The sequence below is a fragment of the Paenibacillus endoradicis genome, assembly GCF_024721975.1.
Window position 1 is genome coordinate 1 of the sequence record NZ_JANQBB010000010.1, and the last position, 57,671, is coordinate 57,671.

The window sequence follows — 57,671 nt, forward strand, 5'->3', positions numbered from 1 at the left end:
TTTCCCAATTAGTAAGACCCCTTGAAGACGACGAGGTTGATAGGTTCGGGGTGTAAGTGTAGCAATACATGTAGCTGACGAATACTAATCGGTCGAGGGCTTATCCTAAAAATCTTTTCTTTGCGCAAGCAAGAAGAGTACATCGCAAGAGATTCACTTTGGAGTTTTACCTTTCACATCCAGTTTTGAGGGTGCAAGCCCTAGTAAGACGTTTGGTGATGACGGCGAAAGGGAACCACGCGTACCCATCTCGAACACGACCGTTAAGCCTTTCAGCGCCGATGGTACTTGGACCGCAGGGTCCTGGGAGAGTAGGACGTCGCCAAGCACGGATAAGCCTATTGCATACATGCAGTGGGCTTTTTTGTGTGTTTTAACGTGTGATCACGATGCGATGCTCTGATGTGGATTCGACGGCGAAGAGGCCATTCATCGCTAGTTCCAGTACTCATGTACCCAGTACGTACATTCCGTGCTTCGCTTCCCTAGCTTCATGTCCTCTTCTTGGTGCTGACACGTTAAATCCGAGAAGCAACCCTACTTGAGAGTGGGGGAGGAAGAAGAACATGATGACGATGCGCTGCTTCAAAGCAGATTTGAACTTGAGTAGGTGTTACATCGGAAGCTAGGAAAGGATCAATAAGAATGTTTCTTTCAGAAACTTTTATTGCTGGTGTACGAATATCGTACACACCACCTTACGCTTCAAAGATACACCATTTACTCATTTCAAGTTCAATTAATTTCTCAATTATTGCTAATTGATTGTGTACTCTGTATAATACTCCTAATTATAGAGGAGGTTATTTGAATGTCAGATATTAATCTTAGAAAATTGACTGCTAGTGATTTTGAACAAAGTGTAAATTTAGCTTCTTATTCCTTCCAATATCCGTTATCTCCCGAACAAATCGAAGAACGAAGAGATGGATTCAGTAGCCAACTTGAAGATCGATATGGTGTATTTCTAGAAGATGAATTGTGTGCACAAGCAACTTTATTACATTTGAACATACATATTGGTGGAAAACTCATGAAAATGGGTGGAGTAGCAGGTGTATGTACTGCCCCTGAGCAGAGAAGAAACGGCTACGTTGCAATAATTATTGAAAAGTTACTGCAAGAGATGCGCTCAAATGGTGAAACTATCTCTATGTTACATCCTTTTGCCTTTGCTTTTTATCGCAAGTATGGCTGGGAAACGTATATAGAATATAAACGGTATGAGATGACTTCAGAGCACCTAACATCAATATTGAGAAAAGAACGTCTTCGGAAACGTATTGGAAAAGTAAGTAGAGTAAACAATTATGAGGAACTATTACCTGTCTATGAATGCTACGCCGCAAAGTATAATGGTATGCTTCAACGTGATTTGGATTGGTGGAAGCAAAGAATTGCGAGTCGTAAGCCAGGCTTTATCGCTGTTTATCGTTCTGATGAGGGAAAAGTTGAAGGATACGCAATTTATAATATTACGAATAATGTTATGGCCATTCATGAACTTGTTGCAGTTACTGCAAATGCTGAGAATGAATTATGGTATTATATTGCGCAACATGATTCTATGTTAGAGGTTGTGAAATGGACTGCACCAAGTGATGATAACTTTACATTCCGGATTGATAATCCTCGTCTGAAACAAGAAATTGTTCCGTACTTTATGGCAAGAATTGTTGATTTCGAATCATTTATACGTCAATATCCATTCGTATCCGCTGATCAAAGTGACACATTTACGATTGAAATTACAGATGAATATGCAACATGGAATACTGGTCACTATAAGCTATACATTGAAACAGATGGAGTAGCTCATGTAGAACGGCTAATTTACACAGATGGCATTGAATCAGACGTTAAGATTGATATTGGAGCATTAACGGCTACTTTATTGAATTATCAGAAGTTGGAAGCACTTCGGAATTTCGGACGTATAAGCGGAAATAAGGTAACAGTAAATCGCTTACAGAATCGGATATCCGAACAAACTTCATACTTATCTGATTTTTTCTAATAGATTGATGATTTCGTCAATTCAATAAGTGCCATTTGATGGGTTTTGGAGCATCTGTATTACATTGACACCCCTTATATCAAGTGATATCATTGCAATAATATACATCAGAGAGACAAAAAAAATAAGGGAGGAACATACTCGTGTGGGAAAATAAATTCGCTAAAGAAGGGCTAACGTTTGACGACGTATTGCTTGTTCCGCGCAAATCTGAAATACTACCAAGAGCTGTTAATGTATCTGTTCGTCTGAGCGATACTGTAAAACTTAATATTCCTTTGATTAGTGCAGGAATGGATACCGTAACGGAGTCTGCTTTGGCGATTGCAATCGCTCGTGAGGGTGGAATCGGTATTATTCACAAAAACATGACTATCGCTCAACAAGCTGAAGAGGTAGATCGTGTTAAACGTTCGGAAAGTGGAGTTATAACTAATCCATTCTCACTTACTCCTGATCATCATGTATATGATGCTGAAGAGTTAATGGGCAAATATCGTATTTCCGGTGTACCGATCGTAGATGAAAACAAAAAACTTGTTGGTATCTTAACAAATCGGGATTTACGTTTTGTACATGACTTCTCTATTAAAATCAAAGAAGTTATGACGCATGAAGAATTAGTTACAGCTCCTGTTGGAACTACTTTGCAAGATGCAGAGGGTATTCTTCAAAAACATAAAATTGAGAAACTTCCACTTGTTGATGAGGCTAACGTATTGAAAGGCCTTATTACAATTAAAGATATTGAGAAAGCTATTCAATTCCCTAATGCTGCCAAAGATAGCCAAGGTCGTCTACTATGTGGTGCGGCAATTGGTATCTCTAAAGATACAGAAGATCGTGCAGCAGCACTGGTTGCTGCTGGTGTAGATGCACTTGTAGTTGACTCTGCTCACGGACATCATATTAATATTGCTAATGCTATAAGAGATCTTAGATCAGCTTATCCTAATCTAACGATTATTGCAGGTAATGTTGCTACTGGTGAAGCGACTCGTGATCTTATAGAGGCTGGTGCATCTGTAGTCAAAGTAGGTATTGGTCCTGGTTCCATTTGTACAACACGTATTATTGCAGGTATCGGTGTTCCTCAAATTACTGCAATCTATGATTGTGCTTCTGTTGCTCGTGAATACGGAGTACCAATTATCGCTGATGGTGGTATTAAATATTCTGGTGATATTACGAAAGCAATCGCTGCGGGTGCAAATTGTATTATGATCGGTAGCTTATTCGCAGGTACTGCTGAAAGCCCTGGAGAAACTGAAATCTTCCAAGGTCGTAGCTATAAAGTTTATCGCGGTATGGGTTCACTTGGAGCAATGAAAGAAGGATCTAAAGATCGTTACTTCCAAGAGAATGAGTCTAAACTTGTACCAGAAGGAATCGAAGGTCGTGTAGCTTACAAAGGTCCTTTAGCAGATACTGTTCATCAATTACTTGGTGGATTACGTTCTGGTATGGGGTATTGTGGTACATCTTCATTGGACGAGCTTCGTAATGATACACAGTTTATTCGTATTACCGGTGCTGGCTTACGTGAAAGTCATCCACATGATGTGCAAATTACGAAAGAAGCTCCAAACTATTCACTATAAAAGTTGTTCAAAAAGTTAGCTTTTTGAACTTAGACGATAATATGAATTGAATGAGAACCAGCGACTATGTATCAATTAAGATATATAGTCACTGGTTCTTTGCGTTAGATGTTCATTCGAGCTAATTCAGCAAAAAGTTTAACTCAGTGCTGAAATTATGATACAATAATTGAGTATAAAACAATGAGAAAAGGGGAATTTAGGTGTTGAAGAAAATGGGGAAAATTCGATTACTTTCGATTATAATACTTTGTACTTTACTTTGTATTTCTTCGCTTACAGTCGGAGGACAACAAGTAGGGGCTGTCGGTTATGATAATCGACCAAGTACAGATAACGCACTAGGCTTACAAGTGAAATCTGCACTATTAATTGAATTTGAAACCGGACAAGTGATGTATGAAGTTAATCCCGATGAGGCATTACCGATTGCAAGCATGACTAAACTTATGACAGAATATATCGTAATGAAAGAAATCGAGAATGGTCGATTGAGTTGGGACCAAATCATCACTGTAACACCTGAGGCGGCAGATACTCACCCTTCAGAATCACAAATTTATTTGGCTACTGGCGATCAACATACAGTAGAAGAATTATATATTGCGATGGCAGTAGGTTCAGCTAATGATGCTACAAAAGCTTTAGCGATTGCTGTTGAAGGTAGTATTCAAGGTTTTATCGACCGAATGAATAAAACAGCAGATGAACTTGGACTTACAACTGCGGTATTTACAAGTGTGACAGGTCTTGAGGATTCGACAATGATGTCGGCGCGTGATATCGTTTCATTAGCTAGCACAATTTTAACAGAATGTCCTGATTTCTTGAAATATTCGGGTATGCAAGAATATCAGTTCCGTGAACGTGATACTGCTCCGATTATTAATTTTAACTATATGCTTGGTATTAATACTAATAAATCAGGGCTGAAGCATCTTGCTTATGAAGGCGTTGATGGACTGAAAACAGGCTTTATCAGTGCTGCAGGTTACAACTTTGCTGGTACTGTACAACGTGATGGAGTACGTTATATTAGTGTTGTAATGGATACTCGTTCTAAAGATGCTCGTTTCCTAGAGACAGCTTCATTATATAACTATGCTTTTGCAACTTTTGAAAAGAAAACAGTGCTTGCACCAAAAAGTGTAGTAGAAGGCTACGAAAAGGTTAAAATAAAAAAAGGTGTAGAAAAAGCTATTCCAGTTGTTACTGCATCTGATATAACAGTACTAACGAATAAAGGCACAGAAGCTAAAGTAGAACTAGTAAGTGCTGATATTAAGACAGAAGATGAACTTGTTGCACCGATTGCCGTTGGTACTAAAGTCGGTACATTAAATTACAAATTTATAGATCCATCTGGTAAGGAACTACAATATCAAGTTGATTTACTTACATCAGAAGATGCCGCAAAAGCATCTTGGTTTAAGTTGTTCTTCCGTGGATTGGGTAATTTCTTCTCCGATCTATTCGATAGTATTATGAACATCTTTTAATCCGAGTTGATTACAGGGAAATATGTACTTGTCGAAGTGCTTGCATTACTGTACAATCAAAGCTTAGAGTAACAACGGTTCTGATAATTTAGATAAATGAATATAGGAGGAGTATTTACAATGGAAACAGGTACTTTTCGAGTAAAAAGTGGTATGGCAGAAATGCAAAAAGGTGGCGTCATTATGGACGTTATGAGCGCTGAACAAGCTAAAATTGCTGAAGCAGCAGGTGCGACAGCAGTTATGGCATTAGAACGCGTTCCTTCCGAGATTCGTGCTGCAGGCGGCGTTGCTCGTATGGCTGATCCAACAATTGTTGAACAAGTTATGAAAGTTGTATCTATTCCAGTAATGGCAAAAGCTCGTATCGGTCATATTGTTGAAGCAAGAATTTTAGAATCCATGGGTGTTGATTACATCGATGAAAGTGAAGTTCTTACTCCAGCAGATGAAGTTTTCCATATTAGTAAACATGATTATACAGTTCCATTTGTATGCGGGGCGAAAGATCTTGGTGAAGCACTACGTCGTATTCAAGAGGGCGCGGCTATGCTTCGTACGAAAGGTGAGCCAGGAACAGGTAACATTGTTGAAGCGGTTCGTCATCTACGTCTAATTAACGGTCAAATCCGTAAAATACAAGCTCTATCTAAGGACGAGCTATATAATGAAGCAAAAGTTCTAGGCGTTCCTTATGAATTACTTCTGGGCGTACATGTAAGTGGTAAGCTTCCAGTTGTTAACTTTGCTGCAGGCGGTGTAGCTACACCAGCCGATGCTGCTTTAATGATGGAGCTTGGTGCTGACGGCGTATTTGTAGGATCTGGTATTTTCACATCAGAAAACCCTGAGAAATTCGCTCGTGCAATCGTGGAAGCTACAACTCATTACCAAGATTATAAATTAATCGCTGAAGTATCCAAAAACCTTGGAGCACCGATGAAAGGTATTGAAATTTCTAAGCTTCATGCATCAGAACGTATGCAAGATCGCGGAATCTAAAATAGATAAACCCTAAGAGCCGATTTGACCTAATAATAGGTTAGGTCGGCCTTTGCGAAACAGGGGAGGAATTTGGATATGAAGATTGGAGTTTTAGCTCTTCAAGGTGCTGTTGCCGAGCATATGCGCAGTCTTGAGTCTGCAGGTGCTGAAGCGGTAGCGGTTAAACGTGTTGAGCAACTTGCTGAGCTAGATGGAATTGTTATTCCTGGCGGCGAAAGTACAACGATTGGAAAATTGATGCGTAAATATGGATTTATTGATGCGTTGCGTCAATTTCATAAAGACGGTAAAGCATTATTCGGAACTTGCGCAGGACTAATCGTTCTAGCAGATCGAATCGATGGGCAAGAGGATGCTCATCTTCAGCTTATGGATATGACAGTTGCACGTAATGCGTTTGGCAGACAGAGAGAAAGCTTTGAAACACAATTACCTGTAAAAGGTATTGATGAACCTATTACAGCAGTATTTATAAGAGCTCCGTTAATCTCGCAAGTAGGACCAGCAGTTGAAGTATTATCGTTATACAATGGGGAGATTGTAACGGCTAGAGAAGGTAATCTTCTTGCCTGTTCATTCCATCCGGAGTTAACTGATGACTATCGATTGCATGCTTATTTTGTCGAAATGATTAAATCAGCTCAATCCATTGATGTATAAATTGTAACTGAACCATAGCGGCCGCTATGGTTCTTTAAAAGAGAGGAGCTTATCACTCGTGTTAGATGTTAAATTACTTCGTACAGATTATGCTCAAGTTGAAGCAGCATTACATAATCGTAATGCTTCAACAGATCTAATTGTTCAATTCCCAGCACTAGATCAGAAACGTCGTGAATTGATTCAAGATACTGAAGCCTTAAAAAGCAGACGTAACACTGTATCACAAGAAGTTGCTCGAATCAAAAAAAGTGGTGGAGATGCAGAAGCTTTAATCGTAGAAATGCGTGAAGTTGGCGACCGCATCAAAGAACTTGATGATGAGCTTCGTATTGTTGATGAACAAGTTAATAATCTCTTATTAGCTATTCCGAATATTCCTAATGCATCTGTACCTATCGGAGCATCAGAGGACGACAATATTGAAATTCGCCGTATAGGTGAACCTAAATCATTCCCTTATGAGCCGAAAGCACATTATGATCTTGCAGCTGACTTAGCGATTCTTGACTTTGAGCGTGCAGCAAAAGTAACAGGTTCTCGCTTTGTGTTCTACCGCGGTCTAGGAGCTCGTCTAGAGCGTGCGTTAATGAGCTTTATGATGGACCTTCACAGCGATAAACATGGATATGAAGAAATTCTACCTCCTTACATCGTTAATCGTGATAGCTTGATCGGTACTAGTCAACTTCCTAAGTTCGAAGAGGATCTGTTTAAAATTGCTGATTCAGATTATTACCTTATTCCAACAGCAGAAGTACCAGTTACTAATATTTATCGCGATGAAATATTAGATCCACAAACATTGCCAGCTAAGTTCGTTGCATTCAGTGCTTGTTTCCGCTCTGAAGCAGGATCAGCAGGTCGTGATACACGTGGATTAATTCGTCAGCATCAATTCAATAAAATAGAGCTAGTAAAAATTGTTAAGCCTGAAGATTCTTATGCAGAGCTAGAGAGCCTATTACAAGACGCTGAGAAGGTTCTACAACTATTAGACTTGCCATATCGAGTTGTTACACTTTGTACAGGCGATATGGGGTTTGCTTCGGCGAAGACGTATGATATCGAGGTTTGGATACCAAGTGCGAATACGTACCGCGAAATTTCTTCTTGTTCTAACTTTGAAGATTTCCAAGCACGTCGTGCAAGTATTAAGTATCGTCCTGAGCCGAAGAGCAAAGCAGAGTTCGTTCATACATTGAATGGATCTGGTCTAGCAATCGGTCGTACAGTAGCTGCAATACTTGAAAATTACCAGCAAGAGGACGGTTCTATCGTAATTCCAGAGGTACTTCGTCCTTATATGGGTGGCGCAGAAAAAATTTCTTTGAAATAAATCAAAAAAAGTTTTAAAAGGGGGTTGCAACCCCCTTACTACCTGTGATACAATATCTCTTGTCAGCAAATGAAATACTTTCTTGGAGAGGTACCGAAGTGGTCATAACGGGGCGGTCTTGAAAACCGTTAGAGCGCAAGCTCACAAGGGTTCGAATCCCTTCTTCTCCTCCATTATGTACACAACACGCTCAAGCTTATCGCTTGAGCGTTTTTTTGTGCGATCTTTCGCAAGCCGAGAGCAGACTTTAAGAACCGAGAAGATGGAGCGCTACTCGTGGAAAGAGGGAACGTAAGTGTACGTAATTGGGACACGCGTACCGGAGTTCCCAAGTTGGCTTCATATTCGATGCCGAATAAACTATAAAGCCAAGCATCGTTATCAAAGTCGGTTTACTGAAACACCTCTTTAGAGGGCTTGTATGTAGGCTATGCAGTTCAAAATCGTAGGGGACAATATCCAAATGCATAAATAGTATAAAACGCTCAAGCGAGTCGCTTGAGCGTTTCTTATGTGAAAAATATGTAGTAAGTTACTTAATAAAACGAATAGTTAGTGGATAACGATAAAATTCTCCGTTGTTGGCTTTAGTTGCAGCGATAATAGAACAAACGATCCATGTAATACCTGCAGCAATTAAAGTAAGATATCCAATCAAGATTAGCATTAAAATATAAGATCCAATAATGTAGATTGCCATACTAATATTGAAGTTAACTGCTTCTTTACCTTGCCGATCCACGAAATAGGATTGATCTCTTTTGATTAACCATATGACAAGTGGGCCAAGAACAGATCCTACCACCGGTACAATAAATCCGGCAAACGTTGCAATATGAACTAACATACCCCACATACGTTCGTCTTTTATGTTCATTTTTTCACCCCCTACTAATTACATCCATTTATTATATGCGAATAAATATCATTCATAACTAGCTTATGTCATCAATATTATACTCAAGGAATGTTATTTGGAATATAGCGAAAAATGTAGAATACTGTCATTTAATTTAAAAAGTAGTCGAAGTTATATAATTATATATATATGAATTCGAAAAAGATGATTGTAATAGCTCTAAATGACCATTTTTATGTTGAAAAATGCACGATTGCTCATTTTCATTTATTGGGTACTAATATAGGACTTATTAGGGATTGTATTTATTAGGAAAAAAGCGATATAATTTGAGATATTATCACAACTATTGTCGTTTAATAACTTTATTTTGTAAAAGAATATCGACACCATATAACAAAAAAATATCGTTACTATCGTTATAATAGGTGTACAAGTTGTAGAATTGTTTGAATAAGGAGCGTGACACGAAGCGAACTATGGAAAAAAAACAATTAATGACGCAGCTACAGTCGCTTCGGCACAAGTTATATGAGATTGCTGAGGCAAAGGGTAGTTTTACTGATCCTGACGTTATAGCAATTAGTGAAGAAGCTGATCAACTTATTGTGGCGTTACAATACATGGAACGCAATCAAGAGTATTACTTGCCAGAATCATATAAACAGTTGAACAATAATGTAAGACAATTATAGAGACTGAGCTTTACGTCGTAGTCTCAATTGCTTGAAAAATGTTTTTAACAATTCAGCACACTCTGCTTGAAGAATACCACTAGTGAGCTCCGTTTCGTGGTTGAAACGGGGCTCTTGTAGTAAATTCATCAACGTCCCCGCACAACCAGCTTTATGATCACTAGTACCATAGACAACTCTTGCTACGCGACTTTGTACGATAGCTCCTGCGCACATTGGGCAAGGTTCTAAAGTTACATAGAGTGTACAATTCAATAACCTCCAAGCATCTAGAGATTCGCTTGCTCTTTTAATAGCTATTATTTCTGCATGAGCAGTAGGGTCATGCAGTGTCTCTCTTAGATTGTGGCCTCTTCCGATAATTACTCCATCTTTGACAATAACAGCACCTATCGGTACTTCGCCTAAATGCTCAGCGATTTTCGCTTCAGCGATAGCTTCTTGCATCCAACGTTCATCTTCACGAATATACATATGTTTCTCCTTTATCTACAAAAAATCGGATTTATACATCGAACAAACATTCTTTTGTTAACATACTGTGCATAACATTGTTGATAACTTTATTATATCCACATTTTTATTCACAAACGGTCCACTTATTGTTGATAAAATTGTGGATTATGTTAATTTAATGTGGGTAAGTCTAATGATATAAGGATGTGAAATGGGTGTCGATCAAGTATAAGTTAAGTATTACTATAGCAGTATTATTATCTATTGTAATAGCAGTTTTTCATTATGCATGGGGTTATAATCAGCAATCGAAAAATTATGATTTGATCTATCGCTCTAGTTTTACTTTATCAGAGAGGATCCATCAAGATTTAGATTTTGAATCGCCAACATTTGAACAAGATCTTAATCAAATTTATCATTTCGTTCGTGTGGGTAAACCTTACCTGTTGGATGTTGTATTCTACAATACAACAACTAACGAAATTGTTTATTCTGCTAGTCATTACGCAACTGCAGACACTATTATAGCTAAAGAAAAATATAATTCCAAATACTTATATCAGTTTTTAGAAGTGTCTGATCAGTCAGATATTTACTATATTAGTGACTATCGTTATAATCTCTCAAGTGAATTAAGAATTATTACAATATACAATAAAGATGTCTATAATCAGACACTTGGGGATAACAATTCCTTGTTTTATGCAACACTAATTTATTTAGTGTTTTTTTCTAGTATTATTAGTTATTGGTTTATTGGACGAATGCTACAACCTCTTAAAGATATATTATGGAAAGTTAATGAAGTCAGTTCCGTTCGCTTTCATCGACCGATACCGATTACTACAAGGGACGAATTCGGATTATTAGCATTTAAGATTAATGCTATGAGTCAGAATTTAAGCATATATATGAATAAGCTGAGAACAGCTTTTGATGAGAATCGTAGAATGAGATTGTATATGGAGTCATTTATCAATCATTCAACTGATGCGATCTATATTATGGATCTAGATGGAACAATGAATCAGATGAATAATGCATTCGAGCAGTTGTTTGGTTATACAGAAGCAGAGGTAATAGGAAGGCGTTATCTTACAGTACCCGAGCATCTTATTAAAGAAAAAGAGGATATTTTTTCGAGAATACATAGTGGTGAAATCATTAATTCCTTCGAAACATTAAGAAGTACAAAAGATGGAGATCTAATACCTGTAAGTATTACTATTACACCGATTCGTGATTATTCTAATACAATTACAGGATTTGCAAGCGTATGTAGAGATATGCGCCACCGTAATCAGATGGAAGAGTTGATGCGTCGATCTGAGAAGCTAAATATGGTCGGACAACTTGCTGCTGGTGTAGCTCATGAAATACGTAATCCATTAACTACGTTAAGAGGGTTTCTGCAATTACAGAAACAAAGTAAAAAACTTAATATAGATCATGTACATGTTATGTTATCAGAGTTAGATCGTATTAATCTTATCGTAGGTGAATTTCTAATTTTAGCGAAGCCACAGGCAGTTAAGTTCAAGGTGAGAGATGTAAGAGATATATTAGCTGAAGTTACTTCTCTAATGGGAAGTGAGGCATTATTACATAATGTTACTTTAAAAGAAACGTATACTAAAGATGATTGCCGAATTCCTTGTGAAGAAAATCAATTGAAGCAGGTATTCATTAATGTATTGAAGAATGGTATAGAAGCAATGCCTTATGGTGGACATGTACACATTGCTGTGCTGCGAAGTGATCAAGCGATTAGTGTACATATTACAGATGAGGGTATTGGTATGGAAGAAGAAACCTTAAAACGCATTGGAGATCCTTTTTTCACTGTGAAAGAAAATGGCACAGGATTAGGAATTATGGTTAGTCAAAAGATTATAGAGACTCACCATGGACAGATGGAATTAACTAGTCAAGTGAACGTAGGGACAACGGTTAAAATATTGTTACCTGCATATCAGGAAGAAGAGTTAGCTGATGCAAGTAGCTTGTAAACTCTATATTGTGTTAAGAAGGGTGTGAACATGGCATTGAAGGCGGTTATCGTGGGAGCAACAGGTCTAGTGGGACGAGAACTAGTTCGTGTATTGCTAAATGCTAAGAAGTATGAAAAGGTTATAGTCATAGCTCGCCGAAGACTAAGCATCGTTCATCCTCGCTTAGAACAACAACTTATTCAATTTGATCAAATGCATGAGTGTCCAGAGGAATGGTTTAAGGATGCGGATGTATTTTGCACATTAGGTACAACGATTAAGAAAGCTGGCTCCACAGAGCAATTTGAAAAGGTTGATTACCATTATGTAATCGAGATAGCCAAGCTTGCCAAGTTATACTATAGTCGCAAATTTATCGTTGTAACGGCTATGGGTTCAGACGATCAGTCCAAAATATTTTATAATCGTGTGAAAGGCAAAACCGAGCTTGAATTGCAACAATTACAATTACCGCAACTTATTATAGTGAGGCCTTCTCTTATACTTGGAGATCGTAATGAAGCTAGATTTGGTGAATCAGTAGCTGCAAAACTGATGACTTGGCTATCGTTCATGTTTAAGGGTAAAATGAGAAAGTACAAACCTATTCAAGCAAGGGACATCGCTATTGGGATGTTTAAGTTGGCAAAGCTTTGTAAAGACCCGTTGATCATAGTATCATCAGAGGAAATTGAAGTTTGGTCAAAGAAAAAGTTATACAAGTGAATTAACGAGGTGACATCATTGAGAATCAATAAATTTATTAGTGAGACGGGCTATTGTTCAAGACGAGAGGCCGATAAGCTAGTGCAAGCTGGTGAAGTAACAATTAATGGCGTGAAGGCTGAACTTGGCAGTCAAGCCGACCTTAGTGACATTGTATGTGTGAGCGGAAGTAGAATAGGGCAGCAGAAAAAGCATGTCTATATCGCACTTTATAAGCCTACAGGGATTACATGTACGACAGAGCTTCATATACAAGGTAATATCGTTGATTTTGTAAATCATCGGGAGCGTATTTTCCCGATCGGTAGATTAGACAAGGATTCTGAAGGTCTTATTCTATTAACGAATGATGGCGATGTAGTTAATCCTATTTTGCGTTCAGAAGGAAAACACGAGAAAGAATATATCGTAACGGTAGATAAGCCTGTTACCAATAGTTTCTTGAAAGGTATGAGCGAAGGTGTGCATATACTAGGTAGCATGACGTTACCTTGTAAAATAACTCGCATCGGCGACCATACTTTTAGAATTATTCTTACCGAAGGTCGCAATCGTCAAATTAGACGTATGTGCGATGCGTTTGGATATAAAGTTAGACGATTGAAGCGGGTTCGTATTATGAATATTCATCTTGCAGAATTGCCTAAAGGCGAGTGGAGAGACTTGACAGAAGACGAGAAGCAAACCTTGTTCAAAGATATTAATTATAATCCAGCACAATAAGAAAAGGGCGTATATACCGGTTACTCGGTGTATACGCCCTTTAACTATTACTGAGTAACTGATAGACTCTGTAGTTTATTTTCGTCAATGTAGTTATGAACGATAGAAATCTCAACACGACGATTTTTGGCTTTATTTTCAGCTGTATCGTTTTCTACTACAGGGTGATATTCCCCATATCCACCTGCATTGAAACGTTTTGGATCAAGATTTTTGTTGGTCAGCATAATGTCCATGAATCGAACAGCACGCATTACACTTAAATCCCAGTTAGAGCTGAACTCACTATTACGAATAGGTGTGTTATCGGTATGTCCTGCAACAATAATGTTAAAGTCAGGGTAGTCATCTAGCATATTAGCTATTGAAATTGCTAGTTTTTTACCATCACTATTCACTGTAGCTTCAGCAGAGTCGAATAACGCGTTATCACGAATCGTAATAACTAATTGCGACATATTTAATGACGTTTCTAAGCTAGTCGATAAACCGTTCCCAGCGATATAAGTATCTAGTTCTTCTTTCAACTTACTTAGTTCTACTTGACTTTTATCAAGTAGTTCCTGGACTTCTTTCTCAGTTAGCTGTTCTTCTTTTTCAGCGATGGAATCATTATCATCTTTAGAACCACCATTTTCCTGATCTGCATCAGGACCTTTTTCTATTACAGAAGGCATATCCATTATTCCTTGACCACTGCTTAGTGCGAGGCTGAAGGCATTAGATAGGTCTTCAAACTTTTTGGTATCTACAGCATTCATAGAATATAGAACGATGAACAAGGCAAGTAGCAAGGTCATAAGATCTGCATATGGAATGAGCCAAGATTCATCGATATGTTCTTCGTGATCTTCATGCCTACGCTTTTTGCTCAACGTCACCTTCCTCCTTCTGTTTCATTAATTTACGCTCAGTAGGTGTCAAATAAACAGAAAGTTTTTGCTCAATAGCAATCGTTGAAACACCAGATTGAATCGACAGTAAACCTTCAAGCATCATTAGGCGAATTTGAATTTCTTGTTTAGACAAACGCTTCAATTTGTTTGCCATTGGATGCCAAAGTACATAACCTGTAAATATACCTAGTAAAGTTGCCATAAATGCAGCTGAGATTGCATGCGCAAGTTTATCCATATTGCTCATGTCGGATAAGGCAGCAATTAGGCCGACTACGGCGCCAAGTACCCCTAAAGTAGGAGCGTAAGTACCTGCTTGAGTAAAGATTAAAGCTCCTGCCTTATGACGTTCTTCTGTAGCAGAAATATCTTCAAGTAATACATCACGTACAAGGTCCTGATCATTGCCATCAATAATCATACGCATACCATTTTTCAGAAAGGCATCTTCGATATCATCAACTCTAGCTTCTAAAGCAAGAAGTCCTTCACGACGCGTAATTCCTGCCCATTCAACGAATTGCTTAATAAGCTGTTCGCGCTCAGGAAGAGGACGCTCTTTGAATAATATCTTAAATAGTGTACCAACTTTTTTTAGTTCACTTAAAGGGAAAGCAACCATTACTGCACCTATCGTGCCGACAATAATAATCATAAATGCCGCGCCATTTAAAAATGCACTTAGACTTGCTCCCTTTAATATCATACCTACTAATACTGCTGCTAGACCTAGAATTAAACCAATTACTGTCGAATTTTTCATATTACACCTCTATTAATCCGTATTCGTCATATTACTACTTCTACTATTATCGTCAAAAGGGTATTGTGAAGTTATAGTTATTTATTATGAGCGTAAAAATAACTATATTTTTGTCGCAAATGTTACGTAATTTGTTATATTTTCTATAGTACCAGTATTAACCAGTGGCACACAAGATACTTTATATCTAGCTAATTGTTGTGATATACATGCTGTACATGATGAAGTTTACTAGATGAATAGGTAGGTTTCCTGCATATATTAATCAAAAGTGCGACTAATTTACTAGAGTAAGGTTAATTAGTATAAGAAATGGTAATGAAAAGATTTGTATTATAATGTAAAATGCTGTTGGTGAAATCATTTAGAATCGAGAATGGTATAAATCGCAGAGTGTCACTTCATACTATAAGTAGGACTCAAAAATTACAATGTTGAAATTACCATCAAAGTACAGACATGATGAACGCAATATGCGATAATATTTCCGTATGGAGAAGGCTATTTGGTGAAAGCGTGTTATCGCCATTGGATAGGCAATTCGCTTGAGAAGAAGGTTAATTCAATACTGTGTAGTAATGATAAGGAGGCAATAACAATATGGGTGTACGTCATGCAAGAGAATATAATGATATTTTAAAGGATTTAACAGCAGCAGTTGGTCAAATTCAAGATTGTTTCCGTTTTTTTGAGATGGAAGTTTCTGAATGGGAAGCCCTTTCAGAAGATGAAAAACATGAGGTGCTTGAGGCGCTTGCTGATGATGTGTTTTACGGGTTAGGAGAAGAATCTATTATTGAAGTAGGTTCTGGATCGATACGTTATAATTCACAACATCACGTTATTGAAGTGGAGCAAGGAGACCAAGTTTCGCAAATTATTCGATTGATTTAATGATACGGAATACTATCGCTTTTTTATTGAAAAGGAGATTGTCATACTTGTGAGGAAAATATTATGGCTATCATGTTTATCGTATCTAGTAATAGGTATTGCACATATAATAGGCGGATCCATTCTTGAACAGCTTGTGACGCATTATAATGTTACATATGCAAGTGGTGGTCAGTGGATCATGAATCAGTTTCTCGGTTTCCTCGTCGGTGTATTACTTGGTCCTACGTTGTCATCGCGATTAGGTAAGCGTTTTACTATTGTTGTAGCGATGGGAGCATTAACGGTAGCTGAAGCATTATACAGCATGTTATTACCGTGGGATTGGATGCTTATTGTTGCTCCACTAGCAGGTTTTGGATTTGGTATGATTGAATCTGTTGTTGGTGCGCTTGTTATTGAGTTGTATAAGGATTCGAAGGCAACGGCAATGAGTAAAATTGAAACGTTTTTTGGTATAGGAGCATTAATTATTCCGTTAGCGGCAGCATTCTTGATTCGTAATCATATTTGGGAATGGTCTTTCCCTATTCTTACTGCTATTAGCGGAATTACATTGTTATTATGGTTAAGTTTATCATTTGGTAAAAATATTGATGATCAATTAGCACAACCAACGAAAGCACAACGAAAAGAAGCAAGTGTCACATTAAAGTATACTTCCAAAGCAATTCCGTTTCTAATTATTGCAATGGCGTTCTTCTTCTTATACGTGGGTATGGAAATGAGCTTCTCTAATTATTTGCCTTCGATTCTAATTGAACGTACGCCGCTATCTGAATCGAGTGCAGCAGGAATGTTAAGTTTATTCTGGGGCTTTATGGTCATTGGTAGAATGTTCTGTGGTATTCTTGCTGATCGTTATGGGTATATTCGTTATTTAGTCATCTCAATGTGCGGAGCTGTTATTGCATTTATCGGTATAGCTATATTTGAAGGAACAACAGCTATACTTATTATGACAGCTATAAGTGGACTTAGCTTCTCAGGAGTTTTTGGAATTGGGTTGGTTTATGTAAACTCTTGCATTTCTGGGATGACAGAACGGACAACAAGTCTATTAGTAGCCTGTGGAGGTATTGGTGGTGCACTGTTTCCGAAATTAACGGGCTTTGTTATGGATAATTACTTTGTATCAGCTACATTAAGTCTTATTGCTTGTATTGTGGCAGTCATGCTTGTCTGTATGGTTGCTATGATGTTAGTTGGTCGTAATCGTGACTTGCAACAAGTAACGAACTCTTAGTTAATTAATAGAGGCTACAGGAAGATTAATCTTCCTGTAGCCTTTTTCTACTCTCACATTAGTGCATTTGAAAGGTAATTGTATAAACAGACAGATTAATTTGTACAGGTTGGTATAATATTGATTACTTCAGCATAAGCATATAATATAGAAAAAAGCATTTCAGTAGCACTTCAAATGAATGAAGTGGCGCTGAAATGCTTTTTTAAAGAAAACTATTATTTACTTGCTTGAACGTGTGTCTCATAGTCTGCATCTGATAAGATGTGACGAGCAGTTACATAACGTGGTTTGTAGTATGAAGAATCCAATGAATCGATAATTACACCCTTACTAGTAGAAGCATGAGCGAATTTACCATCACCTACATAGATACCAACGTGAGTAATGCCTCCGTTGTTAGTACCACTAGTATCAAAGAATACTAGATCTCCAGCAACTAGATCTGCTTTAGCGACTTTTGTACCCTCTAAAGCTTGGTCTGCAGAACGTCTTGGCAAATCATAACCCATTTTATCGAATATGTATCTTACAAAACCAGAACAATCAAACCCGCTGGTAGTATTACCACCGTATTTGTATTTCGTTCCTTTTACATCGTCGATGCTAGTAAGCATGGATGAACTTGCGGAAGCGCTTCCTACTGAGAAAGTTAAAAGAAGAACAAGTGCTACAAACATTAAACTAAACTTTTTCACAATTTAAGACTCCTTCCAATGTGCCGACGAGGTTAGCTGACGGGTTCGGTTGAAGGTTCCCTATGAGACTACCAATTATGATTATTCATAATCCAGCTCAATTCACCCCAAATGGATCCCCCGTATCTTAAGTGTTAGTGCTTAAGAATTTGGCAATTTAGGCTTACTTGTTACAAGCTTTATAATAAACTGAAAATTCAATTCTGTGTAAAATGTGAGAAGATTCTAATGGTTTCTCATTTTCCTCACAGAAACTGAGCTTTAAAATTTAATTGATTAGTTCATATTAATGCGGCACTAACATACATAATTGCACTCATAAATGGGTGTATTTTCACACGAATTTGTGTATGATAAGAGGATAATATTCGTTGTGTGAAAGGTTGGTCTATATGGAAAACATCAATGAAAATAAGTCGGCCCCATCTAATTTTATAAAAAATATAGTGATAGAGGACTTACAAGAAGGTCGCGTTAAGGAAATATATACTAGATTTCCTCCCGAGCCTAACGGATATCTTCATATTGGACATGCCAAATCGATATGCTTGAATTTTGAACTAGCTGATGAATTTAAGGGGAAAACAAATCTTCGTTTCGATGATACTAACCCTGTTAAGGAAGATACGGAATATGTAGATTCTATTATGGAAGATGTAAGATGGTTAGGTTTTGAATGGGATGCTTTGTTCTATGCATCTGATTATTTCGAGGAAATGTACAATCGCGCAGTGTTGCTGATTAAGAAGGGGAAAGCATATGTATGTGACCTTACTGCAGAGCAAACACGTGAATTGCGTGGTACGTTAACAGAGCCTGGTAAAGACAGCCCTTATCGTAATCGTACTGTAGAAGAGAATCTTGATCTATTTGCCCGTATGCGTGCTGGAGAATTTAAAGATGGTGCGCGAGTCCTTCGTGCCAAAATTGATATGGCTTCAGCCAATATTACATTACGCGATCCAGTAATCTATCGTATTACTCATGCTCATCATCATCGTACAGGTGATGCTTGGTGCATCTATCCGATGTACGACTTCGCACATCCGCTAAGCGACGCAATTGAAGGAATTACTCATTCTGTTTGCACATTGGAATTTGAAGACCATCGTCCAATGTATGACTGGGTTATCGAACAATGTGAAATGGAAACAAAAACTCGTCAATATGAGTTTGCTCGTCTTAACATTACAAATACAATTATGAGCAAGCGCTATTTGAAATTATTAGTTGATGAAGGTGTTGTATCCGGTTGGGATGATCCCCGTATGCCGACGATTAGTGGTATGCGTCGTAGAGGATATACGGCGGAAGCTATTCGTAACTTCTGTCGCGAGATCGGCGTTGCAAAAGCCAATAGTATCATTGATGAACGTAATCTAGAGTTCTTCATTCGCGAAGATTTAAAAATGAAAGCACCTAGAACAATGGCAGTACTTGATCCGATTAAAGTAGTCATTACAAACTATCCAGAAGGTCAAATCGAATGGTTAGATGCTGAGGTTAACGCTGAAAACCCAGAGATGGGTATGCGCCCAATTCCATTCTCTCGTGAGATTTATATCGAAAGAGAAGATTTCATGGAAAACCCGCCAAGCAAATATTTCCGTCTATTCCCTGGTAACGAGGTTCGTTTGAAACATGCTTACTTTATTTTGTGTAATGAAATGATCAAGAACGAGCAAGGTGAAGTTATTGAACTTCATTGTACGTATGATCCTGCAACGAAATCAGGTAGTGGTTTCAACGCTCGTAAAGTAAAAGGTACCATTCACTGGGTAGAAGCTTCTAATGCAGTTCCAGCACAACTGAGACTGTTAGAGCCTCTTCTATTAGAAGAGACAGATAATAAGGACAAACCGTTAGTAGAGCGTATTAATCCTAACTCGATGCAAGTAGTGAATGGCTATATTGAACCGAACATGAAAGATGCACAAGCGGGAGACAAGTTCCAATTCTTCCGTCATGGCTATTTCTGTGTTGATAAAGAACAAGGTAACGATGATATGCTAGTATTTAATCGAATTGTATCGCTGAAAAGCTCATTCGATGCGAAGAAAGCGTAAGGAGAGACGTCAACTGTGAGTAAATTTTGGAGTCCGCTAACCGCTTCCTTGGAACCATACGTACCAGGTGAGCAACCGAAGGATAAGAAATATATTAAGTTGAATACGAATGAAAATCCTTATCCACCTTCACCCAAAGCAATTGTAGCGATGGCGGATGCGATTAATGAGGATTTACGATTGTACCCTGATCCGAACTGCGAATCGTTAGTTACAACGTTAGCAAATCGTCATGGATTACAGCCTAAGCAAATATTTGTAGGCAATGGTTCTGACGAAATATTAGCATTTGCATTCGCATCGTTTTTCGATCCGAGTAAGCCTGTCCTTTTCCCTGATATTTCGTATAGCTTCTATAAGGTATATGCGAAGTTCTATGGCATAACACCGAAGCTTATTCCACTAGATGAGCAATTCAACATCCATGTAGAAGAATATGTAGGGGAACATGGCGGAATTATAATTCCCAATCCAAATGCTCCGACTGCAATGTTAATGCCACTGGATCATATTAAGCTATTACTTGAACAAAACCCAGAGCAAGTAGTCATCATTGATGAAGCTTATATCGATTTCGGTGGTCAATCTGCAGTAACATTGGTAGATAGCTATCCTAATTTGTTAGTTATTCAAACATTGTCTAAGTCGAGATCATTGGCTGGATTACGTGTTGGTTTTGCATTTGGTTCTGCTGAACTTATTGAAGGTTTAAATCGTACCAAGAACTCATTCAATTCTTACACATTGGATCGAATTGCACTTGCAGGAGCTGTAGCTTCCATTGAAGACGAGACCTATTTCGTTGAAACGAGTGCAAAGGTTATTGCTACACGTGAGCGTGTTGTGCAGCAGCTAGAGGAATTACATTTCGTAGTAACTCCGTCTGCAGCTAATTTTGTATTTATTTCTCACCGCAGTATACCTGCGAAGCAAATCTTCGAACAATTAAGAGTAGAAGGTGTGCTTGTCCGTTACTTTGCTTCACCACGTATTGATAATTACTTGCGTGTAAGTATTGGAACGGATGAAGAAATGGATGCACTTATTAAAGCGTTACACATATTAACGGTTCAATAAATATAGATACACAAAAAGAAGCAATTTCAAACACTTGCATGTGTTTGGAATTGCTTTTTTTTGTGTATATCCTCTACATAGTGGTAGTGAAATAATGACAGCTTGATTACCAGTGAATAAAGGATGGCTAAACGTTGAACACTATATATTGTGGATTCACTGTTATTGACTTTTGTAACTGTAACGTTTATTATTACAGTATAACGCAGGGAGGCCCACTTAAAGTGAATAGTGAATTTACAATTGCAGTGCATAGTTTAGTCTATTTAGCTAATTTGCCAGATAATATGGCTAGTAGCGAAATGATTGCTGATAATGTAGGTACTCATTCTGCGCGTATCCGTAAAGTAATGAGTGGTATGCGTCGTAGTGGCTTCGTTAATACAAGAGAAGGTTCTGGTGGTGGGTATCGATTAACTATTGATCCTAACATTGTGACGCTAGCGGACATTTATCGCGTTATGGCCCAAGGGTCTCTCATTCCAAGCTGGTGTTCAGGCAATCCGGATGGCGACTGTATGGTTGGCTCAAACATGAATTCCGTCATGTATGGCATCTTTTGTACTGCAGAGAAGAAGTTAGAAGAACATTTTAGTGATATAACAATTAGTGACGTGCTTAAGCAAATTCACAGTTGTTAAGTGGCACCTTTTGGTGTGAAGGGTTATTCCCATAATCATATATATTAGTCAGAGAGGATGATTGTAATGGCAGTTTCATTAACTAAAGATAACTTTAATCAATCCATCGAAAGCGGAGTAGCACTAGTAGATTTCTGGGCTCCATGGTGTGGACCTTGTAAAATGCAACTTCCAATCGTTGAAGAATTAGCTACTGAGCTTGAAGGTCAAGCAGTAATCGGTAAAATCAACGTTGACGACCAACCTGAGCTTGCTGCTCAATTCGGCGTTATGAGTATTCCAACACTAATTCTTTTCAAAGATGGTCAACCAGTTGATAAAATGGTAGGTCTTCAAAGTAAAGATGCACTTAAAGCAAAAATTACTAATGCGTAAGTAATTACTGCATAGTTGTAAGGGGAGCTGTTTCTGTAGTGGACTTCACTACGGAGACAGCTTTCTTTGTGAAGATAGGAAAAAGGGCGATGTGTGCCTACAGGTACACAAGCATTAGATGCTTCGTTAGGAAGGAATATTCAAAGTCGAGAAATCGACCGAGAATATGAACAAGTTGCCCTACTTCGGTAGGATTAGTTCGCTTGTCAGTACCAAGAAGATGGCATGAAGTTAGAGAAGCGAAGCGCGGAATGTACGTTATTGGTACATGAGCACTTAAAGCTTCCGAAGGAATCATATGCGAGGTTAAGAATAACCGAGAATATGATCTCGATGCTTTACTACATCAGCGAAAGTTCGCTTGTTAGTACCGAGAAGATGGCATGAAGCTAGAGAAACGAAGCGCGGAGCGTACGTATTATGTACGTGAGCACTGGAGTGAGCGATGAATGACATATTCGAAGTCGAATAAACTGCGATGCTATCTCATCGTAATCACAAGCGAACGGGGTCTTTCTTTGTTAGACTTGCTAGGGTATAATAACGAAAGCTGTTTACAAACGGAAATAGGAGTTGAAATTATGGGTCTTTCATGTGGTGTTGTAGGTTTGCCGAACGTAGGTAAGTCCACACTTTTTAACGCAATTACGCAAGCTGGTGCTGAATCAGCTAACTATCCATTCTGTACAATTGATCCTAACGTTGGCGTTGTTGAAGTGCCAGATGAGCGTTTAGATAGACTAGTACAATTAGTAAAACCAAACAGTATCGTACCAACTGCATTTGAGTTTGTAGATATTGCAGGTCTTGTTGCTGGAGCGAGTAAAGGTGAAGGTCTTGGTAACAAGTTCCTAGCTCATATTCGTGAAGTAGATGCAATTGTACACGTTGTACGTTGTTTCCAAGATGAGAATATTACACATGTATCTGGTAAAGTAGATCCACTTAGTGATATTCAAACGATTAATTTAGAACTAATTCTTGCAGATATCGACTCTGTTGATCGTCGTATCGATCGTTCACGCAAAAACTTAAAGAATGGCGATAAAAAGATTGCACAGGAAGTTGAAATTCTTGAGCGCGTGAAAGAAGCATTATATAATGACCAACCCGCGCGTAGTATAGAATTAACTCCGGATGAGTTGACTCTAATTAAAGATCTTCATTTGCTAACATTGAAGCCAGTATTATATGCTGCAAACGTAAGTGAAGCAGAAGTTGCCAATGCTGATGACAATGAATATGTGCAAATTGTTCGTGACTTTGCTGCCAAAGAAGGCGCTGAAGTTGTGGCAATTAGTGCAAAAGTAGAATCAGAGATCGCAGAACTAGACGGCGAAGACAAGGAAATGTTCCTTGAAGAGTTAGGTCTTTCTGAATCTGGACTTAACCGTCTAATTCGTGCTGCTTACAAATTATTAGGCCTATACACGTACTTCACTGCTGGTGTTCAAGAGGTTCGCGCCTGGACGATTCGTAAAGGTATGAAAGCACCGCAAGCAGCGGGAGTTATTCATACTGATTTTGAGCGTGGTTTCATCCGTGCAGAGGTTGTATCTTACGACGATCTTTCTGCAGCAGGATCTATGGCTGTAGCACGTGAGCGTGGTCAATTACGTCTTGAAGGTAAAGAGTATCTAGTGAAAGATGGAGATGTTATGCATTTCCGTTTCAACGTATAATATAAATCAATGCATAAGTAATGAATGAAAAATAAGTGCTTGGTGTATCCTTGAAAGAGGAGCCAAGCACTTTTTTTATTCACATGTGTATAATAATGTGTATTCGACTGTGATCACGAAGTGATGCGCTGTGGATTACTCGGCATCGAAGATGACATTCATCGCTTGCGCAAGTAGCCATGTACCAATAACGTACATTCCGCGCTTCGCTTCACTAGCTTCATGTCATCTTCATGGTGCTGACAGCCGAATTATCAATGAAGCAATACAATTGTGGTAGATGAATCGGCATTGAATATGCCTGTCATCTGTATAGGGAATAATTGGTGTATAATCTTCTGTCTAGCGGAAGGGAATTCTTGATAAGTTGTGGATAATACGTTTCCATTTTGTGTATATCCCCTTATTTTTTGTGGATAACCATGTGGATAACTGGTGTTAACTGTTGATAACTTGACTTTTGGGTATTCGATATAAAGCTATTATCGATTGAAACCTGTTGATGTGATATAATAATAATTATCTTATTTTGAGGAAATGACAGAGGTGAGTGACTGTGTTAGATCGTTTACAAGCACTAGCTGATCGGTACGACAAACTAAGCGAGTTGCTATGTGATCCAGACGTATCGAGTGATCCCAAAAGATTAAGAGAGCTTTCTAAAGAGCAATCTGATCTTCAAGGAGCATATGATGCTTATACAGAGTATAAACAAGTTAGCGAGCAATTCGACGGAGCTAAAGAAATGCTAGGCGAAAAACTTGATGATGAAATGCGTGAAATGGTGAAAATGGAACTTGATGAACTAGGTGCGCGCAAAACCGATCTTGAGGAGAAGGTACGTATATTGCTTCTACCGAAAGACCCTAATGATGATAAGAATGTCATCGTCGAAATTCGTGGTGCAGCAGGTGGAGATGAGGCAGCATTATTCGCATACGAACTATATCGTATGTACAATAGATATGCTGATACACAAGGCTGGAGAACGGAATTGATGGAGTTTACAGAGAATGACGTTGGCGGCTTCAAAGAGGTTATTTTCATGATTAGTGGAAAAGGTGCTTATAGCAAATTGAAGTATGAAAGTGGAGCACACCGAGTACAACGTATTCCAGTAACGGAATCTGGTGGTCGTATTCATACGTCTACATCTACGGTAGCAGTAATGCCGGAAGTTGAAGAGGTTGATGTGGAGATCTTTGATAAAGATATCCGTGTTGATACGTTCTGTTCTAGTGGTGCTGGTGGTCAGTCCGTTAATACAACGAAATCCGCTGTGCGTGTCTTTCACGTACCAACGGGTATTATGGCAACTTGTCAAGATGGTAAATCTCAACATGAGAATAAAGCCAAAGCACTTCAAGTTCTTCGTGCACGTATCTCCGATATTCAACGTCAAGCAGAAGAAGCGAAATATGCTGGAGAGCGTAAGAGTAAAGTGGGTACTGGAGATCGTTCAGAACGTATTCGTACTTACAACTTCCCGCAAAGCCGTGTAACAGATCATCGTATCGGCTTAACGATGCATAAGCTAGATGCTGTAATGAATGGTGATATCGAAGAGATCGTTAATCATCTAACTTTGGCTGATCAAGCAGATCATCTTGAAAGTGAAACAATGGGTGCGTAATCGTCACCTATAGTGAATGTATAGAGCGCTAGTTACGAGCAACATCTTACACAAAAGTAAGGGTTTGCTGTTAACTGGCGCTTTCTTTCGATTAGTACAAGAAAGTGGTGAACTCTATTGTCAGAAACAATCATTACATTGGAACAATGTCTAGCGGTAAATGAGAATATTAGAACGAAATTACAGCAAGCAACTTCCTATCTATCGCAATGTGGTGTTGAAGAAGCAAAAGAAAATGCGCAATTAATTTTGCTTCATGTTCTGAATGTGGAGCGGGTGCGCTTATTACTTATGTGGCAAGATATATTTCCTGCAGAGAAGCTTGCCCAGTGGGGAGAGTTATTGTCTCGCAAAGGTAAAGGCGAACCAATTCAATATATGATTGGCGAAGCATGGTTCTATGGCAGAAAGTTTAGCGTGTCGCCAGTTGTACTTATTCCGCGTCCAGAGACAGAATTACTTGTTGAAGCGGTTATTAAAGAGGGTACGAAGTTATGGCAGGATAAAGCGAAGCAACCTGTTGTCTTAGATATAGGTACTGGAAGTGGTGCAATCTCGCTAACGTTGCAGCTGGAACAACCAAATTGGCGAGTGATCGCATCAGATATTTCTGCAGACGCATTAACCGTAGCGAAGCATAATGCAACAAGTTTTGGGATCGTTGATAAAATGGGATGGCAACAAGGCGATTTGCTACAACCATTTGTTATAGAGGGTCAAGCGCTGCAATATGAAGGTGAACGTATTGATATATTAGTATCTAATCCTCCCTATATTCCAGAGAGCGATATGGCACAATTACAAAGAGAAGTTCGCGATTATGAACCGCATCTTGCATTGGTTGGTGGTGAGGACGGACTTGATCCTTATCGAATTATGATCCTTAAGTTAGCACAGCTAGAAGTTAAGCCTACTATTGTTGCTTTCGAACTAGGTATTCATCAACCAGCCATTGTTGTAGAGATGATGAAAGAAATTGGCGCTTGGAACGATATCTCGATCATCACAGATTATAATGGGATCGACAGACATGTGATAGCAACAAAAAAATAGATTGATAGGTTTATAGATTAGATGAGCTGGACATAATAGGGTTAGAGACGTTCCGGGACGCAAGCAGGTACATTTTAGCGGATGTACGAGAGGAGCTTGTGTAATGTTATCTAATTCATCCAATTCATCTAATCTATTTTCTTTTTCTTATCGTAAAGTATATGGGTATGTCGCTATTATTTTAATTGTTCTACTTATGAGCTGGGAGTATCAAAAAGTTGATGCAGCACTACATATGGAATCTATTCCTGAAGAATCTATTCGTCTACGTATTCTCGCTAATTCTGACTCTCCTAATGATCAAGTGATTAAGGCAGTCGTTCGTGATGAAGTAGTAGCTGCGATGAATAGTTGGATAAATGAACCACTAACGATCGAGGAAGCTAGAGAAGTGCTTAATGCACATGAATCGGAATTACAGGACGTTATTGCAACAACTCTTACAAATAACGGTTATCAATATGGATTCACAACGGAAATCGGTCAAGTAGAGTTCCCCACGAAAATGTATGGACAGCTTGTCTACCCTGCAGGAATGTATGAAGCATTGCTCATCACACTAGGGGAAGGTGCGGGACGTAACTGGTGGTGTGTACTATTTCCTCCATTATGTTTTGCTGATACTGTTTCAGGAGAAGCTACAGCTGCTCCCTCTGTAGAAGCGAAAGTAGCTACAACAACACCGGAAGTAGAAACAGCTTCAGTATCAACTACAGATGTGGAAGTGGATTTCTTCATTGTTGAGTTATTTGAAGATTTAGGAGCATGGATTTCCTCATTATTTGCGTAATCATTGGCGAATTCAAATAGAGAAGCGATAAACGGTTTAGCCGCGTATCGCTTTTTATTATGATCAATTGAAGATATACTATATTAATGAAGCAGTATAAGTTGATGAAACGAAGGATTGATACCCGTGAATAACACTACTCATATATGGAAAATTAATATACAGCAATCCGGCTGGCAACAACAGCTAGAAGCAGCGGCACTTGCTCTGCAACAAGGAGAGCAAGTAGCTTTTCCTACAGAAACCGTCTACGGATTAGGAGCAGATGCTACTTCTAGTAGTGCGGTACAAGGTATTTTTACTGCAAAAGGTAGACCGTCTGATAACCCACTAATCGTTCATATTAGCAATAAGCAACAATTAGATGGATTAGTTGAACGTTATGATGGACTTGCAGAGCAATTAATGGAGCGGTTCTGGCCAGGTCCTCTAACCATCGTACTACCTGTGAAAGAAGGAGTGCTATCTCCTTATGTAACGGCTGGACTTGCGACAGTAGGGATTCGCATGCCTAATCATCCATTAGCACTTGAGCTGATTAACCAGGCTAATTGTCCGATTGCCGCGCCAAGCGCCAATCGTTCTGGTCGACCAAGTCCTACACTTGCCGAGCATGTATATGAAGATTTGGCTGATCAAATAGCTGGTATTGTTGATGGCGGTGCAACCGGAGTTGGATTAGAATCTACTGTGGTTGAGATCGCTTCGCAATCTACTATTCGTGTTTTACGTCCAGGAGGAGTAACCGAGGACGACCTGAGACAGTGTTGCCCACAAGCAACCATACTCACAGAAACAGAACTTCAAAGTAAGGAAGCTCCTCGCTCTCCAGGAATGAAGTATACACACTATGCCCCCAAAGGACAGCTTGTCGTCGTGAAAGGTGAAGACGCTAACGTTACTGCATACATTGTAGAGCAATTGGAGCAGTATCAAGCATCAGAGCGATGTGCTGTGTTAGCATTTGCTGAACATATTGATGACTATCATTATGCAGAGCATGTCATTAGTATGGGGAGTATGCATAACCTTGAAGAAGCTGCTGCTTCACTCTATGCTGCATTAAGAAATTTTGATGAGCGGGGGATTACCCGAATATGGTCGGAGGCAAGTGGCTATGATGGCATCGGAGCTGCATTGATGAACCGATTGCATAAGGCTGCAGGTCACGATATTGTGCACGTTTAAGAGGATGTTCAAAAAGTGGACTTTGATAACGATGAGTATGCTTCGTAGTTTATTCGACATCGAATATGAAGCGCTCCATCTTCTCGATTTTGAAATCCCACGGTTTGAACGTTTATAAAAAAAGAATTTATTATGTGAATTATTAAATTAGTAGTCAACTTTATCTCCTTGTCCGCATATGTTTGTACAAGTATAGCGGACAAGGAGATAATTTATGTTAGATACCAACGAATGGATAGGACAACTTATGACGATTGTAATGATTGCAGTCGCGCTAGGATTTGATGCATTTTCACTAGGGATAGGTATTGGTCTGAAAGGAATTCGTTATCGACATATATTGAAGCTAGGAATTGTTATTGGATTATTTCATATTGTTATGCCAATTGGTGGCATGCTGATGGGGAATTTTATGAGTTCGGTGCTTGGCAATTGGGCTACAGTTGTAGCGGGCATACTGCTAATCATATTGGGTGCACATATGATCATAAATTCCTTCAAGGAAGAAGAAATGCAAATATTAGATCATCGCACGTTTTGGGGGCTAATGCTACTATCCTTTAGTGTGAGTGTAGACTCTTTTTCGGTTGGTATTACGCTCGGCATGTTCCAAGTACAATTCTGGTTAACGGTATGTTTATTCGGAATATTGGGAGCAGTAATGGCTATGCTAGGGTTAAGTCTTGGCAGACGAGTTAGTCAGTCACTAGGAGTATATGGTGAGACGTTTGGCGGTATTATTCTTGTCGTTTTCGGAGTTTATTTTATAGTATAATAGGTGTTGAAAGGAGTTGGCACTATGAAAAGAATATTATTCATATGCACAGGTAATACTTGTCGATCTCCTATGGCAGAAGCATTTCTTAAAGGTCTTGCTCATGAAAAAGGTCTAATCGTTGCAGTTCGCTCAGCGGGAACATCTACCGTCAATGGTATGCCAGTATCCGCAAATTCTTTATATGCCTTAAACCGTCGAGGTATTCAACATAAAGGTAGTTCATCTGTACTGCAAGAAGAAGCGTTAGAATGGGCCGATCTCGTACTTACGATGACTTCTGCACATAAGCGGGATGTGTTGCAAAAATATCCTAATATGATGGATAAAACCTATACGGTGAAAGAATTCGCATATATGGATGAAGAGCTACAGCAGAAAATTACCGAACTAGAAAGTTTGTATACCGATTTGCAGATGAAGCAAATCTTAGGTCAACCTATTGAGGAGAAAGAACGCCAACGTCTGATAGCTTTAGATCAATCTATTCCTAATTTTGATGTTGCTGATCCTTTTGGCGGTTCACAGTCACACTATGATCATTGTGCTGACGAGTTAGAAGAAGTTATCTTTAAGTTAGTCGACAAGTTACTACTATTGCGTAGTCAACAACAAAAATAGATGGTAAATTCTCATAATTAGATGATTGATATTTATTATAAAATCCGCTATTATAAAGCTATATAAGCGGTCTTCGATGTAACTGGCGACGGAAGTGGGCAACCACGATGGAGCATCGGAGTATACGGCCGGTCGCCTGGGCAAAGAGCAACGTGCTATTCATAGCATGTTTTGCTCTTTTTTTCATTTTTTAAGAAAAAGCGTTATACTACGAGTATACGTTATGTTCGAAAAAACATCTTGTATCCAATCATATTATTGAACCGAGAGGGTGTTTAGCTTGAAAATTGCAATTGGTGCTGACCACGGTGGATACCGTCTAAAAGATGAAATTGTACCGTTTTTGAAATCTTTAGGTCATGAAGTAGAAGATTTTGGTTGTGATTGTAATGGATCAGTAGATTATCCTGATTATGCATTGCCAGTATGTGACCAAGTTGCAGAAGGTAAAGCGGATCGTGGTATTTTAATTTGTGGAACAGGTATTGGTATGTCTATCGCCGCCAATAAACATGCAGGTATTCGATGTGCGTTGGTTGGAGATACATTCTCTGCACATGCGACTCGTGATCATAATGATACGAATGTACTTGCACTTGGTGAGCGTGTGACTGGTCCTGGGTTAGCATTAGATATCGTTAAAATATGGATTGAAACACCATTCTCTAACGGCGAGCGTCATGTTGGCCGTCTGAAAAAAGTAGCAGATATCGAAAAACGATTCATTACTGGGGAGTAGTGTAGTATGACACATTCACATGATGATATTGCAACACAAGTTGAAACGGCAATCCGTGAACTGATGGAAGTATGCCAATGGACGAAACCTAAGTTGTTAGTATTCGGGACGAGTACTAGTGAAGTTATGGGTGAACACATTGGCCGCGCAGGCGCAGTAGATATCGCAAGTGCGATTTATCGCGGAATTGAAACTGCACGTCAGCAATATTCCTTTATCCCGGTATTTCAATGTTGCGAACATCTCAACCGTGCGATTGTCATTGAACAAGATGTTGCAGAGATGCTTCATAAAGACATTGTTCATGCTGTTCCAGTGCCGCATGCTGGAGGCTCCATGGCTGCGTACGCTTTTACAAAGATGAAGCAACCATGCCTAGTTGAAAGTATTGCAGCAGACGCAGGAATTGATATAGGTGATACGTTTATCGGTATGCACTTGAAACAAGTTGCCGTTCCGTTACGTGGCTCATTGCGATCGATCGGCTCGGCTCATCTAACGATGGCGTATAGTCGTCCCAAGTTGATCGGCGGACCTCGTACCACCTATGTTCGCTTGTGATTACGAGGTAACGCGCTGTAGCGTATTCGACTTCGAATATGCCATTCATCGGAAGTCTGTGATACTCACGTACCAATAACGTACGTTCCGTTTCTCGACAATCCTAGCTTCATTTCATCTTCTTAGTACTGACAAGCGAACGATCCAATGAAGCAGGGCGTCTACACCTTTCGTGGGTGACTTCATTGCTTCCAAGCGTCCGCTTCACTTTGTGAATCTGGCTTTCCATTGGGGGCATGATGCCCCTGCTCAGAAGCGCTAACTCATATTTTTTACACTTTCATTGAAAGTATATATAAATCAAATCTTAGGAGGAATAATAATGGAACATTTACGTAAGCAAGATCCACAAGTATTGGAAGCTCTTGGTCTTGAGCTACAGCGTCAACGTGATAACATTGAACTAATTGCATCTGAAAATATCGTTAGCCCTGCGGTACTTGAAGCTATGGGTTCTGTACTAACGAACAAATACGCTGAAGGTTATCCTAGTAAACGTTACTATGGTGGTTGTGAGCATGTTGATATCGTTGAAGATATTGCTCGTGATCGTGCGAAAGAACTATTTGGTGCTGAGCATGCTAACGTGCAACCTCACTCAGGCGCACAAGCTAACATGGCAGTATATCTTGCAGCATTGAAACCTGGTGATACTGTACTTGGTATGAATCTTGCTCATGGCGGTCACTTAACTCACGGTAGCCCAGTAAATGCTTCCGGTCTTCTATATAATTTCGTTGCTTATGGCGTACAAGAAGATTCTTTCACAATTGATTATGAAGAAGTTCGTAAACTTGCTTTCAAACACCGTCCGCGTCTTATCGTAGCGGGTGCAAGTGCGTACCCTCGTATCATTGATTTTGAAACACTTGGTCAAATTGCTAATGAAGTAGGCGCATTGTTCATGGTTGATATGGCACATATCGCTGGTCTTGTAGCCGCTGGTTTGCATCCAAACCCAGTACCACATGCACACTTTGTTACGACAACAACTCATAAAACACTTCGTGGACCTCGTGGTGGTATGATTCTTTGCCGCAAACCTTGGGCAGCTGCTATCGACAAAGCTGTTTTCCCTGGTTCTCAAGGTGGTCCTTTGATGCATATCATTGCTGCTAAAGCTGTGGCTTTTGGTGAAGCATTGCAAGATGAATTCAAACAATATGGAAACAATGTTGTTAACAATGCAAAAGTTCTAGCAGAAAGACTTACTGCTAACGGTATTAATCTAGTTTCTGGCGGTACAGATAATCACCTTATGTTGATTGATACTCGTAATCTTAATATTACTGGTAAAGTGGCAGAACATATTCTTGATGAAGTTGGCATTACAGTAAACAAAAATGCGATTCCATTTGACCCAACTAGCCCGTTTGTAACAAGTGGTATTCGTCTAGGAACACCAGCTGTAACTGCACGTGGTATGGATGCTGAAGCAATGAAAGTTATTGCTGATGTGGTTACAATGGTATTGAAAAATCCTGAAGATGAGGCTGTTAGAGAAGATGCTCGTGCACAAGTTCGTAATCTTACAGCTAAGTTCCCTATCTATCCAGGTCTAACTTACTAATAGAATAATATACTGAACTGTCCAATCGGAAGATCACTTCTGGTTGGACAGTTTTTTTGTATTTTAAAGCAAAATAATATGTTTCAAATTTAACGAATAGGAGGGATTAATTATGCAAATAGTAAGAATGTAAAATATATGTGGAGCATGAAATTAATTTCAATATATTACTATTACACGCAACATTTAACTGGGATAAAATGTGCTCACAATATGTTCACTATTTTATTTAGTACGTTAACAAGTCAGTGGTATAAAGGGTTTGTGTAATAATTAAAATGAATATTTTACCATTGTCATTTTTTGTTGTATTGACACATTTTACATTCAAGTAGTATAGTCAACCCCATGTTTTCATTAAAGAATTGTGTAATCGCAAATAAGTATAAATATTAGTTTTGTTGTATAAGAATTCACTTCTCTAATATTTTTGTCGTGATTATTTCGATTTCAACAACAAGGCTTTACCACATCTAGATTAAAGGGGAGTAAGAACATGAACAGAAAGAATCTAATTTCTATCCTTTCTTTGGTACTTGTACTGGCTATTTTCACAACGGCCTGTGGGAGTGGTACCAAAAATGAAAGTGGCGCAAGTAACAATGAATTCCGCATGAATTTAGCTACTGAGCCTCCAACATTAGATCCAGCGCAAGCAACAGATCAAGTATCTTTCACAGTAATTAATGCAATCTATGAAGGTCTAACAATTGTTGACGAGAATGGTGATGTACAACCAGGCGTTGCTGAAAAATGGGATATCTCGCCAGATGGTAAAACATATACATTTACAATTCGTTCAGATGCTAAATGGAACAATGGCGATGCTGTAACTGCTAATGATTTCGAATTCTCTTGGAAACGCGCACTTAATCCTGAGTTAGTTCCTGAACCTTCTCAATACGCGTACCAAATGTACTATATTGAAGGTGCTGAAGCTTTCAACACCGGAAAAGGTTCTGTTGATGATGTAGCTGTTAAAGCTACAGATGAGCATACTCTAGTTGTGACTCTAACAAACCCAATTCCATATTTTGAATCATTGCTTTCTACTGCTATCTACTTCCCAGTTCACTCTTCTGTAACTGAGAATGAGGCTTTTGCTGCAGCGGCTGACACAATGATTACTAACGGTCCATTTACAATGACGCAATGGAAACGTAATACATCGATTGTTCTTGAACCAAACGAAAATTATCATGCACGTGATGATATTAAATTCGCAAAAGTATCAATGACGATCGTTAATGATCCAAGTTCAGAACTTAATATGTATAAAACAGGAAAATTGGATTATGCTGGTCACCCAACAGGTTCACTTCCAACAGAACAATATGAAACACTGAAGAAAGAATATCCAGACGACTTTAAAATTAAAGGAACAGCAAGTTTGTATTACTACATCATGAATACAACTGCAGAACCTTTCAATAATGCAAAAATTCGCCAAGCACTGTCTATGGCGATCAGCCGTACCGACTTGACTGAAAAAGTATCACTTGGTGGTCAAATCCCAGCATTTGGACTAGTGCCTCCAGGTATTAAAGGTGTTGAAGGCGAGTTCCGTAGTGAGTTTAAAGACGATTACTTCCAAGAAAATGTTGAAGAAGCAAAAGTTTTACTTGCTGAAGGACTAGCAGAAGAAGGTTGGACAGAACTTCCGGCGTTCACACTGAAATTTAACACTGATCCTACTCATCAAAAAGTAGCTGAAGCAGTTGTTGATATGTGGCGTTCAAATCTAGGTATTGATGCTCAAATCGGTAACGAAGAGTGGGGCGTATTCTTAGATAATCGTGTAGCGATGAACTTCCAAATCGAGCGTTCTGGTTGGGGAGCAGACTACAATGATCCAATTTCATTCGTAGGTTTATTCACTTCTAAGAGCGGTAATAACAACACTGGTTATGCTAATCCAGAGTACGATGCTTTAATCGCTGAAATTAATGCTACAACGGATCAAAAGGTTCGTATGGAGTTAATTGCGCAAGCAGAAAAAATGTTGATTGATTCACATTCAATTATACCAATTTACTATTACAGCTCTGTGCATATGATGAAACCTGATGTAAAAGGTGTGTATGTTGACTTTAAAGGCGATGTTAACTATACACGTGGATACTACGAACAAGAACAAGAATAGGTATCAGAAGTTTATTCTGAAAACTTGCTTTTGAACTTGCATTAATAATACAAGTCAGGGGGATATATGCTTCTTTTTCAGCATATATCCTTCTCTTGTAACATGACATCATTGGAGGTGTGACATAAGTTGGTCCGCTATATTATACAGAAGATAATGTACATGCTCTTGTCGATATTCGTTTTAGCTTCAGCGACGTTCTTCTTAATGAAGGCGATACCGGGTAATCCGTTTCAGTCTGAGAAAAACATCCCTGCCGCTATTCAACAAAAGTTGTTGGAAAAGTACGGATTTGATAAACCGATTTGGGAGCAATACCTAAACTATATGAACAACCTGCTGCATCTTGATCTTGGAACATCAATGAAACAGCAATATACAACTGTAGAATCTGTTATTGTAAATGGTTTTGGTTATTCTATGCAGCTTGGTTTATGGGCAATACTCTTATCTATTGCAGCAGGATTGCTTCTTGGTCTTATCGCTGCTTTAAATCATCGTAAATTTCTTGATGGTTTCACAATCTTTATTGCCGTGCTAGGTGTATCTATCCCTAACTTTGTTGTAGCTGCCGGATTACAGTATATATTCGGAGTTGAATTACAATGGTTTAACGTAACGGGTCTAAATGGTCCTATGGATTATGTCCTACCTGTTATTGCTTTATCGTTCCTTCCGACAGCATTCATTGCGAGGCTTACTCGTTCAAGCATGCTTGAAGTTCTATCGGCGGATTATATTAAAACAGCAAAATCTAAAGGTTTATCAGGAAAAGTTATTCTTGTGCGTCATGCGTTAAGAAATGCAATTTTGCCGGTCGTTACTTACGTCGGTCCAATGACTGCCAACATTATTACAGGATCTGTTATTGTTGAGCAGATTTTCGGAATCGGTGGTCTAGGTAAAGACTTCGTCAATAGTATTACTAATCGTGATTACACGTTAATTATGGGACTTACGATTTTTTATGCAGTTATTCTGATGCTTGCGCGCTTAATTACAGATATCGCCTACGGCTTTGTTGATCCGCGAATTAAGTTAGCAAGAGGCAAAGGAGGATCGTAATGTCAGATCAAACATTATCTAAGAAAGATTTTGCTAAGCTAGAGAAGAATGAAGTATCTTCTGATCTAGTTGTGCGTGAAAGTATATCTGCTTGGAAAGATGCTTGGATTCGTCTGAAAGAAAACAAGCTAGCTATGATAAGTTTAGTAGTTTTATTATTCATTGTTTTGTTTGCAATTATTGGACAATGGATGACACCGTATGATTATAAAACGAATGATTTGTCGATAACGAATCAAGCACCGAGTTCTGAGCATTGGTTCGGTACAGATGCTCTTGGACGAGATATGTTTGAACGTACTTGGATGGGTGCCGGAATATCGTTGCAGGTCGGATTATACGCTGCAATAGTCGATCTAATCCTCGGGGTTATTATTGGCGGTATTATGGGTTATTACGGTGGTAGAGTGGATGAGGTATTGAATCGTATTTGTGAAATATTGTACTCCATTCCTAGCATGTTAGTAGTCATTTTGCTTATTGTTATTCTCGAGCCGAGTATGTTCACAATCGTATTAGCGCTAAGTATTACTGGGTGGATTAATATGGCCTGGATTGTCCGTGGTCAAGTTATGCAGCTTAAAAGCCAGGAATATGTATTAGCTGCTCGTACGCTAGGTGCAAGTACAAGTCATATTATGAGGAAACATCTTATTCCAAATGCAATGGGTCCCATTATTGTAACGATTACAATGACAGTACCATCTGCTATTTTCGCAGAAGCATTTCTAAGCTTCCTTGGTCTTGGTGTTCAATCTCCAGCGGCATCACTTGGTACTTTGATAAATGATGCATTGAAAGCTATGACAGTCTATCCGTGGCGTATGATTTTCCCTGCTGTCTTAATTAGTTTAACTATGCTTTGCTTTAATATATTTGGTGATGGATTACGTGATGCGCTAGATCCGAAAATGAAAAAATAACGGATGCTCACGATATTGCTTCTCTCTTCGGTGAGAAGTTCATCAAGAAGTAATATGAAAAGTTTTAGATTATGCTTCCGAGGCAACTTTTCAATCATGGGAAGTTCATCAAGAAGTAATATGAAAAGTTTTAGATTATGCTTCCGAGGCAACTTTTCAATCATGGGAAGTTCATCAAGAAGTAATATGAAAAGTTTTAGATTATGCTTCCGAAGCAACTTTTCAATCATGAGAAGTTCATCAAGAAGTAATATGAAAAGTTTTAGGAGGTGGAATAATGGAAAAGCTACTTGAGGTACAGGATCTTAAAGTTCACTTTAATGTCCGTGGTGGTGTCGTTCAAGCTGTCCGTGGTGTGAACTTTCACATCAATAAGGGTGAAGCAGTAGCGATTGTTGGCGAATCTGGTTGCGGCAAAAGTGTAACTGCTCAATCTCTAATGCGCCTTGTTCCAAGCCCCCCTGCTGTCATAAGCGGATCTATTATGTTCGAAGGTAATGATTTACTGAAAAAAAGTGAAAAAGAAATGGAAGCGATTCGTGGTAAAGATATTGGGATGATCTTTCAAGATCCGATGACTTCTTTGAATCCTACCTTAACAATAGGCACACAAATAGTTGAAGGTTTGTTAAAGCATGAGAAGCTAAGTAAAGCTCAGGCTCGTGATCGTGCCATTGAAATGCTTACACTTGTAGGTATTCCGAATCCGGCAGATCGTATTAAACAGTATCCTCATCAATTTTCTGGTGGTATGCGTCAACGTGCGATGATTGCCATTGCGCTTGCATGTAATCCTTCACTGTTGATCGCTGATGAACCTACAACTGCGTTAGATGTAACGATTCAAGCGCAAATTATGCAAGTAATGAAAGATTTACAGAAAAAGATGGGTACTTCGATTGTTCTTATCACGCATGACCTTGGAGTCGTAGCCGACGTATGTGATAGAGTTATTGTTATGTATGCGGGTAAAGTTGTAGAGACAGGAACAAAGTACGAGATCTTTAATAATCCACAACATCCATATACTAGAGGTTTGCTTCGCTCTGTGCCACGTCTTGATCAGAAGAAAGATGAACCATTGATTCCGATTCATGGTACACCTCCAGATCTGTTCTCACCACCTAAGGGCTGTAGTTTTAGTGCACGTTGTCCTGAAGCGATGAGAGTATGCGTCAATAATGATCCAGATCTTGTATCGGCAGAAGACAATGAAGCTCACCGTTCTGCTTGTTGGTTGTTACACCCTTATGCGAAAGAGGGGGAATCAGAATGAGTAAGCCATTAATAGAAATTAATCATCTCAGTAAATTTTTCAATCTTGGAAATAACAATATTTTGAAAGCTGTTAACGATATAACATTTTCTATTCAGCAAGGGGAAACTGTTGGTGTTGTTGGAGAGTCTGGTTGTGGTAAATCTACTGCAGGCCGTACAATGATGCGACTATACGAGCCTACTGAAGGAGAAGTTCTGTTCCAGGGTAAAAATATATACGGTTTGAAAGGCAATGAGATGAAGGCCCTTCGTCGAAATATGCAAATGATATTCCAAGATCCGTATGCATCGCTTAATCCAAGAATGACCGTTATGGACATTATTGGAGAAGCTTTAGATGTTCACAAATTAACGAGTAGTCGGGCTGAGCGTAAGAAGAAAGTAGAACAACTACTGGAGCTTGTTAATCTTAACTCTGCTCATGCATCACGTTATCCTCATGAATTCTCTGGTGGACAACGTCAACGGATTGGAATTGCGCGTGCACTTGCAGTAGATCCGAAATTCATTATTGCTGACGAACCGATTTCCGCACTGGATGTATCGATTCAAGCTCAAGTGGTGAACCTACTACAAGAGTTGCAACGTGACATGGGATTAACCTATTTATTTATCGCTCATGATCTATCCATGGTTAAACATATTAGTGATCGTGTTGCGGTTATGTATCTTGGTAAGATTGTAGAATTGGCAAGTAGTGAAGATTTATATGCTGATCCAAGGCATCCATATACAAGAGCTTTAATGTCTGCTATTCCGATACCGGATCCTCAAGTTGAGGCAACAAGGGAACGTATCGTATTAACTGGCGACTTACCAAGTCCAATTCATCTGCCGTCGGGATGTCCTTTCCATACAAGATGTCCGATTGCGACAGAAAAATGTAAAGTAGATGCTCCTAAATTGTTGGATGTTAAGAAGAATCACTTTGCAGCTTGTCATTATGCGTAAAGGATTGTTGTAGCAATTTAATTACGTATAATATGGTATTTAATTTCGACCAGTGGATATGTTCCGCTGGTCGATTTTTGTATTGTGGATTTGGAAATGCTACTGGTATAGATTGAAAATCATGAGATTGGCATAATTTCTCCATGATTAAGTACCACAGTAATGACGGAGGTGTGGTATCATTTGACGTGGTATGTTTGGCTCGAACGAGAGTTTATAGTTAGTCAATTTATAGTTTCTATTATAAGTGTATTAGTTGCTTGGCTATTCAAACGTTACGTAATCAAATATGTTTTTCGATTTATAATGAATCGGATAAAGAAAGATCGATTACTGCCGAAGATACTGAATGCTTTAGAGCCGCTAATTGGAGCTTTAATTCTGTGGAGTGCTATTTATTTCGCAATTAATAATTATGTGGACCCAAATTGGAAGTACAACGTAGTAATAGATCGAATGTTTCGGAGTATTATTGTAATTATTATTGGAATTGGAATTTATCGAATGTCTGCTTCATCGTCAGAAGTAATTGAAGAAATTGCAATTTCATCAGGTATTGAGAAAAATAGTATGATATTGCCGCTATTATCTCGTATTGTTCGTTTGCTCGTCTTAATCTTAATGTTTACGCTTATTATCGCAGAATGGGGATATAGTATTAATGGGGTAGTTGCGGGGCTTGGACTGGGAAGTGTGGCTATTGCATTAGCAGCAAAAGACACAGTGAGTAATATTCTGGCCGGAATTATTATTATTTCAGAAAAACCATTCGGTAAGGGAGATTGGATTCTTACTCCTGATGTAGAAGGTTTCGTTGAAGACATCACTTTCAGAAGTTCACGTATTCGTACTTTCGCTGATGCGCTTGTTACCGTTCCTAATCACAAGCTTGTTGATCAACCTATAACCAATTGGTCCAAGATGGGTCGTAGAAGAATTACGTATCATGTACACGTAAGATTAGATTCCGATCTAGATCGCTTGCAACAAGCGATGAAGAAAATGGAAACATACTTGGATCAACATGAAGAGATTGATGACCGTATGGTAATGGTTCGCTTTAATGAAATTCAAGAGGGAAGTTTAAGTATCTTTCTATATTATTTTTCGAAGACGACGATATGGAAAGAACATTTGCTCATTAGACAGGAAACGATGATTGCCTTAATTCAGATTTTACAAAAAGAAGGTATTCAACTTGCTTATCCAATGCAAAGAATTGTAGTTGAAAGTTCAATTGAAAAAGAACCGGTCGAACTGTTCAATAGCTAGTTCAATGCGGTCATTTAATTACTATATAGATTCCATACCATGATCTGCAGTTTCTATAACGAATTTTGGTGCAACAAGCAGTCTTCAGTGCTATAATAAGTTGGATTATGAGCAATATTAATAAGGTTAGCAATAAAATATATACACCATTCTAGGAGGTTCCATGAGCAATTTATTTATTTGTGATCATCCGATGATCCAGCATAAGCTTACTTTTATTCGAGATAAGGAAACTAATACGAAAGATTTCCGTGAACTAATCGATGAAGTAGCTACTTTCATGGCATATGAAATTACAAGAGAAATTCCACTTCAGACGATCAAGGTTGAAACGCCAGTTGCGATCACAGATTCTAAAATTGTCTCAGGACGCATGCTTGGATTAGTTCCAATTTTACGTGCTGGACTAGGTATGGTTGATGGTATCTTGAAATTGATTCCTTCTGCAAAAGTAGGTCATATCGGGCTTGCTCGAGACCATGAAACGCTACAACCTAAAGAGTACTATATTAATTTACCAACCGATGCACAAGATAGAATGCTAATTGTCATCGATCCAATGCTAGCTACAGGTGGTTCTGCAATTGCAGCTCTTAACTCATTGAAGCAACGTGGTTGTGAAGTTATGAAGTTAATGTGTATTATTGCCGCGCCAGAAGGTGTGAAAGCAGTGCAAGAAGCTCATCCAGATGTTGATATCTACATCGCTGCATTAGATGAAGGATTGAATGAAAAAGGCTATATCGTTCCAGGACTAGGTGACGCAGGTGACCGCATTTTTGGTACAAACTAAGAGGTGGCTCAAATTGTTCGCTTGTGATCACGATATTTCGGATTGTAGCATAATCGACTGCGAATATGAAACAAACTTAGAAAGTTTAGCGTAAGCTTCCGATGTATGTTTCTTGCAGAAACATTGTCGGTTCGCGTGTACCAACCGTGTACACTTGCGCTTCCGCCTTTCCCAGGTAGCGTTCCATCTTCTTGACGGGCGACAAGTGAACAATTTGACCTTTATTAGAATTAAGCAGATATGGATTGATAAGTAGAATTGGAGTGGAGCAGTTTGTCTAAGTTAAAAGTAATGACAATTTTCGGCACTAGACCAGAAGCTGTAAAGATGGCTCCTTTAGTATTAGAGCTGCAAAAACGCGATGATCAAATTGAGTCAATCGTATGTGTGACTGCACAGCATCGTCAAATGTTAGATCAAGTACTCGACTTTTTCGAGATCAAACCAAACTATGACTTGAATGTTATGAAGGATCGTCAGACGTTAACGGAGACGACAGTTCGTGTACTTGAAGGTCTTGATCCCGTACTTGATGAAGCAAAGCCCGATATCGTATTAGTACATGGAGATACACAAACGACATTTTTAGCTAGTTATGCATCATTCTTAAAGAAAATCAAAGTCGGTCATGTTGAAGCAGGACTTCGTACATGGAACAAAATGTCTCCGTATCCCGAGGAGATGAATCGTCAGCTTGCTGGTGTATTATCTGATGTTCATTTTGCGCCTACTGATTGGTCTGCGAATAATCTTCGCAAAGAAAATAAGAATGAAGATACGATTTACGTTACAGGTAATACTGCTACAGATGTATTCCAATACACAGTTGATGAATCTTTTACACATCCTGTCATCGAATGGGCGAAAGGCAAACGTATGATTCTAATGACGGCACATCGCCGGGAATCATTAGGTGAGCCACATCGACATATTTTCAATGCCGTAAAACGCATTGCTGATGAGTTCGAAGATGTTGTATTCGTATATGCCGTGCATCCCAATCCAGCAGTACGTGAACCAGCTCAAGAAATTTTGGGCAATCACCCACGTATTCAGTTGATTGATCCTTTAGATGTATTTGAATTCCATAATTTTTATCCGCATACTTATATGATAATGACAGATTCTGGCGGATTACAGGAAGAAGCACCTTCATTCGGTGTTCCAACACTTGTACTACGTGACACAACAGAGCGTCCAGAAGGCATAGAAGCAGGAACGTTAGAACTTGTAGGCACAGATGAAGAACAAGTCTATGAACGCGCAAAAGCATTGTTAAGCGACTCTGAATTATACATGCGTATGAGCCAATCGGCGAATCCATATGGTGATGGACGAGCTTCTGAGCGCATTGTAGATGCAATTTTACATCATTTTGGCAAAATATCTGAGCGTCCAGATTCGTTCACACAACGTTCATAGTTTGCGTAAAAGATATGGCGAAAGTCTGAATATACAGTATACAGTAGTACTGTACGGTTTCTAATTGCGAACATCCCTTGTCTGACAAGGGATTGCTCGCTATACATAAGAGAATAATTCTCGGAATTTGAATTGACAAACCTTCTTCTGCTTCGATAAAATATATAAGGATTGATAGGAGTGTCCTATGGCTAAAAAGAAACTAGACCAACCTTTATATGCAGTAGGTCTAATGGGGGCAATTGGCGTTCAGATTGCTGCCTGTATAGTTATAGGGTATTGGATTGGCTCTTATGTTAGCGATATAACCGGTAGTAAAGGTTGGGTCATCGGTGGTGTTCTAACTGGACTTGCTCTCGGGATTGGATCAGCTATCCTTATCGTTATGAAGATGTTGGAGGGCTCCGATGGATAATATGATGAAGTCAGCTACGCGCTGGATGCTCGGCCTCACTGCAGTATGCATAATACTATGGGCAATCGTTCCTAGTTGGAAACCAGTCATGTTAGGTTTGGCTGTGGGCTTAGCAGCAAGTGCTATGAATGCGTTTTTATTGAAACGTAGAGTCGCTTTAGTAGCGGAAATTGCGAGTCAAGAAGGAACGCAGACGAAGCGGAAGGGACTTGGATTCGGAAGTAGAGTTGCAATGGTACTACTTGTTGCGATGTTTGCTGTGAAGTATCCTGAAACGCTTAATTTGCCGGCAGCTTTGTCAGGCAGTATGGTGTTTCCCTTTTTGATTCTAGTAGTAGCTTTAATTCATAACGCGAAAACAAATAATAGCGGAAAGGGGTGATATTGTCTTATGCATTTGTTTCCAATAGTGAATGTGATGGGTATTGAATTTGACCTTTCAGCTATCATTGCCATCGTCGTCACGATGATTGTTATTTTGGTTCTCGCACGACTTGCAGTTCGTAATTTATCAGTTGAAAATCCTGGTAAAATGCAAAACTTTATGGAGTGGGTCATTGATTTCGTACACAATACGATTGCTAGTGCTATGCCGCTAGAGAAAGTGAAGAAGTTCGTATCTCTTGGTATGACACTTATTCTTTTCATCTTTGTTGCCAATATTCTTGGCTTACCATTCCAAATTGTCACAACAACAGATCAACAAATTTTTGGCGTAACTGCTGAGTATCTTGCCAAACATCATGGCGAAGCTCATCTCGCTTGGTGGAAATCACCAACAGCAGATATTTCTGTAACAGCGGGTCTTGCAATTGTTGTGTTTTTCATTATTCACTTCTTAGGGGTGAAATGGAACGCGAAACATTACTTCCAGCATTATTTCAAACCGTATCCGATCTTCTTCCCATTGAACATTATCGAGACTGTAGCAAAACCAGTTACATTGGCGCTGCGTCTATACGCTAATATTTATGCGGGTGAAATTCTAATTTCTACGATCTTGAAGCTTGGTGTGTTGGGTCTTCCTTTCATGGTAGCGTGGCAAGGTTTCAGTTTATTTGTAGGTGGTATTCAAGCCTTCCTATTCGTAATTCTTACCATGGTATACATCTCTCAAGCAGCAATTCATGATGAAGAAGAACATGCACATTAATTCTAGCAACTTGCTTTGAACGGACTTATCTAGTCGGATTCAAAGTTCGTTATACATGCTCTACCCAATGAAACACAAAAAATGAATTGATAAATTCGAGGAGGATTTTTTAAATGACAGTATTGGCAGCAGCTATTGCAGTAGGTTTAGGCGCGATTGGCGCAGGCGTTGGTAACGGTATGATCGTATCCAAAACAATTGAAGGTATCGCTCGTCAACCAGAACAAAAATCATCTCTAATGACAACAATGTTCATCGGTGTTGGTATCGTAGAGGTAGTTCCAATTATCGGCGTAGTTATCGGTTTCTTGGCGTTCTTCGCAGAATAATGGGCGCTCTTGGCGGGGAAGGCCTAGCCCTCTTCGCCTTTATTATGATTCGAGGTTACTAAATCGAAGAAAGGAGTGCAGCTATGGATTTTTATCCTTCATCCACTGTATTTACAATTCTAGCATTCATCGCTTTGATGTTGTTATTGAATAAATATGCTTTTGGACCTTTGTTCGCAGTTATGGAAAAACGCAGACAGTTGATTCAAGAGCAAATGAATACTGCAGCATCTAGTCGTCAAGAAGCAGAAGCTTCAATGGCAGAGCAAAAAGCAGCACTTGAAGAAGCACGTAAGGAAGCATACGCAATTATCGAGCAAGCAAGAACAACTAGTTCTATGCAAGCTGATGAAATCGTTCTATCTGCTAAAAATGAATCAGCTCGCTTGAAAAATGAAGCACTCAATGATATCGAGAGTGAGAAAAATAAAGCGATCTCCGCACTTCGTGCAGAAGTGGGCGGCATTTCTGTGCAAATCGCATCTAAAATCATCGAGAAACAAGTTGATGAGAAGTCTCAAGAGGCTCTTGTTGATAAGTACCTAAAAGAGGTTGGAAATAAATGAGCCGCGATCTAGTGGTAGCGAAGCGCTACGCACAAGCGTTGTTCGAACTTGCAACCGCAAGCAAGGTCGTTTCTCAAGTTGAAACAGAATTAAAGTTAATCGTTGATGTACTTAATCATAACGATGAATTAAATAAATTTTTGGATCTACCTAGTGTACAATCCGAGAACAAAGTTCAGCTATTGAAAGATTCTTTCGGTACTGAAGTGTCAGAGCTTTTATATCATACTTTACGTCTATTGCTTGAGCGTGGGCGTCAATCTCTTATTGTTAATCTGTTTGAATCTTATGTGAAGATTGCAGGCAATGCAACGGGTCAAGCCCATGCTGTAGTGTATACAGCAAAAGCGTTGTCTGATGAGGAGCTTTCAACTATAGCGACTCAATTCGCAAAAATAACAGGCAAAACAATTATTGCGGAGCAAAGTGTGAATCCAGCTCTACTTGGTGGCGTTCAAGTTCGTATCGGCGATCGTCTGTACGATGGAAGTTTATCAGGTAAGTTAGAACGTTTACAAAAATCATTAAATTCTAAAGCACTGTAGATAGGGGTGAACGAATTGAGTATCAGACCTGATGAAATTAGTACGCTGATTAAACAGCAAATTGAAAAGTATAAATCAGAAATTCAAGTCGTAGACGTCGGCACTGTTATCAATGTCGGTGACGGTATCGCTCGTGTACATGGTCTTGAAAATGCGATGCAAGGTGAACTCCTTGAATTCGCTAACGGTGTCGTTGGTATGGCTCTTAACCTTGAAGAGAGCAATGTCGGTGTCGTTATTCTAGGGCCGTACACAGATATTCGTGAAGGCGACCAAGTAAAACGTACTGGTCGTATTATGGAAGTTCCAGTTGGCGAAGAGCTTCTTGGACGTGTTGTAAACCCGCTTGGACAACCAGTTGATGGTAAAGGTCCAATCAATACAACTCAATTCCGTCCGATTGAATCACCAGCACCTGGTGTTATCGATCGTAAATCTGTACATGAGCCAATGCAAACAGGTCTTAAAGCAATTGACTCTATGGTACCAATTGGCCGTGGACAACGTGAGTTGGTTATCGGTGACCGTCAAACAGGTAAAACTGCAATTGCTATTGATACAATCATCAACCAAAAAGGTACTGGTGTAAAATGTATCTATGTAGCTGTAGGTCAAAAACAATCTACTGTTGCTAACGTAGTAGAAACACTTCGTCGCAATGGTGCACTTGATTACACAATCGTTGTAACTGCTGGTGCTTCTGAGCCATCTCCATTGTTATACCTAGCTCCTTATGCAGGTTGTTCAATGGGTGAGTACTTCATGTACAAAGGCGAGCATGTACTAGTTATCTATGATGACTTGTCCAAACAAGCTGCAGCGTACCGTGAGCTTTCCCTATTGCTTCGTCGTCCACCAGGTCGTGAAGCGTATCCAGGTGATGTATTCTACATTCACTCTCGTTTGCTAGAGCGTGCAGCTAAGCTAAGTGATAAACTGGGTGGCGGTTCTCTAACTGCACTTCCATTTATCGAGACTCAAGCTTCTGACGTATCTGCTTATATTCCAACAAACGTAATCTCCATTACAGACGGACAGATCTTCTTAGAGTCTGACTTGTTCTACTCTGGTCAACGTCCTGCGGTAAACGTAGGTATCTCTGTATCACGTGTTGGTGGTGCTGCTCAAATTAAAGCAATGAAGAAAGTTGCTGGTACACTTCGTCTGGATCTTGCGGCTTATCGTGAGCTTCAAGCGTTCTCTCAATTCGGTTCTGACCTTGACAAATCTACAGTATCCCGTCTAAACCGTGGTGCTCGTACGATGGAAATTCTTAAGCAAGGTGTTAACCAACCGATGCCAGTTGAGAAGCAAGTTGTATCTATCTACTCTGCGGTTAAAGGTCATCTTGATGACATCGCAATTGATGATATTCTTCGCTTTGAGCATGAATTCCACGCATTCCTTGATAGCAGTCGTCCAGAAGTGCTTGCTTCTATCCGCGATACGAAAGATCTTGTTGCTGATAATGAGAAAGCTCTTGTTGATGCTATTAATACATTCAAAAAAGGCTTTGCCGCTTCAGCGTAATTGCTCTGACGGTGTAAGTTCGAGATATATGCTATATATGCGTAACATATATAGTTGTCTACACTTAGCTTGCTAGGTGTAGACCCCTTACCAAGCTTGGCTTAAGCACCGAGCAAACGAAGGCGGGTGAAACGAAATGGCAAAAGGCATGCGTGAGATAAAACGTGAGATTAAAGGTAAGCAAAGTACAAGACAAATCACGAAGGCAATGGAAATGGTTGCTGCATCTAAGCTTAGAAGAGCTCAAGAGGCTGCAGTAGCTTCTAGACCATATGCTGACAAGTTGTTAGAAGTTGTTAACAATATCGCTGCTGGCACGAAAGGTGTTCGTCACCCTATGCTAGAGTCACGTCCTATCAAAAAGACGGGATATCTTGTTATTACTTCCGACCGTGGTTTGGCTGGTGGTTACAATGCCAACCTCTTACGTAAAGTAACGCAAACAATTAAAGAAAAGCATAAGTCTTCTGAAGAGTATGTCATTTTCGTCATCGGACGAAAAGGCCGAGACTACTTCCGTCGTAGACAAATGCCAATTCTTGAAGAAGTAATCGGCTTGTCTGATTCCCCTTCATTTGGCGATGTAAAATCTATAGCGGCTACAGCAGTTAATAAGTTCTCAGAAGGTGCTTATGACGAACTTTACATTTGTTACAATGAATTCGTTAATGCACTAACTCAAATCCCAACAGAAACTCGTTTATTACCATTGGAAAATGTTACAGATGGGAATACACCAGTTTCTTCATACGAATATGAGCCATCTGCTGAAGGAGTTCTTGAAATTCTTCTTCCGAAGTATGCAGAAACACTTATATACAGTGCTGTACTAGACGGTAAAGCTAGTGAATTTGGTGCTCGTATGACGGCAATGGGAAGTGCAACGAAAAATGCAACGAAGATGATTAACCAATTGACATTAACGTATAACCGTGCGCGTCAAGCGGCAATCACGCAAGAAATAACTGAAATTGTTGCAGGAGCTAACGCACAATCTTAAGTTCATATATGAGGAACCAGGAGGGAAAGCAATGAAAAAGGGACGCGTTGTATCCGTCATGGGTCCGGTCGTCGATTTAGAGTTTGAACGCGGTCATCTGCCACAAATTATGAATGCTGTTACAATCAATCATAAGGCAGAGGCTGGTAGTGTAGCTATTAATCTTACACTTGAAGTTGCCGTTCACCTAGGCGATAACCTAGTTCGTGCAGTAGCGATGAGTACTACTGACGGTCTAGTTCGTGGTATGGAAGCTGTTGACACTGGAGCAGCTATTACAGTACCTGTTGGTACTGCTACTCTAGGACGTGTATTTAACGTACTAGGTCAACCAATTGACGAAGCTGGCGATGTTGTATCGAAAGTAAGTCTTCCGATTCACCGTCAAGCACCTAAATTTGATGAATTGTCTACACAATCAGAAATTCTTGAAACAGGTATTAAAGTTATCGATTTGCTAGCTCCTTATTCTAAAGGTGGTAAAATTGGATTGTTCGGTGGTGCCGGCGTAGGTAAAACTGTAACAATCCAAGAGCTTATCAATAACATAGCACAAGAGCATGGTGGTATTTCCGTATTCGCAGGTGTAGGTGAGCGTACTCGTGAGGGTAATGACTTGTACCATGAGATGAAGGATTCCGGCGTACTTGCAAAAACTGCGATGGTATTCGGTCAGATGAATGAGCCTCCAGGTGCACGTCTTCGTGTTGCCTTGACAGGTCTTACTATGGCTGAGTATTTCCGTGATAATGAAGGTAAAGACGTACTTCTATTCATCGATAATATCTTCCGCTTTACACAAGCTGGTTCTGAAGTATCTGCGCTACTTGGTCGTATGCCATCTGCGGTAGGTTACCAACCAACACTTGCGACTGAAATGGGTCAATTGCAAGAACGTATTACTTCTACGAAAAAAGGTTCTGTTACATCAATCCAAGCGATCTACGTACCTGCCGATGACTATACGGATCCGGCTCCTGCAACGACGTTTGCCCATCTTGATGCAACAACTAACCTTGAGCGTAAAATCTCCGAGATGGGTATTTTCCCAGCGGTAGATCCGCTTGCATCATCTTCTCGTATTCTAAGCCCTGAAATTCTAGGTGCTGAACATTACAACGTAGCTCAAGGCGTGAAGAAAATTCTTCAAAGCTATAAAGAGCTTCAAGATATTATTGCTATCCTTGGTATGGATGAGCTTTCTGATGAGCAAAAATTGATTGTATCGCGTGCGCGTAAAATTCAATTGTTCTTATCTCAACCATTCCATGTTGCTGAACCGTTTACTGGTCTTGCTGGTAAATACGTTCCAGTTAAAGAATCAGTTCGTAGCTTTAAAGAAATTCTCGAAGGCAGACATGATGACCTACCTGAGGAAGCATTCCGTTATGTAGGTGTTATTGAAGAAGCCGTGGAGAAAGCCAAAACGCTAGTATAGCGAAGGGCGGGAGGAATCCACATGAGTACGTTTCTAGTTGAAATCGTAACGCCTGAACGTAAAGTTTATGCGAAAGAAGCAACTTTGGTGACGGTAACAGGTATTGAAGGTCAATTAGGTATTATGCCTAATCATATTCCACTTGTTACTCCATTAAAAATTGCTCCTGTAGTTATAAAGCGTAATGGCGGTGTAGACGAGATCGCAGTCAATGGTGGCTTTGTTGAAGTTCGTAAAGATAAAGTAGTTATTCTTGCTGAAAGTGCTGAAATTGCCGAAGATATTAATATCGAACGTGCAGAAGCAGCGAAGCAACGTGCAGAGCAGCGTTTAGCACTTTCTAGAAATGATGAAATTGATTTCCGTAGAGCAGAGTTAGCGTTGCAACGTGCGATGAACCGTTTGCATACAAAACATATTATTAAATAAGAAAAAAGATTGTCCTTTCGGAACTTCCGATATGGACAATCTTTTTTTGTTATTATGGAGTATTTAAGGTAATAGGTAGCTAGTTATTAGTGAAGTATAGTAAAATATGTAGTGACTGTAATTCAATCGAGGTGAGACAAGTTGGCAATGTTTTCGCAAGAGGTATGGCTTCTTCCTATTATATATATTGTTTCTTTTATAACCATTATTACGATAGGCAAAAGCTTAAAACAGGGCGGTGCCTTTATTAATGCGATATTTGCTATGCTCGCATTTGCTTTATCTGTTATTGTACTTATTGAGAGATTGCAGCCACATACATTAGACTATAGTTTTCATCTAGATTGGCTTATTATTGGTGATGTCTATTATACGGTAGGGTATGAAATAACGAATCTTACTTCATGGTTGCTGACACTAGTATCAGGAGTATACTTCCTTATACATATCATTATGTTACAAAAGAAAGTACAAATAGTTGGATCATCTATATATGCCTATATGAGCTTATTAATGTTCGCTGTAAGTGGATTACTATTATCTGATAGTATATTAAGTTTCTACATATGTTCCATACTTGTCAGTGTAAGCGTATATCTAATGCTTGCTCATACTAGTTTTGATTGTAATCAGAAGTTAATATGGCGCTACGTACTATCGCAGATTGTTGCACATACTGCGCTATTAGTCGTAATTGTCGTGTTGTACTGGTATATGCCTGATAAATCATTACAGTTTACGATGCTGCAAAATGTATTTGGTGGCCAATCTGAGCAGTTCACAGAAGCGATGCTTTTTTGGTTAGCACTTTCCATTCTAGCTAATGTAATTTTTCTAATAGGGGCATTCCCATATTTAAATTGGTTGAAATTAGGTCGATACCAACCACCGTTGCTTCAATTACTTATTACTACATTAGGATTTATTATTGTCCCTATATATACACTTATATCTTTTTCTGAACTCGTTACCTCGTCACCAATTATTGTTACGTTATGTGCATGGGTCGGATTATTATTCGTAGTGTGGTGTACAATCCGTTTATTAGTTCATCGCAACAATGAAGGGTCTTATTATGTTCAGATGAATATTGGGTTATTGTTATTTGCTTATGGGCATGAAGCGTATGGATTTATGGTAGTACAACTAACGATATGGCTACTTGCAATCATTATCATATATACAACTATGTTACGACATAATAGTATTATCATTTTTGGAGCGTTCATGATTGCGGTCATAACATTGGTAGGTGCTCCACCACTAAGCGGGTATTGGTTACAACAATGGTTAGTTACTTCAATATATACTGAAAATACGATCTGGTTCGTACCATCTTTATTCGTATTATTAAGTTCTTCATTAAGTTCAACTGTGTTTTTTATGCGATATTGGAAGCAGGCTAAACAGCAATCTAAACAACCAATTACTTCGACAACTCAACTATCTTTGTATGTAGTATTAGCAATTATTGTCCCAGCGATTATGCTAGTTTTCTTTGGTTTGTTCTGGTTATTAAAAAATGGGGCCATTCATTATTGGCTATTTGGACAACACAACGAAATGGAAATACAAATAGTACCTATACTAATGAGCATGATATTTATAAGTATAGGAGTAGCTGTAGGTTGGTTATATAGTGAACGAATGAATGAATCAGTAGAAAAACGCTTCCTTACTATAGAAGAAACTGTTTATAAAATTGCCAATAACATAAGAGATCGAGCCATTCAACTCAGTTCATATACGGTACAATGGTTTGTGTCGCTAGAACATATCTTATACCAATTATTTACCGTTTGGTTACTGTATCCAATACGAAGAATAAGTCATATGTCGGCTAATACTACATTGATCCGTTCTACAGTTTGGATGATTATTATTGTTAGTATCTTTACAGTACTATATACACTTATTGGGAGGGGATAACACTGGTTCAACTGAATCTAATAAGTTTAATTGTTATTCCGATCATAGGGGTTATCGTACTTATGTTGCTACGTCATTTTTCTTTACGAATTATTCGTCGGATATCAATCTTCATTTTGTCACTGCCAATAATTATGATCTTATTATTAATATATGAAATATCACGTAATCGTTCAATAGAGTTATTTACGATGTCACTTGATAATCTATCTATTCTGCCTAATCAGCATAAATCAATACTTGTACAATTTATGGTAGGGGTAGATGCGGTAACGTTATGGCTGATGTTGTTCTCTACAATCATTCTTATGCTTACGGCATTTGCTGGAGTCTACATTAAGAAGCGTCAAAAGCTATTCTATGGACTGATTATGCTAATTGAAAGCTTTGTATATACACTTTTTATGGCTAGAGATGGATTGTTACTTATTGGTGTCATAGCCATCATTACGATCATTATGCTCTTTCTTATTGGTATATGGGGACAAGATGGCAGTATCGTTGTTGCTAGGAAATTTGCTATATGGCAGTTAGTGGCCTGTGTCTTTTTGCTGCTCAGCAGCTTACTTCTTACCACTTTACGCGATGATGATAGTAATGCGGGATACCAATTGTCTTTAACGAATGAAGCTAGTTATATGGTGCAGGAGCAACTGTTGGATGAACAACCCCAGCAGCAACAGATAAGGCAAACCGCCTTTGTATTATTTCTAATTGGACTATTTTGTATGACTCCGATGATAGGGGTACATCATTGGTTCAAGGAGCTATTTCAGAAAAGTCATATGGTTGTACTGATGCTTTATTGTGGAACCATATCTATTTCAGGGTGGTATGTACTTTATCGAATTGGTATTATATATTTCTTTGATTTGTTAGCATCACTTAGTGAAGGTCTAATATGGGTATTAAGTATACAGTTTATATTCTCGAGTATGTTGCTTTGGAAGCAACAACAGCTTAGAGGTTGGCTTGTTTATGGAGCTTGGGGGCAATTATCACTTATCGGAATCCTTATGCTCACATTGTCCGAACAAGGATTAACTATATCTTTGGTACACTTATTATCTTTCATGGCGATAAGTGCGTTACTATGCTTCTTACTAGCAACAATTATCGAACGAACAGGTACCGATCTGATTCAAGCATTAAGTGGTACATTGCGCAATCTACCTTTTCTCGGCGGTAGCTTAGTTGTTGCAATGTTAGCTTGGGTAGGTATTCCTGGATTTTCACATTTCTTAGGTACAGTCCATGTAGTGATTTTAACATTCCCTTCTAGTCGTTGGATTAGTGTCTTAATAACGCTTGGTATCATATGCAGTATGTTAGTTGCAGTAAGACTATTATATACGTTACAACGAGGACAAACAGATATCTCGACTCAGCATCTTAAAGATATGCGTTTTACTGAAGCGATTCCCAATATCGTACTGTTATCTATTATTATATTACTTGGATGCTATCCAATTGTTATCGTTGATATGATGGAATTAGAATTGCATAACGTTTATTCCATGTGGAAACATATTATAGATGATGTTCAATGGGATATGGGTTTGATTACTTCGCTATGGACAGAAACCGGAGAACCATTCAATACTATTATCGTGTTTGCATTGCTTATGATGCTTGCGATCGGAATAGCTAGTCGTAAACATAATCGTATGGATGCTATATTGTATTGGCAGTCATTATTTCAATTACTGGCATTATTTGTTATTATAGCTTCGCGATCCAAGACGGGAATTACAATATATTGGTTAGACCTTGTACTTTACGTGGTCGTGTATGCAGTGTTACTAGCAGCAACGATATTAGCAGCTCGTAGCTTTAGCCAATCGCTTAAAGGTAATACGATTTCGTCATGGAATGGCTTATATTATCGTGATCCTCGATTAGCATTTATGATGTTAATACTTATTGTGAACTGGATGGCATTACCGTTTACTTCAGTAGTTCAATTAAAGTTTACTGCCATTAGTGATTGGATTACGCAGGGCAATTATGGATTGATGACAGTATGGATATTGGTTCATCTTATGATGACAAAAGTATGGCTGGAATGGCTATGTGCAATATATATCGTTAGTGATACGAAGCAAGTATCCGCTCATATGGAATCGCATTCTAATGGGATTACGACTTTGATATCTCGCAACAATAGCATCATATTATTATGCAGTTGTATCGTTCTCATCGCATTGTGTTTCGCGTAATAACTTAGTTTCATTTCTAGAAAGAGGTATTATTATGACTACAGGGGTAGAAGGATTATTTTCTATAACGCTCATAATATTGAGCATTATTTTCGTTTGGATTCTTATGTCAGAAGTTCGCTGGGATAAAATATTGAAAAAACATACAAGTATAAAATCACGGATGTTACAAGTTGTCATTGCTATCGTCATTGGATATTTATTAGGCAGCTTTATTCTTCAGTATTGGGGATACTCCACAATGCTCCAACAATTTATAGAATAAGTACATGCGAAGATGCAAACACTTGATATACATATATGAGGAATTTTTAATCATTCGATTTTAGTTCCTCATTTACTCAAAACGTATATGTTGGTATTTGTTTCCTAGCTTCATATCGCCTTTTTAGCAGGAGATAAGCGGACTTATGCACTTTTAATGGAATACATGGAACTCCTTTATATACAAATTGCGAACAAATTTGACAAGATATTCACATTAAAAAATTCTCCTTGTCGATTAGTCGCTAATGATGTTAAGATGAAGATTGATGGGTGTATATTTGTCAACAAATATGGGATTCCATGGAATATTTATCCGAAAATTATGATTCGCGGAGGGACGCAAGATGGCAAAGATTATCGTCCGCGGAGGTCAACGATTAATGGGAAATGTGCGCGTAAGTGGTGCAAAGAACGCGGTACTTCCTATTCTTGCGGCCTCGTTGTTAGCGACTGAAGGCGAAAGTGTAATAACTGATGTGCCCGCTCTTGATGATGTTATGACGATTCAAGAGGTATTAGCGTCACTAGGTGCTAAAAAACAATATAATCAGGAAACAATGCGCATCTCTGTTCCTCAAATTACATCCACAGAAGCGCCTTATGAACTTATTCGTAAGATGCGTGCGTCGTTTCTGGTGATGGGTCCATTATTAGCAAGAGTCGGCAGAGTTAAGATTTCACTGCCAGGTGGTTGTGCAATTGGTTCTAGACCTATCGAACAACACTTAAAAGGCTTTGAAGCTATGGGTGCTATTATTAATTTGGAACATGGTGCTATTGAGGCAACTTGTCCTAATGGGCTACATGGTGCTAAAATTTATTTGGATGTAGCTAGCGTAGGTGCAACTGAGAATATTATTATGGCAGCATCATTAGCTAATGGTACAACGGTTATTGAGAATGCTGCACGTGAACCAGAAATTGTTGATTTGGCTAATTACATTAATGCTATGGGCGGTAAAGTTCGTGGTGCTGGAACAGGCATCATTCGCATAGAAGGTGTGCAGTCTCTGAAAGGTGCTCATCATCAGGTTATACCTGATCGTATTGAAGCGGGTACTTATATGATTGCAGCCGCGATCACAGGCGGAGATGTAATGGTTGAAGGTGCAATAGCTGATCATCTAGCTCCAGTAATCTCTAAGTTAGAAGAGATGGGTGTAAAAATTACGAGCAGTGATGCTGGTATTCATGTTTGTGCTCCTAAGAAATTAAAATCGGTTGATGTGAAAACATTACCCCATCCTGGATTCCCTACAGATATGCAATCACAGATGATGGCACTATTGTTAATTTCAGAGGGTACAAGTGTCATTACAGAGACGGTATTTGAAAACCGTTTCATGCATGTAGAAGAATTTCAAAAGATGTCTGCAACAATTAAAGTTGACGGTAGATCAGCGATAGTAACAGGTAATACGCCGCTTAAAGGAGCAAAAGTCTGCGCAACAGACTTACGTGCGGGAGCTGCTTTATTATGTGCTGCACTACGTGCTGAGGGCGAGACTGTGTTAACAGGTCTTCATCATGTGGATCGTGGTTATGTTGATATCACCGGAAAACTTGCTTCTCTTGGTGCGCATATTGAGCGTGTAGAGGCTGAAGATGAAGTATTGTCTTCACCAGTGAAAGAGAAGAAACGTTACTCAATTGTACAAGAACTTATGGCATAATGTGATAATAATTATTCAAGGGTGAATATTTTATTCGTATCTATTAGATGATACGAGTAAAACATTCACCCTTTTTAGCGTGCAGAAAAAAGGTGCGTAGCAATACCTCGTAATCACGATCATTATATTGATCTACCTCTCAAATGAAAGATCAAAAAATTGGTCGTCAGTACCAAGAAGATAGCATGAAGCTAGGAAACGAGGAGCGGAGCGTACGTATTGTGTACGTGAGCACCGAAGGCTTCCGATGAATGCTATATTCGCCGTCGAAAAAGGTGAGTAGCAATACCTCGTAATCACGACTGATTCTTTTGATCTACCGCTTAAACTACTTCTAATATGAAGGATCTTTAATCTTCTATTTTTCTCATTACTATTCTAATCTATCAATTCTATTCATAGGCTATAGCATGAAAGATGAGAGAAACTAGGCAGAGAGGAAAGTGGATCGTTTGAAAAATGGGCATAGTAAGCCTATTACGAAAATTAGTAGAAGATCAATGATGTCCATTCTATTAGTCTTATGCAGTGTATTAGTAGCTAGTATGCTGATAGTACGATCAACAGAGCCATCTAAGCAGCTAGACACTGATAGAGCTGTAACGGTTGAGATGCCAGCATTAGCACAGCATTCTACATTGAATGAACCCTCATCCGAGCAATCAAGTACATCATCACGGGATAAATACGACATATGGAACTATGGAATGGCAATGGGGCTACAGCATGAACAGGATCAAACAACAAGCTTCGGAAGTAAGAACACGAGCTCCAGTGATAATGAGGAAAGCAAGGAGATAGTGGGTAATCAGAATGACGAAGATCAACCGGTGATTACAGTATTACTTACTGACAAACAAATCGTTGAACGAGTACCATTAGAACAATATGTGTTACAAGTAACATTAGCAGAAGTACCAAACTCATTTGAAACAGAAGCGATTAAAGCTCAAATGTTGGCAGTACGAACTTATATTGTACGTCGGATGATGAATTCATCTAATATGGAGCAACACGAACCAAGTGGAGAACAATATATTGTTACAGATACACAGCAACATCAAGTCTATTGGAGTAATGAGCGAATGTTATCCTATCAAGAAGATAAAAGTAATAAGAAGACACTTGAAAAATTTGAACATGCATTAGAAGAAACAAAGGATCAAATTCTAGTATATAAACAAGAACCAATCGAAGCTGTATTTTTCTCTACTAGTAATGGATATACAGAAGCAGCTGAAGATTATTGGGGTTACGATATCGAATATCTTCAAAGTGTAGAGAGCAAATGGGATCAATCTATTTCACCTAGTTACGAGCAGGAAGTAGCCTTAAGTTATGAGCAACTATATCAATTGCTTGGTCTATCAGAAAATAATAATGATAAGCTCAATATATCAGATGTGGTGCATACTGATAGTAAGCGCATTGCTAACTTATCAATTAATGGACAAACTTTTGAAGGGAAACAACTTCGTGAGTTACTAGG

At 39.0% G+C, this 57,671-nt stretch carries 54 protein-coding genes, 1 tRNA gene, 2 rRNA genes and 2 riboswitches (1 of these 59 running past the window's edge); of the genes, 52 read left to right on the plus strand and 5 right to left on the minus strand.

What is annotated here, in order from left to right; all coding sequences use genetic code 11:
• The 9 genes from NV377_RS24065 to NV377_RS24105 all read left to right on the plus strand — a co-directional run.
• Positions 1-108, plus strand: a 23S ribosomal RNA gene (locus NV377_RS24065); the annotation flags it as partial.
• A 103-nt stretch (positions 109-211) separates the two neighbouring features.
• Positions 212-328, plus strand: a 5S ribosomal RNA gene (gene rrf / locus NV377_RS24070).
• A 483-nt stretch (positions 329-811) separates the two neighbouring features.
• Positions 812-2,017, plus strand: coding sequence for a GNAT family N-acetyltransferase (locus NV377_RS24075; RefSeq protein ID WP_258203375.1), 1,206 nt, complete (start codon positions 812-814; stop codon positions 2,015-2,017).
• A 143-nt stretch (positions 2,018-2,160) separates the two neighbouring features.
• A complete protein-coding gene (gene guaB / locus NV377_RS24080) occupies positions 2,161-3,618 on the plus strand; it encodes an IMP dehydrogenase (RefSeq protein WP_258203376.1) in 1,458 nt (485 codons plus the stop codon).
• Positions 3,619-3,821: 203 nt separating this feature from the next.
• A complete protein-coding gene (locus NV377_RS24085) occupies positions 3,822-5,117 on the plus strand; it encodes a D-alanyl-D-alanine carboxypeptidase family protein (protein WP_258203377.1) in 1,296 nt (431 codons plus the stop codon).
• A 120-nt stretch (positions 5,118-5,237) separates the two neighbouring features.
• Complete coding sequence (gene pdxS / locus NV377_RS24090) at positions 5,238-6,119, plus strand: pyridoxal 5'-phosphate synthase lyase subunit PdxS (RefSeq protein WP_258203378.1); 882 nt, start codon at positions 5,238-5,240, stop codon at positions 6,117-6,119.
• Between the two features lie 78 nt (positions 6,120-6,197).
• On the plus strand, positions 6,198-6,782 hold the full coding sequence (gene pdxT / locus NV377_RS24095; RefSeq protein WP_258203379.1) for a pyridoxal 5'-phosphate synthase glutaminase subunit PdxT: 585 nt from the start codon (positions 6,198-6,200) through the stop codon (positions 6,780-6,782).
• A 58-nt stretch (positions 6,783-6,840) separates the two neighbouring features.
• Positions 6,841-8,121, plus strand: a complete 1,281-nt coding sequence (gene serS, locus NV377_RS24100; RefSeq protein WP_258203380.1) for a serine--tRNA ligase — start codon at positions 6,841-6,843, stop codon at positions 8,119-8,121.
• An 84-nt stretch (positions 8,122-8,205) separates the two neighbouring features.
• Positions 8,206-8,294, plus strand: a tRNA-Ser gene (locus NV377_RS24105).
• A gap of 359 nt (positions 8,295-8,653) precedes the next feature.
• Here NV377_RS24105 and NV377_RS24110 read toward each other — a convergent pair.
• Entirely contained in the window at positions 8,654-8,998 is a 345-nt protein-coding gene (locus tag NV377_RS24110; RefSeq protein ID WP_258203381.1) for a DUF4870 domain-containing protein, read from the minus strand.
• 461 nt (positions 8,999-9,459) lie between these two features.
• On the opposite strand from NV377_RS24110, the gene NV377_RS24115 reads away from it, so the two are divergent.
• Positions 9,460-9,675, plus strand: a complete 216-nt coding sequence (locus tag NV377_RS24115; protein WP_258203382.1) for an aspartyl-phosphate phosphatase Spo0E family protein — start codon at positions 9,460-9,462, stop codon at positions 9,673-9,675.
• Here NV377_RS24115 and tadA read toward each other — a convergent pair.
• Positions 9,670-10,149, minus strand: coding sequence for a tRNA adenosine(34) deaminase TadA (gene tadA / locus NV377_RS24120; RefSeq protein ID WP_258203383.1), 480 nt, complete (start codon positions 10,147-10,149; stop codon positions 9,670-9,672). The genes NV377_RS24115 and tadA overlap by 6 nt on opposite strands.
• 197 nt (positions 10,150-10,346) lie before the next feature.
• Here tadA and NV377_RS24125 point away from each other — a divergent pair, with 197 nt between their 5' ends.
• From NV377_RS24125 to rluF, 3 genes are read left to right on the plus strand one after another with little or no spacing between them, the layout of a single operon-like run.
• Positions 10,347-12,143, plus strand: a complete 1,797-nt coding sequence (locus tag NV377_RS24125; RefSeq protein ID WP_258203384.1) for a PAS domain S-box protein — start codon at positions 10,347-10,349, stop codon at positions 12,141-12,143.
• A 30-nt stretch (positions 12,144-12,173) separates the two neighbouring features.
• Positions 12,174-12,851, plus strand: a complete 678-nt coding sequence (locus NV377_RS24130; RefSeq protein WP_258203385.1) for an NAD(P)H-binding protein — start codon at positions 12,174-12,176, stop codon at positions 12,849-12,851.
• Between the two features lie 18 nt (positions 12,852-12,869).
• Positions 12,870-13,574, plus strand: a complete 705-nt coding sequence (gene rluF, locus NV377_RS24135; RefSeq protein WP_258203386.1) for a 23S rRNA pseudouridine(2604) synthase RluF — start codon at positions 12,870-12,872, stop codon at positions 13,572-13,574.
• A gap of 47 nt (positions 13,575-13,621) precedes the next feature.
• On the opposite strand, the gene NV377_RS24140 is transcribed toward rluF, so the two are convergent.
• The gene (locus NV377_RS24140; protein WP_258203387.1) at positions 13,622-14,449 is read right to left on the minus strand and encodes a flagellar motor protein MotB; all 828 of its coding nucleotides are present in this window, start codon (positions 14,447-14,449) and stop codon (positions 13,622-13,624) included.
• Entirely contained in the window at positions 14,433-15,233 is an 801-nt protein-coding gene (gene motA / locus NV377_RS24145; protein WP_258203388.1) for a flagellar motor stator protein MotA, read from the minus strand. The genes NV377_RS24140 and motA overlap by 17 nt, the downstream gene beginning before the upstream one ends.
• Before the next feature lie 600 nt (positions 15,234-15,833).
• On the opposite strand from motA, the gene NV377_RS24150 reads away from it, so the two are divergent.
• A complete protein-coding gene (locus NV377_RS24150; protein WP_258203389.1) occupies positions 15,834-16,127 on the plus strand; it encodes a hypothetical protein in 294 nt (97 codons plus the stop codon).
• A gap of 49 nt (positions 16,128-16,176) precedes the next feature.
• A complete protein-coding gene (locus NV377_RS24155; protein WP_258203390.1) occupies positions 16,177-17,373 on the plus strand; it encodes an MFS transporter in 1,197 nt (398 codons plus the stop codon).
• A gap of 218 nt (positions 17,374-17,591) precedes the next feature.
• On the opposite strand, the gene NV377_RS24160 is transcribed toward NV377_RS24155, so the two are convergent.
• Positions 17,592-18,071, minus strand: coding sequence for a C40 family peptidase (locus NV377_RS24160; protein ID WP_258203391.1), 480 nt, complete (start codon positions 18,069-18,071; stop codon positions 17,592-17,594).
• 7 nt (positions 18,072-18,078) lie between these two features.
• A riboswitch (cyclic di-AMP (ydaO/yuaA leader) is annotated at positions 18,079-18,236 on the minus strand.
• A gap of 227 nt (positions 18,237-18,463) precedes the next feature.
• Here NV377_RS24160 and NV377_RS24165 point away from each other — a divergent pair.
• The 37 genes from NV377_RS24165 to spoIID form a co-directional block, all read left to right on the plus strand.
• Positions 18,464-20,137 carry a glutamine--tRNA ligase/YqeY domain fusion protein gene (locus tag NV377_RS24165; protein WP_258203392.1) on the plus strand — a complete coding sequence of 558 codons (1,674 nt, stop codon included), beginning with the start codon at positions 18,464-18,466 and terminating at the stop codon, positions 20,135-20,137.
• Between the two features lie 15 nt (positions 20,138-20,152).
• Positions 20,153-21,214: a histidinol-phosphate transaminase gene (hisC, locus tag NV377_RS24170; RefSeq protein ID WP_258203393.1), complete on the plus strand. Its 1,062-nt coding sequence runs from the start codon at positions 20,153-20,155 to the stop codon at positions 21,212-21,214.
• A gap of 224 nt (positions 21,215-21,438) precedes the next feature.
• The gene (locus NV377_RS24175; protein WP_258203394.1) at positions 21,439-21,855 is read left to right on the plus strand and encodes an RrF2 family transcriptional regulator; all 417 of its coding nucleotides are present in this window, start codon (positions 21,439-21,441) and stop codon (positions 21,853-21,855) included.
• A 66-nt stretch (positions 21,856-21,921) separates the two neighbouring features.
• Entirely contained in the window at positions 21,922-22,230 is a 309-nt protein-coding gene (gene trxA / locus NV377_RS24180; protein WP_258203395.1) for a thioredoxin, read from the plus strand.
• A gap of 581 nt (positions 22,231-22,811) precedes the next feature.
• A complete protein-coding gene (gene ychF, locus NV377_RS24185) occupies positions 22,812-23,912 on the plus strand; it encodes a redox-regulated ATPase YchF (protein ID WP_258203396.1) in 1,101 nt (366 codons plus the stop codon).
• Positions 23,913-24,468: 556 nt separating this feature from the next.
• Positions 24,469-25,545, plus strand: coding sequence for a peptide chain release factor 1 (prfA, locus tag NV377_RS24190; RefSeq protein WP_258203397.1), 1,077 nt, complete (start codon positions 24,469-24,471; stop codon positions 25,543-25,545).
• A 117-nt stretch (positions 25,546-25,662) separates the two neighbouring features.
• Positions 25,663-26,598 carry a peptide chain release factor N(5)-glutamine methyltransferase gene (gene prmC, locus NV377_RS24195; protein WP_258203398.1) on the plus strand — a complete coding sequence of 312 codons (936 nt, stop codon included), beginning with the start codon at positions 25,663-25,665 and terminating at the stop codon, positions 26,596-26,598.
• Between the two features lie 103 nt (positions 26,599-26,701).
• Positions 26,702-27,388 carry a stage II sporulation protein R gene (gene spoIIR, locus NV377_RS24200; RefSeq protein WP_258203399.1) on the plus strand — a complete coding sequence of 229 codons (687 nt, stop codon included), beginning with the start codon at positions 26,702-26,704 and terminating at the stop codon, positions 27,386-27,388.
• A 126-nt stretch (positions 27,389-27,514) separates the two neighbouring features.
• The gene (locus NV377_RS24205; RefSeq protein WP_258203400.1) at positions 27,515-28,576 is read left to right on the plus strand and encodes an L-threonylcarbamoyladenylate synthase; all 1,062 of its coding nucleotides are present in this window, start codon (positions 27,515-27,517) and stop codon (positions 28,574-28,576) included.
• Positions 28,577-28,790: 214 nt separating this feature from the next.
• Positions 28,791-29,351, plus strand: coding sequence for a manganese efflux pump MntP (locus tag NV377_RS24210; RefSeq protein ID WP_258203401.1), 561 nt, complete (start codon positions 28,791-28,793; stop codon positions 29,349-29,351).
• Between the two features lie 24 nt (positions 29,352-29,375).
• The gene (locus NV377_RS24215) at positions 29,376-29,972 is read left to right on the plus strand and encodes a low molecular weight protein arginine phosphatase (protein ID WP_258203402.1); all 597 of its coding nucleotides are present in this window, start codon (positions 29,376-29,378) and stop codon (positions 29,970-29,972) included.
• Between the two features lie 68 nt (positions 29,973-30,040).
• Positions 30,041-30,121, plus strand: a riboswitch (ZMP/ZTP riboswitch).
• A 131-nt stretch (positions 30,122-30,252) separates the two neighbouring features.
• On the plus strand, positions 30,253-30,711 hold the full coding sequence (rpiB, locus tag NV377_RS24220) for a ribose 5-phosphate isomerase B (protein ID WP_258203403.1): 459 nt from the start codon (positions 30,253-30,255) through the stop codon (positions 30,709-30,711).
• 6 nt (positions 30,712-30,717) lie between these two features.
• The gene (locus NV377_RS24225) at positions 30,718-31,272 is read left to right on the plus strand and encodes a TIGR01440 family protein (RefSeq protein WP_258203404.1); all 555 of its coding nucleotides are present in this window, start codon (positions 30,718-30,720) and stop codon (positions 31,270-31,272) included.
• Positions 31,273-31,594: 322 nt separating this feature from the next.
• Positions 31,595-32,842: a serine hydroxymethyltransferase gene (gene glyA, locus NV377_RS24230; protein WP_258203405.1), complete on the plus strand. Its 1,248-nt coding sequence runs from the start codon at positions 31,595-31,597 to the stop codon at positions 32,840-32,842.
• Positions 32,843-33,338: 496 nt separating this feature from the next.
• Entirely contained in the window at positions 33,339-34,985 is a 1,647-nt protein-coding gene (locus NV377_RS24235; protein WP_258203406.1) for a peptide ABC transporter substrate-binding protein, read from the plus strand.
• A gap of 129 nt (positions 34,986-35,114) precedes the next feature.
• Positions 35,115-36,050 carry an ABC transporter permease gene (locus tag NV377_RS24240; RefSeq protein ID WP_258203407.1) on the plus strand — a complete coding sequence of 312 codons (936 nt, stop codon included), beginning with the start codon at positions 35,115-35,117 and terminating at the stop codon, positions 36,048-36,050.
• The gene (locus NV377_RS24245) at positions 36,050-36,973 is read left to right on the plus strand and encodes an ABC transporter permease (protein WP_258203408.1); all 924 of its coding nucleotides are present in this window, start codon (positions 36,050-36,052) and stop codon (positions 36,971-36,973) included. The genes NV377_RS24240 and NV377_RS24245 overlap by 1 nt, the downstream gene beginning before the upstream one ends.
• Positions 36,974-37,250: 277 nt before the next feature.
• Positions 37,251-38,249, plus strand: a complete 999-nt coding sequence (locus NV377_RS24250; RefSeq protein ID WP_258203409.1) for an ABC transporter ATP-binding protein — start codon at positions 37,251-37,253, stop codon at positions 38,247-38,249.
• Positions 38,246-39,202, plus strand: a complete 957-nt coding sequence (locus tag NV377_RS24255; RefSeq protein ID WP_258203410.1) for an ABC transporter ATP-binding protein — start codon at positions 38,246-38,248, stop codon at positions 39,200-39,202. The genes NV377_RS24250 and NV377_RS24255 overlap by 4 nt, the downstream gene beginning before the upstream one ends.
• Before the next feature lie 183 nt (positions 39,203-39,385).
• A complete protein-coding gene (locus NV377_RS24260; RefSeq protein WP_258203411.1) occupies positions 39,386-40,474 on the plus strand; it encodes a mechanosensitive ion channel family protein in 1,089 nt (362 codons plus the stop codon).
• A 163-nt stretch (positions 40,475-40,637) separates the two neighbouring features.
• Entirely contained in the window at positions 40,638-41,267 is a 630-nt protein-coding gene (gene upp, locus NV377_RS24265) for a uracil phosphoribosyltransferase (protein ID WP_258203412.1), read from the plus strand.
• A 273-nt stretch (positions 41,268-41,540) separates the two neighbouring features.
• Positions 41,541-42,689, plus strand: a complete 1,149-nt coding sequence (wecB, locus tag NV377_RS24270) for a non-hydrolyzing UDP-N-acetylglucosamine 2-epimerase (RefSeq protein ID WP_308860223.1) — start codon at positions 41,541-41,543, stop codon at positions 42,687-42,689.
• 187 nt (positions 42,690-42,876) lie between these two features.
• Complete coding sequence (locus NV377_RS24275) at positions 42,877-43,104, plus strand: hypothetical protein (RefSeq protein ID WP_258203413.1); 228 nt, start codon at positions 42,877-42,879, stop codon at positions 43,102-43,104.
• Positions 43,097-43,486 carry an ATP synthase subunit I gene (locus NV377_RS24280; protein ID WP_258203414.1) on the plus strand — a complete coding sequence of 130 codons (390 nt, stop codon included), beginning with the start codon at positions 43,097-43,099 and terminating at the stop codon, positions 43,484-43,486. The genes NV377_RS24275 and NV377_RS24280 overlap by 8 nt, the downstream gene beginning before the upstream one ends.
• Positions 43,487-43,495: 9 nt before the next feature.
• A complete protein-coding gene (gene atpB, locus NV377_RS24285) occupies positions 43,496-44,257 on the plus strand; it encodes a F0F1 ATP synthase subunit A (protein ID WP_258203415.1) in 762 nt (253 codons plus the stop codon).
• Positions 44,258-44,370: 113 nt separating this feature from the next.
• Complete coding sequence (gene atpE / locus NV377_RS24290) at positions 44,371-44,586, plus strand: F0F1 ATP synthase subunit C (RefSeq protein WP_258203416.1); 216 nt, start codon at positions 44,371-44,373, stop codon at positions 44,584-44,586.
• Positions 44,587-44,669: 83 nt separating this feature from the next.
• Positions 44,670-45,152: a F0F1 ATP synthase subunit B gene (gene atpF, locus NV377_RS24295; protein WP_258203417.1), complete on the plus strand. Its 483-nt coding sequence runs from the start codon at positions 44,670-44,672 to the stop codon at positions 45,150-45,152.
• On the plus strand, positions 45,149-45,697 hold the full coding sequence (locus NV377_RS24300) for a F0F1 ATP synthase subunit delta (RefSeq protein WP_258203418.1): 549 nt from the start codon (positions 45,149-45,151) through the stop codon (positions 45,695-45,697). The genes atpF and NV377_RS24300 overlap by 4 nt, the downstream gene beginning before the upstream one ends.
• A 15-nt stretch (positions 45,698-45,712) precedes the next feature.
• Positions 45,713-47,227 carry a F0F1 ATP synthase subunit alpha gene (gene atpA / locus NV377_RS24305; protein ID WP_258203419.1) on the plus strand — a complete coding sequence of 505 codons (1,515 nt, stop codon included), beginning with the start codon at positions 45,713-45,715 and terminating at the stop codon, positions 47,225-47,227.
• A gap of 136 nt (positions 47,228-47,363) precedes the next feature.
• A complete protein-coding gene (gene atpG / locus NV377_RS24310; protein WP_258203420.1) occupies positions 47,364-48,227 on the plus strand; it encodes an ATP synthase F1 subunit gamma in 864 nt (287 codons plus the stop codon).
• A gap of 31 nt (positions 48,228-48,258) precedes the next feature.
• Positions 48,259-49,665, plus strand: coding sequence for a F0F1 ATP synthase subunit beta (atpD, locus tag NV377_RS24315; protein WP_258203421.1), 1,407 nt, complete (start codon positions 48,259-48,261; stop codon positions 49,663-49,665).
• A 21-nt stretch (positions 49,666-49,686) separates the two neighbouring features.
• Positions 49,687-50,094 carry a F0F1 ATP synthase subunit epsilon gene (locus NV377_RS24320; RefSeq protein WP_258203422.1) on the plus strand — a complete coding sequence of 136 codons (408 nt, stop codon included), beginning with the start codon at positions 49,687-49,689 and terminating at the stop codon, positions 50,092-50,094.
• 141 nt (positions 50,095-50,235) lie between these two features.
• Positions 50,236-52,023 (plus strand): hypothetical protein, encoded by a 1,788-nt coding sequence (locus NV377_RS24325; protein WP_258203423.1) that lies wholly within the window; start codon positions 50,236-50,238, stop codon positions 52,021-52,023.
• A 62-nt stretch (positions 52,024-52,085) separates the two neighbouring features.
• Positions 52,086-54,242 (plus strand): proton-conducting transporter transmembrane domain-containing protein, encoded by a 2,157-nt coding sequence (locus NV377_RS24330; protein ID WP_258203424.1) that lies wholly within the window; start codon positions 52,086-52,088, stop codon positions 54,240-54,242.
• Between the two features lie 34 nt (positions 54,243-54,276).
• The gene (locus NV377_RS24335; RefSeq protein WP_258203425.1) at positions 54,277-54,507 is read left to right on the plus strand and encodes a DUF1146 family protein; all 231 of its coding nucleotides are present in this window, start codon (positions 54,277-54,279) and stop codon (positions 54,505-54,507) included.
• Between the two features lie 346 nt (positions 54,508-54,853).
• Positions 54,854-56,182, plus strand: coding sequence for a UDP-N-acetylglucosamine 1-carboxyvinyltransferase (gene murA / locus NV377_RS24340; RefSeq protein WP_258203426.1), 1,329 nt, complete (start codon positions 54,854-54,856; stop codon positions 56,180-56,182).
• Positions 56,183-56,625: 443 nt separating this feature from the next.
• Positions 56,626-57,671: the 5' portion of a stage II sporulation protein D gene (gene spoIID, locus NV377_RS24345; protein ID WP_258203427.1), read on the plus strand. 208 nt of this gene lie beyond the right edge of the window; the window shows 1,046 of its 1,254 coding nt (coding positions 1-1,046); it begins with the start codon at positions 56,626-56,628; its stop codon lies off the right edge, out of view.

Bases quoted from the DNA above. Each gene is read 5' to 3' on its own strand.
- NV377_RS24210 (WP_258203401.1), top strand. From the start codon at position 28,791: ATGTTAGATACCAACGAATGGATAGGACAACTTATGACGATTGTAATG.
- atpD (WP_258203421.1), top strand. From the start codon at position 48,259: ATGAAAAAGGGACGCGTTGTATCCGTCATGGGTCCGGTCGTCGATTTA.
- atpB (WP_258203415.1), top strand. From the start codon at position 43,496: ATGCATTTGTTTCCAATAGTGAATGTGATGGGTATTGAATTTGACCTT.
- NV377_RS24115 (WP_258203382.1), top strand. From the start codon at position 9,460: ATGGAAAAAAAACAATTAATGACGCAGCTACAGTCGCTTCGGCACAAG.
- atpE (WP_258203416.1), top strand. From the start codon at position 44,371: ATGACAGTATTGGCAGCAGCTATTGCAGTAGGTTTAGGCGCGATTGGC.
- spoIIR (WP_258203399.1), top strand. From the start codon at position 26,702: ATGTTATCTAATTCATCCAATTCATCTAATCTATTTTCTTTTTCTTAT.
- NV377_RS24280 (WP_258203414.1), top strand. From the start codon at position 43,097: ATGGATAATATGATGAAGTCAGCTACGCGCTGGATGCTCGGCCTCACT.
- NV377_RS24215 (WP_258203402.1), top strand. From the start codon at position 29,376: ATGAAAAGAATATTATTCATATGCACAGGTAATACTTGTCGATCTCCT.
- NV377_RS24150 (WP_258203389.1), top strand. From the start codon at position 15,834: ATGGGTGTACGTCATGCAAGAGAATATAATGATATTTTAAAGGATTTA.
- NV377_RS24225 (WP_258203404.1), top strand. From the start codon at position 30,718: ATGACACATTCACATGATGATATTGCAACACAAGTTGAAACGGCAATC.
- NV377_RS24250 (WP_258203409.1), top strand. From the start codon at position 37,251: ATGGAAAAGCTACTTGAGGTACAGGATCTTAAAGTTCACTTTAATGTC.
- NV377_RS24235 (WP_258203406.1), top strand. From the start codon at position 33,339: ATGAACAGAAAGAATCTAATTTCTATCCTTTCTTTGGTACTTGTACTG.
- NV377_RS24165 (WP_258203392.1), top strand. From the start codon at position 18,464: ATGGAAAACATCAATGAAAATAAGTCGGCCCCATCTAATTTTATAAAA.
- atpF (WP_258203417.1), top strand. From the start codon at position 44,670: ATGGATTTTTATCCTTCATCCACTGTATTTACAATTCTAGCATTCATC.
- atpG (WP_258203420.1), top strand. From the start codon at position 47,364: ATGGCAAAAGGCATGCGTGAGATAAAACGTGAGATTAAAGGTAAGCAA.
- NV377_RS24320 (WP_258203422.1), top strand. From the start codon at position 49,687: ATGAGTACGTTTCTAGTTGAAATCGTAACGCCTGAACGTAAAGTTTAT.
- pdxT (WP_258203379.1), top strand. From the start codon at position 6,198: ATGAAGATTGGAGTTTTAGCTCTTCAAGGTGCTGTTGCCGAGCATATG.
- motA (WP_258203388.1), bottom strand. From the start codon at position 15,233: ATGAAAAATTCGACAGTAATTGGTTTAATTCTAGGTCTAGCAGCAGTA.
- tadA (WP_258203383.1), bottom strand. From the start codon at position 10,149: ATGTATATTCGTGAAGATGAACGTTGGATGCAAGAAGCTATCGCTGAA.
- NV377_RS24255 (WP_258203410.1), top strand. From the start codon at position 38,246: ATGAGTAAGCCATTAATAGAAATTAATCATCTCAGTAAATTTTTCAAT.
- NV377_RS24330 (WP_258203424.1), top strand. From the start codon at position 52,086: ATGTTGCTACGTCATTTTTCTTTACGAATTATTCGTCGGATATCAATC.
- ychF (WP_258203396.1), top strand. From the start codon at position 22,812: ATGGGTCTTTCATGTGGTGTTGTAGGTTTGCCGAACGTAGGTAAGTCC.
- upp (WP_258203412.1), top strand. From the start codon at position 40,638: ATGAGCAATTTATTTATTTGTGATCATCCGATGATCCAGCATAAGCTT.
- pdxS (WP_258203378.1), top strand. From the start codon at position 5,238: ATGGAAACAGGTACTTTTCGAGTAAAAAGTGGTATGGCAGAAATGCAA.
- NV377_RS24335 (WP_258203425.1), top strand. From the start codon at position 54,277: ATGACTACAGGGGTAGAAGGATTATTTTCTATAACGCTCATAATATTG.
- NV377_RS24130 (WP_258203385.1), top strand. From the start codon at position 12,174: ATGGCATTGAAGGCGGTTATCGTGGGAGCAACAGGTCTAGTGGGACGA.
- NV377_RS24245 (WP_258203408.1), top strand. From the start codon at position 36,050: ATGTCAGATCAAACATTATCTAAGAAAGATTTTGCTAAGCTAGAGAAG.
- NV377_RS24110 (WP_258203381.1), bottom strand. From the start codon at position 8,998: ATGAACATAAAAGACGAACGTATGTGGGGTATGTTAGTTCATATTGCA.
- NV377_RS24075 (WP_258203375.1), top strand. From the start codon at position 812: ATGTCAGATATTAATCTTAGAAAATTGACTGCTAGTGATTTTGAACAA.
- NV377_RS24300 (WP_258203418.1), top strand. From the start codon at position 45,149: ATGAGCCGCGATCTAGTGGTAGCGAAGCGCTACGCACAAGCGTTGTTC.
- NV377_RS24275 (WP_258203413.1), top strand. From the start codon at position 42,877: ATGGCTAAAAAGAAACTAGACCAACCTTTATATGCAGTAGGTCTAATG.
- murA (WP_258203426.1), top strand. From the start codon at position 54,854: ATGGCAAAGATTATCGTCCGCGGAGGTCAACGATTAATGGGAAATGTG.
- glyA (WP_258203405.1), top strand. From the start codon at position 31,595: ATGGAACATTTACGTAAGCAAGATCCACAAGTATTGGAAGCTCTTGGT.
- trxA (WP_258203395.1), top strand. From the start codon at position 21,922: ATGGCAGTTTCATTAACTAAAGATAACTTTAATCAATCCATCGAAAGC.